We start from the raw sequence: 55079 nt of genomic DNA on the forward strand, positions 1-55079 counted from the left end.
GACTCCTGGACCTTGGCGAGCCGTCTGGCGTCGCCCTTCTTCTGCAGCGCCGACTCGAGCTCGTAGTTGCGGTCGAAGTGGTCCTCCAGGGGGCGCTTGTTGCGACCCGTGATCATGAGGACGTCGTCCAGGCCGGCGGAGACGGCCTCCTCGACCACGTACTGGATCGCCGGCTTGTCGACGACCGGCAGCATCTCCTTGGGAGTGGCCTTGGTCGCCGGCAGGAACCGGGTGCCGAGACCGGCTGCGGGAATGACAGCCTTGCTGATCCTGGGGTGCGACTGAGTCATGACCGCAACCTTATCCGGTGCCTTTGCAGCGAATCTGTGGCTCCGGTTAATTGGCCCTCATATGAGCGCATTGGAACGGAAAAGGAGCGACAGGTGAGCCACAACGGACGTGCGGTCGATCCTGACAAGCGCAGGTTGCGGCGAGAGTTCCTCCAGGCGAGAAGCAGGTTGACGCCGGATGTCGTGCGGACGGCGGCCGCTCGGCTGGCCGAGCGCGCCCTGGAGCTGCCGGAGGTGGCGCACGCGCGCACGGTGGCGGCGTATGTCTCCGTGGGGAGCGAGCCCGGAACGCTCGCGCTCCTGGACGCGCTGCGGGCGCGGGGCATGCGCGTCCTGCTGCCCGTGCTCCTGCCGGACAACGACCTGGACTGGGGCGTGTACGGCGGTGAGGACTCCCTCGCGCGGGTCCAACACGGCGGAAGAATGGCCCTCTTGGAGCCGGCCGGTGAGCGCCTCGGCCCGGACGCCGTGACCGGAGCCGACGTGGTGCTGCTGCCGGGGCTCGCCGTCGACGCGCGCGGGATGCGTCTGGGGCGCGGCGGAGGGTCGTACGACCGTGTGCTCGCGCGACTCGAACGGGCCGGGGTGCGACCGGCGTTGGTGGTGCTGCTGTACGACTCGGAGGTCGTGGCGCGTGTTCCGGAGGAGCCGCACGACCGGCCGGTGCGGGCGGTGGTGACGCCGTCCGGGGTACGCCGGTTCGGGACTGTCTGACGGGCGTGTCGCCCCTGCGGAAGGGCCCTCCACGCGCGCGTGGAGGGCCCTTTTGACATCAGCCGCTTCCGCATCAGCTGCTTCCGCGGCTCATGGCTTTCCGCGGCTCACGGCTTCAGCACGAGCGTGTCGCTGGTGTTCTTGTCGACCGCCTTGTCCGAGAAGGACCAGTCCAGCAGCTCGCCGTCGGCCCACTTGTCCGTCTGGTCGGTGTAGTGGGCGCTGTAGGCGTGTCCGGAGGCGCCGGTGAGGTTGATCCACTTCGACTTGTCGAGGTCGTCGAGGTTGACCACCATCCGCATCGACGGCACCCATACGACGCCGTAGCCGCCGGCCGCGTTCCAGCCGGTCGCGTTGACCGCCGCCTCGCCGCCGCTGAGCTTCCACGGGCCGCGGTTGAGGACGTACTGCAGGAAGCCGGGTCCATCGGTGCCCAGGGTCTGGTTCTTCAGGAACAGGCGGTGCAGCCGGCCCCAGCTCCAGGTGTCGATGTCCTTGCCGAGCTTGGCGGTCAGCTCCCAGCGGGCGTCGATCATGGCGCGCTCGAAGAGCTGGTCACGGTTCGTGGCCTCGGGGCGGGTGCCCACATCGGGCGTCTTCCACCAGTCGCTCTTCTCGTCGGCCATGAGGTTGCGCACGACCTCGAACCAGCGGTCGCCGCCGTCCGGCTGCGCCTGGTCGGCGTCACGCTCACCGCACTCGCGGACCTCACCGGCGCCGTCCACCGGGCCGGTGGTGTCGACCTTCTTGACCCACAGGCACTGGCCCTTGACGCGCAGCTCCTTGGGCATCTTGTTGCCGAAGGAGAGCTTGAGGATGTTGCGCCAGACCGCGTTGAAGTAGGCGGCCGCGGCCGAATCGGCGTCCTGGGTGTAGTCCCAGCCCTCCAGGAGCTTCTGCGCCTCACGGACGCCCTTGGCGGGGACGTCGATCTTCAGCAGCTTGGGCACGAGCAGCTTGGCGATCTCGCTGCTGTTGTCGAGCTGCATCTGGCGCATGTCGTCGGTGGAGATCTTGCCGCCGCCCTTGATCTTCGACTCGATCAGGTCGGAGATGCGCTGGCTGCGGGTGCCGTAGCCCCAGTCCGTGGTGAGCGTGTAGGGGTACTTGTCCTTGTCGATCACGGCCTGGTTGGCGGTGACGATGTAGCCGCGGTCCGGGTTGTACTCGTAGGGCAGCTCGTCCTGGTCGATGTAGCCGGTCCAGCGGTACTTGGAGTCCCAGCCCGGCGCCGGGATGGAGCCGGTGTCGCCCTTGGCGCGCGTGGGGATCCTGCCGGGGAGGGTGTAGCCGATGTTGTCCTTGGTGTCGGCGTAGACCAGGTTCTGCGAGGGCACGTCGAACAGGGTGGCGGCCTCGCGGAAGCCGCTGAAGTCGGTCGCCTTGTCCATCGCGAAGACGGCGTCCAGGGAGGTGCCCGGCTCCAGCGCCGTCCAGCGCAGCGCGACGCCGTAGCCGTCGCCGCGGTCGGGCGCGGCGGTGTCGACGCCGGCCTTTCTGCCGACCTTCACGAGCTCGTCGTCGCGGTCGGACAGCAGAGGCATCCCGTCGCTGGTCTGCCGGACGACGATCTTCTTGGGGGCGCCACCGGCGACCTTGATGGTCTCCTCGCGCGAGGTGAAGGGCTTGACCTTGCCGTCGTAGAGGTAGCCGTCGCCGGAGAGCTTCTCCAGGTAGAGGTCGGTGACGTCGACGCCGGAGTTGGTCATGCCCCAGGCGATGTTCTGGTTGTGTCCGATGACCACACCGGGCATACCGGCGAACGTGTAGCCGCTGACGTCGTACTGGCACTTGCTGGAGACGGCGCGGCAGTGCAGGCCCATCTGGTACCAGACCGAGGGCAGCGAGGCCGACAGGTGCGGGTCGTTCGCCAGCAGCGGCTTGCCGCTGATGGTGTGCTTCCCGGCGACGACCCAGGAGTTGGAGCCGATGCCGTTGCCGTTCACGCCGACGGCGTCGGGGACGTTCTCCAGGACGTTGTAGAGGCCCGAGAGCTGGCTCTGCAGCGCGGCGGAGGTGTCCCCGGTGCCGCTGCTGCCGGTCGTCCCGGAGGCCCCGCTGGTACCGGTCGTCCCGCTCGTCCCGGAGGCCCCGCTGGTGCCGGACGTGCCGGACGTGCCGTTCGTGTCGCTGGAGTCGCCGCCCGCCTCGAAGGTCTTGGTGAGCTCGTCGTACTGGCCCTGCTGGACGATCGCCTGGTTACGGCTGTACGGGTACTGCGGGTACAGGTCGGCGATCTGCTTGGGGCCGAAGCGGCTGGTCATCAGGGCGCGGTCGATCTCGTCCTGCATGTTGCCGCGCAGGTCCCAGGCCATGGCCTTCAGCCACGCGACCGAGTCGACCGGGGTCCACTCCTCGGGCTTGTAGCTGTTCGTGAAGCCCAGGGCGGCGTACTCCAGGGAGATCGCCTTGCCGTCCTTGCCCTTGAGGTAGGCGTTGACTCCCTTGGCGTACGCCTGGAGGTACTTCTTCGTGGAGGCCGACAGCTTCTTGTCGTACTCCTCCTTCGCGACCCGGTCCCAGCCCAGGGTGCGCAGGAACTCGTCGTTCTTGACCTGGCCCTTGCCGAACATCTCCGACAGGCGCCCGGAGGTCATGTGCCGGCGCACGTCCATCTCGTAGAACCGGTCCTGCGCCTGGACGTATCCCTGCGCCATGAACAGGTCCTCGTCGGTGGAGGCGTAGATCTGCGGGATCCCGTAGCCGTCGCGCTTCACGTCGACGGGCCCGGACAGGCCGTCGAGCGTGATCGAACCCTTGGTCTGGGGGAAGGAGGCACGGACGGTGCTGATGGACCAGTAGGCCCCGTAGGCGATGCCCCCGATGATGGCCAGTACCAGGACGAGAACGACGAGACGGGCTTTGCGCCCCTTTTTCCTGCCGGACTTGCCGGGCTTGTGACCCGTTGAGGCGGTGGTGTTGGGGGGCATCGCTGTCCTTGCTGTCCTAACGCGAGCGGCAGGCGGTCCTGGAGTGCTGGAGCAACCATAGGCGCAGGGCCCCGTGCGACTTGACGCGGAGTCGGGAACCTACGCGGACGGACGTTCGATCTTGCCCGGCGAAGCGTCAAGAAATCGTCAAGAGTTAGGTAAGGTAACGAAGTAGTTGGGTGCCGGGGGCCCCGACCTCGTGTCCTATGTACGTGAGCGTTCACGCGCGTGTGCCATGCGTGAGCCAGGGAAGGGAACGGCCGCTGACTGTCCACCATCTCAACCAGCTACTGCTCGTCTGCTCGCTCGTCCTGCTCGTCGCCGTGGCAGCGGTCCGGATCTCCTCGCGCAGCGGGCTCCCCAGCCTGCTCGTTTACCTGGGCATCGGTGTCCTCATGGGCCAGGACGGCATCGGCGACATCCACTTCGACAACGCCGAGATGACCCAGGTCATCGGATACGCGGCCCTGGTCGTGATCCTGGCCGAGGGCGGTCTGGGCACGAAGTGGAAGGAGATCAAACCGGTCCTGCCCATCGCCTCCACGCTCGCGCTGGTGGGGGTCGCGGCCAGCGTCGGGGTCACCGCCGCGGGCGCGCACTATCTGATCGGTCTCGAGTGGCGGCAGGCGTTCATCATCGGGGCGGTGGTCTCCTCGACGGACGCGGCGGCGGTCTTCTCGGTGCTGCGCAAGATCCCCCTCCCCGCGCGCGTGAACGGCACGCTGGAGGCCGAGTCCGGCTTCAACGACGCCCCCGTGGTCATCCTGGTGGTCGCCTTCTCCACGGCCGGTCCGGTCGACCACTGGTACGCGCTGATGGGCGAGATAGCGCTGGAGCTGGCCATCGGCGCGGCCATCGGTCTCGCGGTGGGCTGGCTGGGCGCCTGGGGCCTCAGGCACGTCGCCCTGCCCGCCTCCGGCCTCTACCCCATCGCCGTCATGGCGATCGCCGTGGCGGCGTACGCGGCGGGCGCGATGGCGCACGGCAGCGGCTTCCTGGGCGTGTACCTCGCCTCGATGGTCATGGGCAACGCGAAGCTGCCGCACTGGCCCGCCACGCGCGGGTTCGCCGACGGGCTCGGCTGGATCGCCCAGATCGGCATGTTCGTGCTGCTCGGACTGCTGGTCACCCCGCACGAGCTGGGCGACGACGTCTGGCCCGCGCTCGTCATCGGCCTGGTGCTGACCATGGTGGCCCGACCCCTGAGCGTCGTGCTCTGCCTGGTGCCGTTCCGGGTGCCGTGGCAGGAGCAGGTCCTGATGTCGTGGGCCGGCCTGCGCGGCGCCGTGCCCATCATCCTGGCGACGATCCCCATGGTGGAGGGGGTCGACGCCAGCCGCCGGATCTTCAACATCGTCTTCGTCCTGGTCGTCGTCTACACCCTGGTCCAGGGACCGACCCTGCCGTGGCTCGCCCGCAAGCTGCGCCTGGGCCAGGAGTCCGAGGCCGCCGACCTCGGCATCGAGTCGGCACCCCTGGAGCGGCTGCGCGGACATCTGCTGTCCGTGGCCATCCCCGCGGGCTCGAAGATGCACGGCGTCGAGGTCAACGAGCTGCGGCTGCCGGCCGGGGCCGCGGTCACCCTCGTCGTCCGCGATGGAAAATCGTTCGTTCCGCTGCCGACGACCGTGCTGCGACGCGGCGACGAGCTCCTCGTGGTCGCCACGGACCCCGTCCGGGACGCGGCCGAGCGACGGCTGCGCGCGGTGGGCCGCGGCGGCAAGCTGGCGGGGTGGCTGGGCATGAACGGTCCTGCGGCGCGTTAAGGGCACGTTTCGTACGGTTCACACCCCCGGTAATCCCAGGTGGGCAGCCGTATGGTGCTCGTTTTCACAGGCGTACGAGGGCGTGGCCCTAGTACGATGAAGGCGCACCTTGATCGAACCAACTCTGCCTGACGCAGAGCTGGCGCGACCGTATGGCGGTCGGCCCACCCTGGAACGGGGGCGCCGGCATCTACCGCAGTTCCGCGCAAGAGGACAGCTCTCGGCGCCCGTACGGGCCGCTACCAGGTGGCAGAAAGGCACGGGCCGTGGCATCCACGGTCACCACCGAGCCGTCGGGGAACTCGTCGGCCTCCTCCCGCCCGGGATACGGGCAGCTGCTGCGCACCCGCGGCGCCTGGACGTTCCTGCTGCCGGGCTTCGCGGCACGCCAGCCGTTCGCGATGCTCACCATCTCGATCGTGCTGCTCGTGCAGCACACCACCGGCTCCTACGGGGCCGCGGGCGCCGCCGCGGCCGTCACCGGCGTCTCCATGGCCCTGTTCGCGCCCTACAGCGGCCGCCTCGCCGACCGCTACGGCCAACGCGCGGTGCTGGTCCCGGGCGTCCTCGTGCACGCGGTGTCGGGCCTCACCCTGACGGCGCTGGCCCTGGCGCACGCCCCCCTGTGGGCGCTGTTCGCGGCGGCCGTCCCCACCGGCGCCTCGGTGCCGCAGGTCGGGCCCATGGTGCGGGCCCGCTGGGGTGTGACACTGAAGGGCTCGCCCCTGATGACCACGGCGGCCGCCTTCGAGTCGGTCACCGACGAGCTGACCTTCGTCGTCGGCCCGCTCCTCGCCACCGCCCTGTGCACCGCCGTCACCCCGGCCGCGGGCCTGGTCACGGAGGCCTCACTGACCCTGGTCGGCGGGCTGCTGTTCGCCGCGCAGAAGAGCACGCAGCCCACTGTCGCCGACGGCGGGCACGCGCGCGTGGAGCACGTTTCCGCCCTGCGCGTGCCCGGCGTGCGCGTGCTCGCCGTGACGTTCCTGGGCATCGGTTCCGTCTTCGGCGGCATGCAGGTCTCGCTGGCCGCGTTCACCGAGTCGATCGGCGAGCCCGGCCTCAACGGTGTCCTCTACGGGATCTTCGCCGCGGGCAACATGCTCTCCGGCCTCGTCTGCGGCGCCGTGGCCTGGAAGACCGCCCCCCGACACCGGCTGATCGTCGGCTACGCCGCCCTCGCGGTGACCGCGTCCGGCCTGTGGGCGGCGCACTCGGTGCTCGTCCTCGCCGGACTCGGCCTCCTGGTCGGCATGTGCATCGCGCCTGCCCTGATCACGGGCTACACCCTGGTCGAGGACCTGGTCCCGGCCGGGGCCCGCACCGAGGCGTTCACCTGGCTGACCGGCGCGGTGGCGCTGGGCCAGGCGGCCGCGGTCACGGTCGCCGGACAGCTGGAGGACCGCTTCCGGGACGGCGCCGGGTTCCTGGTGCCGATGGGCGGCACCCTGCTGGCCCTGGCGACCCTGCTGGCCCTGCGATCGCGGCTGGTCGCAGCGCCCCGCAACCGCACGGTCGCACGTGGCGTCGGTCACCGCGTGCCGGTGACAGTGGACTGATCCTCAGGAATACGTCAGTATGGACCGTCGTTAGCACTCACTGAGTGAGAGTGCCAGGAGGAAGACAGTGCCCACCTACCAGTACCAGTGCACCGAGTGCGGCGAGGGCCTCGAGGCGGTGCAGAAGTTCACCGACGACGCCCTCACCGAGTGCCCCAACTGCGGTGGCCGCCTGAAGAAGGTGTTCTCCGCCGTCGGCATTGTCTTCAAGGGCTCCGGTTTCTACCGCAACGACAGCCGCGGCTCCTCGTCGAGCAGCTCGCCGGCGGCGTCGAAGTCGTCGACGTCCTCGTCGGAGTCGAAGCCGTCGGAGTCGAAGTCCTCGGACTCCAAGACGTCGGACTCTAAGTCGTCGGGTTCGAAGTCGTCGGGTTCGAGCACCTCGTCCAGCAGCAGCTCCGCCGCTTAAGGACCCGCTCTTCAGGGACCCTGCCGTCGTCCGACGGCAGGGTCCCTGGCGTTCTCGAAGTCGTTCTCCAGTTCGGTCACCGCCAACCAAAGTGCTCGTCCAACTAAAGTGCTGGTCATGGCGAACGCAGAGATCGGTGTAATCGGCGGCTCCGGCTTCTACTCGTTCCTCGAGGACGTGACGGAGATCCAGGTGGACACCCCCTACGGGTCTCCCAGTGACTCCCTCTTCCTCGGCGAGCTCGCCGGCCGCCGGGTCGCCTTCCTGCCCCGGCACGGGCGCGGTCACCATCTGCCGCCGCACCGGATCAACTACCGGGCCAACCTGTGGGCGCTGCGCTCGGTCGGCGTGCGCCAGGTTCTCGGCCCGTGCGCCGTGGGCGGTCTGCGCCCCGAGTACGGACCGGGCACGCTTCTCGTCCCGGACCAGCTGGTCGACCGTACGAAGTCCCGGGTCGGGACGTACTTCGACGGACTGCCGCTGCCCGGCGGCAACGTGCCGAACGTGGTGCACGTGTCCCTCGCCGACCCCTACTGCCCCACCGGGCGCGCGGCCGCGATGAAGGCGGCGCGCGGCCGGGACTGGGAGCCGGTGGACCGCGGCACGCTGGTCGTGATCGAGGGGCCGCGGTTCTCGACCCGGGCCGAATCGGTGTGGCACCAGGCCCAGGGCTGGTCGGTGGTCGGCATGACCGGCCACCCCGAGGCCGCGCTCGCCCGGGAGCTCGAGCTCTGCTACACCTCCCTGACCCTGGTCACCGACCTGGACGCCGGCGCCGAGACCGGTGAGGGCGTCTCGCACGAGGAGGTCCTTGAGGTGTTCGCCTCGAACGTGGACCGGCTGCGCGGCGTGCTCTTCGACGCGGTGGCCGCGCTGCCGTCGACCCAGGAGCGGGACTGCCTGTGCGTGAACGCGTTGGGCGGGATGGATCCGGGGTTCGAGCTGCCGTAGGTGGCGTGTGTACGGGGTTCCGGGGGCGCCGTGGGCTGCTTCGACACGAAGGCGGAACGGCTCGTTCGGGTGAGGGAGTTGTCCACAACCCGTGGGTAGTCCCCCTGTCCCGGCGGGCGGCGGCGCGAGGCCTCATCGTGGGCTTCGCAGGCCGTTCCCTCGTCGCAGGCGGTGATTCCCGTGTCCCTCGCTCCCCCTCCCCAGCCGCTCTTTGCCTCCTTTCCCTCCGTGCGTCCGCCCGGCGCCGACGCTCCCGCCACCTGCGAGGTGCCGCACTTCGCTCCGGTACGGGTGCGCGGCGGGCGACATCGGCTGCGGCGGCTGGTACGGCACCGGCGGCGGGCCGTGGCGGCCGGTCTCGCCCTCACCGCGGCCGCGCTCGTGGCGGCGGGGCCGACGGGAGAGGGGGACGCCGACCGGGCCCGCGGGCATCCGGAGTCACGTCCCCCGGCGCACACCGCATCGCTGGCGGGTGACCGGGCGCGCGAGCACCGGGCCGTGGAGATGGTGACGGCTCCCGTGCGCATCGCCGACGGGGCCACGGTCCGGCTGCTGCGCTCCGGGGACCGGGTCGACGTCATCGCCGCCGGCCAGACCGCCACCGGCGGCGACGCCCGTGTGGTCGCCCACGGGGCGCTGGTGACGAAGGTGCCGGAGGCCGTGGACGGCGTCGGCGACGGCGGGGCGCTCGTCGTGCTGTCGGTGCCCCGGGCCTCGGCGGCGCGCCTGGTCGGCGCCGGCGCGACGGCGCGGCTGGCAGTGACGCTGTGCTGAGCCACGCCCTGCGTCTGCTGCGCGGTCTCCGCCGCCATTTCCTGCCGAACCCCACATTCCAGCTACCGAATTGGACACGGCCTCGGCACCCTGACGTAGGTTGCGGAACTGTTTGTTCCCCAACCCGTGCGTGCGAGGAGAGTCCCCGAGGTGGCCGAGAAGAAGAAGGAAACGAGCATCCTGCAGGGCTTCAAGACCTTCCTGATGCGCGGGAACGTCGTCGATCTGGCAGTGGCGGTGGTCATCGGCGCCGCCTTCAGCAACATCGTCAACTCGGTGGTGAAGGGCGTGATCAACCCGCTGGTCGGGGCGATCGGCACCAAGAACCTCGACGGCTACAGCTCGTGCCTGGAGGACCCGTGCAAGGTGGCGCCGGACGGCACGGTCACCAGCGGCGTCCCGATCCTGTGGGGCACCGTCCTCGGCGCCGCGCTCACGTTCGTGATCACCGCGGCGGTCGTCTACTTCCTGATGGTCCTGCCGATGTCCAAGTACCTGGCCCGGCAGGAGGCCCGCAAGAAGGCGCGGGAGGGCACGCAGGAGGTGCTCGAGGTGAGCGAGCTGGAGGTCCTGAAGGAGATCCGCGACGCGCTGGTCGCGCAGCGCGGGTCGGGTCACGACCGGTCGTAGCGCGAGCGCTTCACAGGTGGTGGGGCGGCTTCTCGTCGAGGAAGCGCTTCAGGTCGGCGGCGCTGTCGCCGTCGGCCCTCGGCCGCTCGCCCCAGCCCCGGTCCGTGTCGTCCGAGGACTGTGCGTCCAGCGGGTCGTCGAAGATCAGCGCGGCCTTCGGGTCGCGCGGCTCGGGGGCGGGGGCGGTACTCATGCCTCAAGGGTACGGTCCCGGGCCCGGCCCGCACCGTGCCCGCCCGTCGGCCCACCGCCTCTCGGTGAGTCCGCTCGCGAGCGTTTCCCCCGGTTGTCTGCTGTGCTGGGCCCATGACGTCCAGACCCACCCCCTCCCCCGGCGCGCCCGTACGCCACACCCCTCTGCGCAGACTGACCGCCCGCGGCCGCGGGGAGGCGCACCGGGTGGCCTCGCCGCTGGAGCTCTTCTTCGACCTGTGCTTCGTCGTGGCCATCGCGCAGGCGGGCGTCGAGCTGGTGCACGCCGTGGCGGAGGGGCACGCGGGCGAGGGCATCCTCGACTACGCGATGGTCTTCTTCGCCATCTGGTGGGCGTGGATGAACTTCACCTGGTTCGCCTCCGCCTACGACAACGACGACGTGCTCTACCGGGTCGTCACCCTGCTCCAGATCGCCGGCGTGCTGGTGCTCGCGGCCGGGGTGTCACGGGCCTTCGGGGAACACGACTTCGTGGTCGTCTGGCTCGGCTACGTGATCATGCGGCTGGCGATGTCCGCGCAGTGGCTGCGGGCCGCGCGATCGTCCGAGGGCGCGGAGCGGACGACGGCGCTGCGGTACGCGGTCGGCGTGCTGCTGTGCCAGGTCGGCTGGCTGGGTCTGGTCGTCCTGCCCGAACCCGCCCGGGCCTGGGTGTTCCTGACGATGGTGATCGTGGAGCTGTGCGTGCCGGTGTTCGCGGAGCGGGATTTCTCGACCTCCTGGCATCCGCACCACATCGCGGAGCGGTACGGGCTGTTCACGATCATCGTGCTGGGCGAGACGATCGCGGCGGCCACGGTCGCCGTGAAGTCGGCGGTCGACGAACACAACGCGCTGAACGAGCTGTTGCCGATCGCGGCGGGCGGTCTGCTGATCGTGTTCTCCGCCTGGTGGATCTACTTCGTGGTGCCGATCCACGGTCACCTGCGCTCCAGCAGGCAGGCGTTCCTGTGGGGATACGGCCACTACCTGATCTTCGCCTCGGCGGCGGCGATCGGCGCCGGTCTGGAGGTGGCGGTCGAGGAGGCGGTCGGCCAGGCGCACATCTCCACACTGGCCGCCTCGGCCGCGGTGACCCTGCCGACGGCGCTCTATCTGCTGAGTGTGTGGGCCCTGCATTCCCGCCATTTCAAGGTGGGCATCAGGCAGCAGTTGGTGCTGCCGGTGACGGCGCTGCTGGTGATCTGCTGCACCTTCCTGGGGCACTGGGCGGTGTTCGCGGCGGGCGTGGGGTCGGCGCTGGCGGTTGCGTTGGGGGAGACGCTGACGGCGCGTACGGACGCGGCGGCGCGCGAGGCGAGGGCGACCGCTCCGGCGGCGTGAGGTCATCGGGGGTGCCGCACGCGGGAGACTGACTTCCATGACAGTTGACGCTCTGACGGACGTCGCCGGGGTGCGCGTGGGGCACGCCTCGCGCACCGGCGACGGTTGGCTCACCGGCACCACGGTCGTGCTCGCCCCTCAGGGCGGGGCGGTCGCCGCCGTGGACGTGCGCGGCGGAGGCCCCGGCACCAAGGAGACCGACGCCCTGGACCCGCGCAACGTGGTGCAGAGGGTCGAGGCGATCGTCCTGACCGGCGGCAGCGCGTACGGGCTCGACGCGGCGTCCGGGGTGATGGCCTGGCTGGAGGAGCACGGGCGCGGGGTGCGCGTCGGGGCGGATCCGGCGCACGTCGTGCCGGTGGTGCCCGCCGCCTGCGTCTTCGATCTGGGCCGGGGCGGCGACTTCCGGGCCAGGCCGGACGCGTCCCTCGGCCGGGCGGCCGTCGAGGCGGCCGCGGCGAGCACGCCGGGCGCGCCGGTACGGGAGGGGTGCGTGGGCGCCGGTACGGGAGCGGCGGTCGGGACGCTGAAGGGCGGGGTCGGCACCGCGAGCACCGTCCTGGACTCGGGGATCACGGTGGCGGCGCTGGTGGTGGCCAACGCGGCGGGCTCGGCGATGGACCCGGAAACGGGGGTGTTGTACGGGGAGTTGTTCCAGGGGCGGTCGGTGAAGCCCCCGGAGGCGAACGTCCACGAGGCCGCACGCCGGCGCCTCGCCGAGGCCGGGGCGAAGAACCCGACTCCCCCGCTCAACACCACGCTCGCCCTGGTCGCCACCGACGCGGACCTGTCCAAGGCGCAGGCGCAGAAGCTGGCCGGCACGGCGCACGACGGCATCGCGCGCGCCGTACGGCCGGTGCACCTGCTCAACGACGGGGACACGGTGTTCACGCTGGCCACGGGGGAGCGCCCGCTCGACGAACACCCGCTCGCGCTGAACGAGGTGCTCGCGGCGGGGGCCGACGTGGTGACGCGGGCGATCGTGCGCGCCGTACGGGCGGCGGAGCCGGTGGCGACACCGGGCGGGGAGTGGCCGTCGTACGAGGAGTTGTACGGGCGGTCGTAGCGCCGCTCGTTCCTCGACTGCTGCGGGCGATTGTCCCGGTTCTGTCACTTGATGGCGTTCGGGGCGGCCGGAGGGAACCCCACCGGCCGCCGATCCCCTCTTTGTTCACGCACTGGAGCGGACCACGCACATCACACAAACCTGGAGCAGCCCGTGACAACGCCGGACATAGCAGCGCGGCGTGCGCTGGGGACCTGTGCCGCCCTGTTGGTCGGCGCACTGACCCTCACCGCCTGCGGCGGCAACGCGAACGCCAAGGACGCCGAGAACGACGGCAAGGGCGGCAAGGGCTCCGCCCAGACCGCCACCGCGGACATCGTCATCTCGGCCAAGGACGGTTCGACCGGCGCGTCGATCAACGCGACCGGCGTGAAGGTCGGCGACGGCCGGCTGACCGAGGTGCGGATGACGGTCGCGGGGACGGGACAGGCCGTACCGGGGGTGATCTCCGGGGACGGCGGTTCCTGGAAGCCGAAGGAGCAGTTGGAGCGCGGGACGAAGTACGAGATCGCGGCGACGGCGAAGGACGCGGACGGCCGGACCACGTCCGCCCGTTCGGCCTTCACCACGGTGAGCAAGGCGAACAGCTTCATCGGGACGTACACGCCGGACAACGGCACCACGGTCGGCGTCGGGATGCCGGTGTCCTTCACGTTCGACAAGGCGATCAGCGACAAGAAGGCCGTCCAGTCGCACATCACGGTCACCTCCAGCAGCGGGCAGGAGGTGGCGGGGCACTGGTTCGGGTCGCAGCGGATCGACTTCCGGCCGCAGGAGTACTGGAAGGCCGGCTCCAAGGTCACGATGAAGATCGACCTGGACGGCGTGAAGGGCGCGAACGGCATCCAGGGGGTGCAGAAGAAGACCGTCACCTTCACCGTCGGGCGGTCGCAGGTCTCCACGGTCGACGTGAACACGCAGACCATGACGGTCGTGCGGGACGGCAAGACGCTCCGGACGGTGCCGATCTCGGCGGGTAGCCCGGAGTTCACGACGTACAACGGGCAGATGGTGATCTCCGAGAAGTACACGCAGATCCGCATGGACAGCAGGACGGTCGACCTCGCCAACGCGTACGACATCCCGGACGTCCCGCACGCGATGCGGCTGACGCAGTCGGGGACCTTCATCCATGGCAACTACTGGTACAACAAGGGCAACCCGCCCTTCGGCCGCCAGGGCACCAGCCACGGCTGCGTCGGCCTGCAGGACGTGCGGGGCGCGCAGGGGGGCACGCCCGCCAAGTGGTTCTACGACAACTCGATGATCGGTGACGTGGTGATCGTCAAGAACTCCCCCGACAAGACGGTGACGCCCGACAACGGCCTCAACGGCTGGAACATGCCGTGGAGCCAGTGGGTGGCCGCAAGCGCCGGCTGACCGGATCAAGCCAAGCCCGACCGGATCAAGTCACGTTCGACCGGCCGAACTTGACGGGGCGAGGGGCCGTGCGGGAACTTTCCGCACGGCCCACGCGTTCTTCTTGGACGTACGTTTTCTCGGTTCCCGGACATGATGTCCGATCGAGGGGCTACGGTATGCACCCACAAGGTGACATGCAGCAACGCCGGGAGAAACCTTGAGCGTTCCGTACGAGACGGCAGCGTACGAACCACCCGAGTCGCCCGAGTCTCCGGAGGAGCACCTCGCGCGGCTCCTCGGCCGCGCCCTGAACAGCTTCGAACTGCCCGACGAGACGCTCCAACAGCTGGACTGCGCGCTCGCGCACGACAGTTCGCTGCACTCCGCGCACCACAGCGCGGGGCTGCACCGGGAGACGTACCGGCACACGTGGCTGCTCGCCGACGGCTCGGCCGTCACCCTGTGGGAGCTGGTACACAACACCGCGCGCGGCAGCGAGCCGCAGCACGAGGTGTACGTCGACGAGGAGGAGCTGCGCGCCGCCACCGCCCGGCTGCCGCTGCCTCCGGACGCCCCCGACTTCGAACTGCCGGTGACGGTCCAGCTGTCACCGGTCCTGCAGCCGCGCCACGCGTACGTGACCGACGATTCCGCGGACCACGCGCGCCGGCTGCTGCGCCGGGCGGAGAACACGGACCGGCCGGGCGGGGACACCGCCGCGCTGCTGGCCACGGCGTTCGCCCACCAGATCACCCAGGCCTTCGGACGCCCCTGCCGGGCCGGCCGCGTCGGGCTGGGCTTCTCGCTCTACGAGCACGCGTTCCTGCTCGGCGACGGACGGGAGATCTCCCTCTGGGAGGTCGAGCACACGGCGACGCCCGACGGCCGGCACATGTGCGAGGTGTACGACACCGAGGACGCGGCACGAGAGGCGATGGAGCGGCGGGCCGCACAGGTCTCCTGAGCGGCAAGCGGCGCCTGCCAGTGCCCCGACAGGCAACGTTTGCCCGTCAAGGAGCGGGGTCCGGTGCGTGCTCTCGGCGTGCCGGGTGCACGTCCTCGTACTGGATGTACTTGGGCTTGTGCCCGGTGCGGCGAGAGGGCGTGCCGGGCGCGGCGACGGGGCGAACGTTGCTTGTCGGGGCACTAGCGGCGGTCGTCCAACTGCCGTACGAGGACCGCGAAGGTGTCCCTCTCCGCCGGGGTGAGCTCGACGGACTCGCGGTGGGGGCCGGTCTGCCGCTGCTCCGGGACGGCGTACAGGGCGGCGGAGCCGGTGTGCCAGACGGTGGCCTCGGCGCGGGCCCGGCGCAGGATGCGGATCAGGCCGACCATCCAGGCGACGGACACCAGGGCGAGAAAGGCGACGCCCGCCAGCTGGAGGATCGAGACGTGCTGAGGCATACGTCCCAGTACACACCACGGTCCGGGACTTTGGTCCCGGACCGTGATGTATCTCGCAGGTGGTGTGAACGACTCACACCGCGTCAAAAGCGCGCAGAGGGGTGGCCGCTCAGACCGCGACCGGCTGCTTCGCCTTCGACGCCGCGGTGGCCGCACCGTCCTGCGCGGCCTCGGCGGCCGTGGTTCCCGGGGCCGGCTTGCGCAGGCCCTTGAGGACGACGACCAGCGTGGTGGTGACGCCCACGCCCACCGCGATGGCGACCAGGTACAGGAACGGGTTGCCGATCAGCGGGACCACGAAGATGCCGCCGTGCGGGGCGCGCAGGGTGGCGCCGAAGGCCATCGACAGGGCGCCGGTGACCGCGCCGCCGACCATCGAGGACGGGATGACGCGCAGCGGGTCCGCCGCGGCGAACGGGATCGCGCCCTCGGAGATGAAGGAGGCGCCCAGGACCCAGGCGGCCTTGCCGTTCTCGCGCTCGGTCGGCGTGAAGAGCTTGCCGCGCACGGTCGTTGCCAGCGCCATGGCCAGCGGCGGGACCATGCCGGCCGCCATCACCGCGGCCATGATCTTCATCGCCGAGTCGCTGGGGCTCGCGACCGCGATACCGGCTGTGGCGAAGGTGTACGCGACCTTGTTGACGGGGCCGCCGAGGTCGAAGCACATCATCAGGCCGAGCAGGGCGCCGAGCAGGACGGCGTTGGAGCCGGTGAGGCCGTTGAGCCAGTCGGTCAGGCCCTTCTGGGCCTCGGCGATGGGCTTGCCGATCACGACGAACATCAGGAATCCGACGATCGCCGCGGAGATCAGCGGGATCACCACCACCGGCATGATGCCGCGCACCGCCGCCGGGATCTTCACCCGCTGGATCGCCAGCACCACGCCACCGGCGATGAGACCGGCCGCCAGACCCCCGAGGAAGCCCGCATTGATGGTCACGGAGATCGCGCCGCCGACGAAGCCGGGCACGAGACCGGGCCGGTCCGCCATGCCGTAGGCGATGTAGCCCGCGAGGACCGGGACCAGGAAGCCGAAGGAGACGACGCCGATCTGGAAGAGCAGCGCGGCCCAGCTGTCGCTCTGGGTCCACACGAAGTGCTCCATGACCGACGGTGCCTTGTTGATCTTGTAGCCGCCGATCGCGAAGCCCAGCGCGATCAGCAGACCGCCCGCGGCGACGAACGGGACCATGTAACTGACGCCGGACATCAGCCACTTGCGCAGCTTGGTGCCGTAGCCCTCGGTGGAGTCGCCGGCGCGCTCGACGGGGGTCGCGCCCGGGGAGCCCGCGGTGACCTCGCCGCGCTGCGCCTTGCCGCGCACCTCGGTGATCAGCTCGCCGGGCCGGTTGATGCCCGCCTTCACACCGACGTCGACGGTCGGCTTGCCGGCGAAGCGGTCCTTGTCCCTCACGGGCACGTCGTGGGCGAAGATCACGCCGTCCGCGGCCGCGATGACCGCCGGGTCGAGCCGGGTGAAGCCGGCCGAGCCCTGCGTCTCGACGACGAGTTCGACGCCCGCCTCGCGGCCGGCGTTCTCCAGGGACTCGGCCGCCATGTAGGTGTGGGCGATGCCGGTCGGACAGGAGGTGACGGCGACGATCCGGAAGGGACGCTCTGCGGCGGCCGCTTCCTCGGCGGTACCCGTGGCGGCGACGGCGGAGGCCGCCGCCGACGCCGCCACGGAGTCTTCGGAGCCGACGGTCGCGGGCTCGGCCGCACCGGCCGCCGCGGGCTCGGCCTCTTCGGCCGCCGCGGGCTCGTCCCCGGCGGCCGCCGCCGCGGGCTCGTCCCCGCGGATCAGCGCCACCGCGGCCGTCGCGTCGTCCACCGACCGCAGCGCGGCGGTGAACTCGGCGTTCATCAGCTGCCGGGCCAGCGACGACAGGATCGTCAGGTGGGCGTCGTCGGCGCCGGCCGGAGCGGCGATCAGGAAGACCAGGTCGGCGGGGCCGTCGGCTGCGCCGAAGTCGATCCCGTCGGCGCTGCGCCCGAAGGCGAGCGTGGGCTCGGTGACGTGCTCGCTGCGGCAGTGCGGGATGCCGATGCCGCCGTCGAGGCCGGTCGGCATCTGTGCCTCGCGGGCGGCCACGTCGGCGAGGAAGCCCTCCAGGTCGGTCACCCGGCCCAGGGTCACCATGCGCTCGGCGAGGGCACGCGCCGCCGCTTCCTTGGTATCGGCGGACAGGTCGAGGTCGACCAGGTCCGCGGTGATCATGTCGCTCATCGCGGGCTCCTTCGCACGCGTATCGCCCGGCACGTGGAGTGGGCGGAAAGGGGGACGGGGGTGCTGTGGGGGGTGACGGGAGTGGTGGAGGCGGGGCCGGGGAAACCCCGCCTCCCCGGGACGGCGGGGCGGCTCAGGTTGCCCCGCGTCCCGTCTGCCGCGGCGAGTAACGGGAAGCCTCGCCGCTTCAGGGCCGGTTGCGTGGTCGTAGCGGTGAAGGCGTTCATGCCACCGGCTCCTTCAGTACGCGGTCCACCGGCACCTGTGCCGTGACCGTCACCGCGGCGGGGTCCAGGTCGCCCGGCTTCGGCATCTCGCTGCCGGGCAGCTGCACGGCGGCCGCGCCGTGCGCGACGGCGGAGGCGAGCGCCTCCGGCCCGCTTCCGCCGGCGATGAGGAACCCGGCGAGCGAGGAGTCGCCGGCGCCCACGTTGCTGCGTACGACGTCGACGCGCGCGCTGCCGAACCAGGCGCCCGCGGCGTCCACGAGCAGCTGTCCGTCGGCGCCCAGGCTCGCGAGAACGGCGCCCGCGCCCATCTCGCGCAGTTCCTCGGCCGCCTTCACCGCGTCGCCCACCGTCGCCAGGGGGCGCCCGACGGCCTCCGCGAGTTCCTCGGCGTTCGGCTTCACCACGTCGGGCCGCTCGCGCAGCGCCGCGAGGAGGGCGGGGCCGGAGGTGTCCAGCGCGATGCGCGTGCCCGCGGCGTGCGCCCGGGCGACCAGGTCGGCGTACCACGACGGAGCGAGTCCGCGCGGCAGGCTTCCGCAGCAGGCGATCCAGGCGGCGTCGCGGGACTGCTCGCGCACGGTCTCCAGGAGCAGTTCCTGCTCGGCCGCGGACAGCTCGGGCCCGGGGGCGTTGATCTTCGTCAGGACCCCGTCCGACTCCGCGAGCGCGATGTTGGAGCGGGTGGCGCCGCCGACCGGTACCGGCGCGACCTCGATGCCCTGCGCGTCGAGCAGGTCGGCGACGAGTGCGCCCGGCGCACCACCCAGGGGCAGGACGGCGACCGTGCGCTGTCCGGCGGCCGCGACGGCGCGCGAGACGTTCACGCCCTTGCCGCCGGGGTCCATGCGCTCGCCGGTGGCGCGGATGACCTCGCCGCGGTCGAGGGACGGCACCTCGTAGGTGCGGTCCAGGGAGGGGTTGGGGGTGACGGTGAGGATCATGCGCGCACTACTTCCGTGCCGCCGCGCTCGATCGCGACGGCGTCTTCGGGGTTCAGCCCGCTGTCGGTGATCAGCAGGTCCACGTCGCTCAGGCCGGCGAAGCGGGCGAAGTGCTCCTGGCCGTGCTTGGCGGAGTCGGCGAGCAGGACCACGCGGCGGGCAGCGGCGACGGCGGCCCGCTTCACCGCGGCCTCGGCGAGGTCGGGGGTGGTCAGACCGTGCTCGGCGGAGAACCCGTTGGCCGCCACGAAGAGGACGTCCGCGCGGATCTCGCCGTACGCGCGCAGCGCCCAGGCGTCCACGGCGGCGCGCGTACGGTGCCGGACGCGCCCGCCGACGAGGTGGAGCTGGATGCCGGGGTGGTCCGCGAGGCGGGCCGCGATCGGCAGGGAGTGCGTGACGACGGTGAGCTCGGCCTCCAGCGGGAGGGCGGCGGCCAGGCCCGCGACCGTCGTACCGGCGTCGAGGATCATCGTGCCCTCGGTGGGCAGCTCCGCGAGGGCCGCCTTGGCGATGCGGCCCTTCTCGTCGGCGGCGGTCGACTCGCGCTCGGCGATGTCCGGCTCGAAGTCGAGCCGGCCGGCCGGGATGGCACCGCCGTGGACGCGGCGGACCAGGCCGGCGCGGTCGAGGGCCTTCAGGTCACGGCGGATCGTCTCCGCCGTGACCTGGAACTCCTCGGCCAGCGACACGACATCCACCCGTCCGCCGTCACGGGCGAGCCGGAGGATCTCCTGCTGCCGCTCCGGTGCGTACATGTCCGTTCGCCTCCGACCGATGCCCGAGCTTGTGGTTTCGGTGGGAGGCTACGCCCGGATTTCCGGAAAGTAAACAGGTTCGGGCTTCCACTCGGACATGAACGGACTTGAGGGGGAGGGTCAGCCCACCAGTTCGGACTTCCGCTTCTCCACCGGAGCCCCGCCCTCGGTCGCGCCCTCCAGGTGCTGGGCCGGGCGCTTGGGAAGGGCGAACATCAGCAGGAAGATGGTGGCCATGACGGCGGCGACCCAGCCGAGGGCGCACTGGAAGGCGTTCACGAACTCGGGGCCCACCTGGGGCGGGGTCAGGTCGTCGTCGATGACGCCGAAGAAGACCACCGAGACCAGGCCGAGGCCGAGGGCGTTGCCCATCTGCTGGACGGTGTTGATGAGGCCGGACGCAGAGCCGGCGTGTTCGTGGGGGACCTCCGAGAGCACCGCGTCCGTGAGCGGGGCGACGATCAGGCCCATGCCGACGCCCATCACGACCAGCGGGAGGGCCATCTGCCAGGAGGCGATCGACATGCCGTACCGCTCGGACTCCCAGATGTAGAGCAGCACGCCCGCGGTCATGAACAGGGCGCCCGCCTGGAGCACCTTGCGTCCGAAGCGCGGGACCAGCTTCTGGACGGACAGACCGGCCGCCGTCGAGACGGCGATCGAGAAGGGCACGCCGGTCAGGCCCGCGTGCAGGGCGCTCCAGCCGAGGCCGATCTGCATGTAGAGCGTCCAGACCAGGAAGAAGACACCGAGCCCGACCCCGAAGACGGTCTGCACCGCGATGCCGGCGGCGAAGCTCTTCACCTTGAACAGCGACAGTTCGATCAGCGGGGAGCCGTCCCGGGTCGCCTTGCGCCGCTCGTACGCCACCAGCGCCGCGAAGACGACGAGCGAGCCGGCCATGGAGAGGTACCCCCACAGCGGCCAGCCCAGCTCACGGCCGCGGGTGAGCGGGTAGAGCAGCATCAGCAGGCCGAGGGTGACGAGGGCGACCCCGACGAGGTCCAGCTTCAGCGCCTTGGGGGCCTTGGACTCGGTGATGAAGCGGGAGCCGAGGACCAGGCCCACGATGCCGACCGGCAGGTTGATCAGGAATATGGGCCGCCACTCGAGGCCGAAGAGGTTCCACTGCGTGAGCAGTGCGCCGAGCAGCGGGCCGGAGACCGCGCCCAGGCCGACGATCGCGCCGAAGAGCCCGAAGACCTTGCCGCGCTCGTGCGCCGGGAAGGTGGCGTGCACGATCGACAACACCTGCGGCACCATCAGCGCCGCCATCGCGCCCTGGAGGATGCGGGAGGCGACCAGCATCTCCGGGTTCGCCGCGAGGCCGCAGAGCGCGGAGGCCAGGGTGAAGCCGCCGATGCCCACGAGGAACAGGCGCTTGCGGCCGTGGATGTCACCGAGCCGGCCGCCCGTGATCAGGCCCGCGGCGAAGGCGAGGGCGTAGCCGGCGGTGATCCACTGGATCTGGCTGAAGGACGCGCCGGCGTCCCGCTTGATCGACGGGATCGCGATGTTCACGATCGTGACGTCGACGAGGTCCATGAAAGCCGCGGTCATCACGATCGCCAGGGCGAACCAGCGCCGGCGGTCGCCCGTGGTGCCCGTTGCGCCCCTGCCGTCGGTGGTGCGGGTGGTGTCGGTTGAGGTCATGGGTCGAAGTTAAGTCCGCAGTAGGTCTGATCGTGACCTACTTGTGCGCGATTCTCACTCTCATGACAACGGACACTCCGGCTCGACTCCTCCAGCTACTGTCCCTGCTCCAGACGCCCCGTGAATGGCCCGGCGGTGAGCTCGCCGACCGGCTCGGGGTGTCCCGTCGTACCGTGCGGCGGGACATCGACCGGCTGCGGGAGCTCGGTTATCCCGTGCAGGCGTCCATGGGGGCCGACGGGGGGTACCGGCTGGTGGCCGGCAAGGCGATGCCGCCGCTCGTGCTCGACGACGAGGAGGCGGTGGCGATCGCGGTCGGGCTGCGTGCGGGGGCCGGGCACGCGCTGGAGGGCGTGGACGAGGCGTCGGTGCGGGCGCTGGCCAAGCTGGAACAGGTGCTGCCGTCCCGGCTGCGGCACCGGGTGACCACGCTGCAGGCCGCGACCACGCCGCTGACCAGTGGGGACGGGGCGAGTATCGCGCCCGAGACACTGACCGTCATGGCGGCGACGGTGGCCGGGCAGGAGCGGTTGCGGTTCGCCTACCGGGCCGGGGACGGGAGTACGTCACGGCGCCTGACCGAGCCGTATCGGCTGGTGTCGACCGGGCGTCGCTGGTATCTCGTCGCGTACGACCTCGATCGTGCGGACTGGCGGACGTTCCGCGTCGACCGGGTGAGCGAGCCGTTCGCCACCGGGGCACGGTTCGCTCCGCGGGAGGTGCCGGAGGGGGATGCGGCGGAGTATCTGCGGCGGTCGATTCGGCGGCCTCAGGAGGCGCCCGAGGCCGAGTACGACTTCGATGTCACCTTTCGGGCGCCGGTGGAGGTGGTCACGGCGCGGCTGTGGGGGGCGTGGGGGCGGCCCGAGCCCGTGGAGGGGGACGAGGGGGCCTGTCGGCTACGGGGGCGGACGGGGGGCCCGGTGGAGTGGGTGGCGGTTCGGCTGGCTGTGGTGGGGTGCGAGTTCTCGGTACGGGGGCCTGTGGAGTTGGTGGAGTGCGTACGGGAGTTGGGGGGTCGGTTGAGCCGTGCGGGAGGCGTGTCGTCGTGAGGGGCTTGAGTGGGCGGGGTGTTGGGGCGTCCGGGGTCGGGGCTGGGCGGGAGTGGGCCGCGCAGCTCGGCGCCGACGGGGCGCCGCCCGCGCCCTCCGCGTACCGGTGGGCCGGGGCGTGACAGAATCTGGGGTTTGGTGGGTCACCCCGGGGTTCAGGTACGGGGTGGCCCACCTGTGTTGTGTGTGGGGTGGGATGTGTTGCGTGTGGGTGGGAAAAGAGCCGGGCCCCGGCGCCCGGGGGGAAGGGCGCCGGAGCCCGGCTGGGGGAAGTCCCGGCGCCGGGGGGGGTGCGTCGGGACTTGGATCAGGGGCCCGGGGGGGGTGTCCCGGGGGCGAACGGCTGCCGTCGGTCGCGCGGCCGTTCGCGGGTCGAACTGCCGTGTCGTGGATTCTTGTTCCCGGACACGGGGGTTTGAAGCGGCGTTACATCGCCATGTTTGCGCGGGCTTTAGCCACCCGGCGTACGCCATCGGCGCGCACCGGCACCTTTGGCCTCAGGGTGTTCCTTCAGTGCTGAGCCGGCGCCCGACAGTCGGCGCCGGCCCATGGCACACGGCTCACGCCGCCGCGTCGAACCCGGTGTCGCGGGCCAGCTTCTTGAGCTCCAGCAGGGCGTGCTTCTCGATCTGGCGGATGCGCTCACGGGTGAGGCCGTGCTCCTTGCCGACCTCGGTCAGCGTGCGCTCACGGCCGTCCTCGATGCCGTACCGCATCTTGATGATGGAGGCCGTGCGCTGGTCGAGGCGGCCGATGAGGTCGTCGAGTTCCTCGCTGCGCAGCAACGTCAGCACCGACTGCTCCGGTGACACCGCCGAGGTGTCCTCCAGGAGGTCGCCGAACTGGGTCTCACCCTCGTCGTCGACCGACATGTTCAGCGAGACCGGGTCACGGGCCCAGTCGAGCACGTCGATCACGCGCTCCGGCGTGGAGCCGAGCTCCGCGGCGATCTCCGCGGGCTCCGGGTCGCGGCCGTTCTCCCGGTTGAACTCACGCTGCACGCGCCGGATCCGGCCAAGCTCCTCCACCAGGTGGACGGGCAGGCGGATCGTGCGGGACTGGTCGGCTATCGACCGGGTGATCGCCTGGCGGATCCACCAGGTCGCGTACGTCGAGAACTTGAAGCCCTTGCGGTAGTCGAACTTCTCGACCGCGCGGACCAGGCCGGCGTTGCCCTCCTGGATCAGGTCGAGCAGGGGCAGGCCGCTGCGGGGGTAGCGGCGCGCCACGGCCACGACCAGGCGGAGGTTGGAGCGGATGAAGACGTCCTTGGCCCGCTCTCCCTCGTCGACCAGGACCTCGAGCTCCTCACGGGTGGCGTCCGTCTTGGACTCCTCGTACCCGTCGAGGAGCTGCCGCGCGAACACGCCCGCTTCGACGGTCTGCGACAGCTCGACCTCCTTGGCGGCGTCGAGCAGCGGTGTGCGCGCGATCTCGTCGAGGTACATGCCGACCAAGTCGCGGTCGGCGATCTCGCCGGCGTGGGCGCGAACACTGCTTGCCGAGTCGGCCGTCTCGCCGGTGGCGGACTGACGACGGGCGACGGCACGGGTTGCCATGCGTGCTCCCTTGCGATGAGTGGGTCAGCGGGGGTCCTTCGGACACCGGACACACTGTCTTTGTCTTCGGCGCTCGGAGCGCTCTCTGTCTCCTGAACGCTCCGGACTCTTGTCGAGTGCCCTGCATCCGATGGAAACAACGACTGGAATCAGGACAGAATTCCCACCAGCACCGCGTTTTTTCTGATCATGCAGTACCCTGTGCGGCCACACGAGGAGGATCGATGCCGTCCGAACGCACAGAGGTGCAGGTCAGGCCGGGAGTCGAGGCGGACCTCGAAGCCCTCACGGACCTCTACAACCACTACGTACGTGAGACGCCCATCACATTCGATACCGCGGTCTTCAGTGCGGAAGAGCGCCATCCTTGGCTGCTCTCCCACCCTGAAGACGGGCCGCACCGGCTGATGGTTGCCGTGGACACGGACTCACAGGAGATTCTCGGCTACGCCACATCCAGCGCTTACCGACCGAAGGCCGCCTACTCGACCTCCGTGGAGGTGACGGTCTACGTCGCCCCGCACGCCGGCCGCCGCGGCATCGGCACGCTGTTGTACAAGGAGCTCTTCGAGGCGCTCTCCGGCGAGGACCTGCACCGCGCCTACGCGGGCATCGCGCAGCCGAACGAGGGTTCCGCCCGGCTGCACGAGCGCTTCGGCTTCCGGCACGTCGGCACGTACCGCGAGGTGGGCCGCAAGTTCGGCCGCTACTGGGACGTCGCCTGGTACGAGAAGGAGCTGTGACCCGGCGACGGGGTCAGCCGTCTCAGCCGAACTGCACCGACCGCTTCGCCATGCCCATCCAGAAGCCGTCGATCACCGACTTCTGTGCCTCCAGCTCACCGCCGGCCTCGGCCGCGCCCATGGTCACGAACAGCGGGGCGAAGTGCTCGGTACGCGGGTGGGCGTAGCGGCCGGCCGGGGCCTTGTCGAGGAAGTCCAGCAGGCCGTCCCAGTCGCGGGCCTCCAGTGCCCGGCGACCCCAGTCGTCGAACTCCGAGGACCATGTCGGCACTCCGGGGCCGGTGTGGCGCAGGGCGGCGAGGTTGTGGGTGAAGAAGCCGGAGCCGACGATCAGCACACCCTCGTCGCGCAGGGGCGCGAGCTTGCGGCCGATCTCCATCAGCTTCACCGGATCGAGGGTCGGCATGGAGACCTGGAGCACCGGGACGTCGGCCTCGGGGAACATCTCCACCAGCGGGACGTAGGCACCGTGGTCGAGGCCGCGGTCGGGGATGTCCTGCACGGGGATGCCGGGGGCGCGCAGCAGCTTGCGTACGGATTCTGCCAGTTGGGGTGCGCCGGGGGCGTCGTAGCGGACCCGGTAGTAGTGCTCGGGGAAGCCCCAGAAGTCGTAGACGAGGGGGACCGGCTGGACGGCGCCGAGGGCCAGGGGGGCCTCCTCCCAGTGGGCGGAGACCATGAGGATCGCCTTCGGCCGCGGCAGGTCGGCGGACCAGGCGGCGAGCTGGCCGGGCCAGATCGGGTCGTCCGCCAGCGGCGGCGCGCCGTGGCTCAGATACAGGGCGGGCATGCGTTCCTGGGTGGCGGCGGACATGACGGCGACTCCTTCCGGAGGATCGGCTGCTTGGAGCATCAGATACTTGGAACATCAGTTGCTTGAAACCTAAAGCTTTACCTCATGCACAATACAGCCAGTTTGTTCAAGTTTCAAGGACACAGCGCTACAGTGGGATACATGAACACGGCATCCGCATCCGCTGAAGAGCCGCAGTGGCTCACCGCCGAGGAGCAACTCGTCTGGCGCTCCTACCTGCACGCCACCACCCTCCTCGAGGACCATCTCGACCGCCAGCTCCAGCGTGACGCGAGCATGCCGCACATCTACTACGGCCTCCTCGTGGGGCTCGCCGAGGCCCCGCGGCGGCGGCTGCGCATGACCGAGCTGGCGATGAAGTCGAAGATCACCCGCTCCCGGCTCTCCCACGCGATCGCCCGCCTGGAGAAGAACGGCTGGGTGCGGCGCGAGGACTGCCCCTCCGACAAGCGCGGCCAGTTCGCGGTGCTGACGGACGCCGGCCTCGAGGTGTTGCGGCGGACCGCGCCGGGCCATGTGACGGCCGTACGCCAGGCGCTGTTCGACCGGCTCACCCCGGAACAGCAGAAGTCCCTCGGCGAGATCATGCAGATCGTCGCCGAGGGACTCCAGCCGAACGAAGCGGGTGCGGACCTGCCCTGGCTGCGCTGAGCCGCTCACTCAGCGCGCCGGGGCAGGTCCTGGATTCGTTCGTACGGAGCGTCCCCTCCCCGTACGAACGAAGGGCCCGAAGGGATACGACGGGGCGGTCGCCGTCAGTGGACGACGACCGGCACCGCCAGCTCGTCCTCGACGCCCTCTCCGGAGCCCGTCACCGTGGCGGTGTCCGGGCGGCCGGCGTTGACGAAGACCACGACGATCACGGCGGCGAGCACCAGCATGCCGACGGCGAACCAGATCGCGTTGGTGTAGCCGTGCACCATGCCCTGCAGCTGGACCAGCTGCTGCTGGGACTTGGACGTGGCGCCCCCGATGTGGTCCGTGATGTACGACGTCGTCGCCGAGGCGGCGATCGTGTTCAGCAGGGCCGTGCCGATCGCGCCGCCCACTTGCTGCGAGGTGTTGACCATCGCGGAGGCGACACCGGCGTCCCGGGGCTCGACGCCCAGGGTGGCCAGGGACATGGCCGGCATGAACGCCGTACCCATACCGAGGCCGAGCAGCAGCATCGACGGCAGAACGGTCGAGGCGTACGACGAGCCGATCTCCAGCTGGGTCAGCAGGAACATGCCGCCCGCGGCGACCAGGAACCCCGGGCCCATCAGCAGCCGGGCGGGGACCCGGGTCATCAGGCGCGTGCCGATCTGGGTCGAGCCGACCATCATGCCGACGATCATCGGCATGAAGGCGAAGCCGGTCTTGATCGGCGAGTAGCCCTTCACGATCTGCAGGTAGTAGGTCAGGAACAGGAAGGTGCCGAACATCGCGATGATGGCGATGCCGAGCGAGAGGTAGATGCCGCCGCGGTTGCGGTCGGTGACCACGCGCAGGGGCAGCAGCGGGGCCTTGACCTTCGCCTCGGTGACGACGAAGGCGATGAGCAGCACCGCGGAGGCGACGAACAGGCCGACCGTCATGGAGTCGCCCCAGCCGTCCGACTCGGCGCGGGTGAAGCCGTACACCAGGGAGACCAGGCCGAGGGTGGACAGGACCACGCCCGGGATGTCGAGCGGGGAGCGGTTGCGGCCACCCTCCGGCTCACGGATGACGAAGTACGCGCCGGCCGCCGCGGCGATCGCGAACGGGATGTTGACGAAGAACGTCCAGCGCCAGTCCATGTACTCGGTCAGCACACCGCCGAGGATGAAGCCGACGGCGCCGCCGCCACCCGCGATCGCGCCGTAGATGCCGAACGCCTTGGCGCGCTCCTTGGCGTCCGTGAACATCACGGCGAGCAGGGAGAGCGCGGCGGGCGCGAGGATCGCGCCGAAGACGCCCTGGAGGGCGCGGGCACCGAACATCATCGCCTCGTTGGTGGCCGCGCCACCCAGCGCGGAGGCCGCGGCGAAGCCGACCAGGCCGACGACGAAGGCGTTCTTACGGCCCCACAGGTCGGCGATGCGGCCGCCGAAGAGGAGGAGTCCGCCGAAGGCGAGGGCGTAGGCCGTGACGACCCACTGCCGGTTGCCGTCGGATATGCCCAGGTCCTGCTGGGCGGAGGGCAGGGCGATGTTCACGATGGTCGCGTCGAGGACGACCATCAGCTGGGCGAGCGCGATGAAGACGAGCGCTTTCCAGCGGTTGGCGTCACCGCTTGCGGCGGCGGCGCCGGGAGCCTTTGCGGCTGTTTCAGACATGGGGGTACCCACTTCGGGACTTCGTGACGGACAAAGACGTCGCGAGGACGTCGTCAAGGGACGACTCGGCGACCGTGGCGGCCGTGAGCTGTGTGTCGTGTGCTGTGCGTGGTGAGCTGTGTGTCGTGAGCTGTGCGTGGTGAGCTGTGTGTCGTGAGCTGTGTGTGGTGACTCGGGTGATGCGCTGAACTAATCGGTCAGGCCTGGCGCAGGTCCTCCATGGTCACGGCCGTGCCCGGCAGGGTGGAGCGGGCCGGGGCCCGCAGTCCGTCCAGGAACAGCTGAAGGTGGCGGTGCAGGAAACGGTCGACGTTGAGGCAGGCCGTACCGGCCGGCGGCCGGCTGAGCTGGGCCACGGTGACCAGCACGTCACCGACGTCGACGTCGGAACGGAGCTGTCCGGCCGCCTGGGCGCGGCCCATGACCTCCTGGATGATCCGCTCGACCCGCTCGCGCGCGGCGACCAGGTCGGCGTGATTCTCGTTGAAGGCGCTGGAGAGCATCGGGCACAGTGCGCTGATCCGCTCGTCGGCGGCCACGTGCACGAACTGCTCCAGCGCCGCGAAGGCGTCGCCGTTCTCGGCGAGGGCGATCTCGGCGGCCCGCACGGTGCGGTCCATGACCGAGCAGACGACCTCGCGCACCAGTGCGTCGCGGTCCGGGAAGTTGCGGTACACCGTGGCGTTGCCGACGCCGGCCCGGCGGGCGATGTCATCGAGCGGCACCTCGGGGCCGAGCTCGGTGAACATCTCCCGGGCGGCGGCGACGATCCGCTCCCGGTTGCGCAGGGCGTCGGCGCGCGGCCGGGATGCCTTGCGCTGCTCGGGGGGCGCGGTCTGCACGGCGTACTCCTCGGTGATGGGGCTGGCGATCCGGGGAGCGGATCCCCGTTTCACTCGGACACAGGGCTAAACGGGGAATCGGTCCCCGGAATTTCCCGTACCGGCAGTCAATTCATGTGACCTGGGCCACATTGCGCTGGGACGGTGCCCCACGATCGGCCCTCTCCAACGCGCGCCCCCGACCACCCCGACACAGGGTGATCAAGAGGGCGCAGCCGGTGACCGGTGCGGCTGCCCGGAGCGGAAGGGCCGACGCATGCAGCCGCAGCCGACCAGCCGTCGGATACGCCCGCGCCGCGTGGCCGCCCTCGCGTCCGTGACCGCCCTGACCCTCGCGGTCAGCACCTCGGCCGGTTCCGGACGCCTCGCCCCGAGCGCCACGACGGCCGGCGCGGGCCCGGTCGCGGTGTCCCGCTCCGCGGCCCTCGGCGCCTGCATGATCAGCGGCAGTCCGGTCGTCCAGATGTCGGAGGGCATCCCGACCCCGACCGGCTACTCCCGCGCAACCGGCGTCGTCCGCGCGCTGACCGTGATGGTCGACTTCTCCGACGCGCCAGGGCAGGGCAACGCGCTCGACCGCTTCAACGAGTTCTTCCCGCAGACCCAGGAGTGGTTCCGCACGAGTTCGTACGGCCGTCTCGACTACCGTCCCGAGGCCCCGGTCCGCGACTGGCTGCGCATGCCCAAGCCGTTTCGCGCGTACGGCATAGAGCGCGGCGCACCCTTCGACCCCGGCTACCGCACCCTCGTCCAGGACATCGTGGCCGCCGCCGACCCGACGGTCGACTTCCGGGCGTACGACCTGCTGAACGTGCTGATCACGCCGAACGCGGGGCCGTCCGCACTCGACACGGTCCTGTCGGTGACCTTCGCGGGCAACACGGAGGCGCCGATCGCCGACGGCGTTCCCGTGTCGAACGCCTCCTTCGTCTACTCCCGCCAGGACGACGGCTCCGGTTCCTACGCGCAGACCGGCTACCGCGTCCTGCCGCACGAGAACGGCCATGTCTTCGGGCTGCCCGACCTGTACACCCAGGAGGGCGGGGGCGCGGTCGGGCACTGGGACATCATGAGCGAGGACTGGGGGGCCAACAACGATCTGCTCGGCTGGCACAAGTGGAAGCTGGGCTGGCTGGACGCCACGCAGATCGGCTGTGCGGCGTTGCCCGGGACGACGCAGTACACGCTGACGCCGCTGGCCCGCGCCGGTGGTCCGAAGCTTGTGTTCGTGCCCGTCAACCGGCGTACGGGGTATGCCGTCGAGTTGCGCACCCAGGAGGGCAACGACCAGGCGGTGTGCCGGCCGGGTGTGCTGATCTACCGCGTCGACGCGGAGATCGACACCGGGATGGGACCGGTCACCGTGTACGACTCCCAGCGCGACACCGGCGGCTGCACCCACAGCCCCAACGTGCACGCCGAGCTCTCCGACGCTCCTTTCGCCCCGGGTGAGAGCTTCGTCGACTCCAGGCGCGGGATCCGCATCTCCGTGGCGGCGGCGGACCTGGCGGGGAACCACAGGGTGCTGGTCACACGCCGGTGAGGGGGCTGCGGGCGGGGGGTGCCGTGTTGTCTGTTGCCGCCAGTGGTCCGTTGCCGCCAGTTGTCTGGTGCCGCCAGGTGTCTGTTGCCGCCAGGTGTCTGTTGGCCGCCAGTGGTCTGGTGCCCAGCGCCACCCGTGCTGCTTTCGTCGTCGGGTGCCGGTGAACCCAGCGGACTCCTTCGCCGCCGGCGGCTGCCGGGGCGGGGGTGGCTTCGGATTACCGTAGGCATGCTTGCCGGGGATGCCGTAGCGGAGAGTCGATGCCTGCGAAGTCGAGCGTGGAGAGTGTGCCGGACGCCGTGCCGCCGGGCGAGGCGGTCGCGCCGTTGTTGCGTGGGGTCACTGTGTTGCGGGAGTTGACCGAGGCCGGGGGCGCGGTGAGTCTGAGCGGGCTGGAGCGGGCCACCGGGCTCGCGCGGTCCACGGTGGACCGGATCACGGCGACCCTCGCGCGGATGGGATATGTGCGGCTCGACGGGCGGGACGCCGTCCTCGCGCCCCGCGTGATGGAACTGGGCAACGCCTACCTCGCTGCCCTGCGCCTCCCCGCGCTGTTGGACGAGCGCGCGGACGCCCTCGCCGACGAGCTCGACGAGTCGGTGTCGCTGGCGGTCGCCGACCGGGACGGGATCCGGTTCATCCATCAGGCGACCCGCCGCCGCGCGATGTCCCTCAGCTTTCGTATCGGCGACCTGCTTCCCGTCGAACGCACCGCCCCCGGCCCCCTGTTCGCCACGGAGTGGACGGCCACCGACTGGCAGCACTGGCGCGAGCGCCGGGCGGCGGACCCGCAGGACCGCGGTTTTCCCGCCGTACCGCCGAGGGAACGGCCGTCCGCGGACGAGGAGTTCGAGCGAGCCGTGGCCCAGGCCGAGAAAGATCGCTTCGCGCTGGACGATCAGCTGATCGAGCCGGGCCTGGTGGCGGTCTCCGTCCCCGTACGGGACCCGCACACGGCCCGGATCGCCTGCGTGGCCAGCGTCGTCAGTCACACCAGCCGTCACACGGCGGCGGAGCTGCGCGACACGCTTCTGCCTCGGCTGCGGGCGGCGGTGGCAACCATGGAGGACGACCTGCGTGAGGCACCCGACCCCCGGCCCGGGCCGGGCCCGTCAGGCCTCGCGACCTGGACCGGCGCCTCCAAGCTGGAGCTCGGCCGCGAGTTCGTCGAGTCCCTCGCCCGCGGGCTGACCGTCCTGACGGCCTTCGGCGCGGGCCGGTCCGAGCTGACGCTCACGGACGTGGCGAAGGCCACGGGGCTGGCCCGGGCGACGGCACGCCGGGCGCTGATCACGTACGAGCACCTGGGCCTGGTCACCCGGCCGACCGACCGCGCGTTCACCCTCACGCCCCGGGTCCTGTCCTTGGGCTTCCCACCTCTGTCCCGCACCTCCCTCCCCCACATCGCCAACCCGCACATGCTCGAACTGGCGGAACGGGTCCAGGAGTCGACGTCGCTGGCCGTGCTGGTGCCGGGCGGAACGGGCAGTGCTGGTGGTGCCCGTGGTACGGGTGGGATGGGCCCGGAGCCAGTCCCTCGTGGTACGGGTGGGACCGGCCCGGGGCCAGTCACTCGTCGTACGGGTGGGACCGGCCCGGGGCCAGTCACTCGTCGTACGGGTGGGACCGGCCCGGGGCCGGAGATCCAGTACACGGCGAGGGCGGCCACCAGCCGCGTGATGACCGTGCACATCACCCTCGGCACGCGTCTGCCCGCGTACGCCACGTCACTGGGCCGAGTCCTGCTGGCGGACCTGCCGACCGCTGAACGCGACCTGGGCCCCCTGCACCCCCTGACCTCCCGCACGGTGACGGATCCCACGGCCCTCACCCGCGCCCTGGAGGAGGTGCGGGCCCAGGGATACGCCCTGGTCGACGAGGAGTTGGAGGAGGGCCTGCGCTCGATCGCGGTTCCGGTTCGCGACCGCACGGGCCGGGTGGTGGCCGCCCTCAACACGGCGATGCACCCAGCCCGCCGCACCCTCGACGAGTGCCTCCACACCCTCCTGCCCGAACTGACCGCGACGGCCGGCCGCATCGAGTCCGACCTCCACGTGGCCCAGCGCTTCACCCACGTCGCGCTGTCCTGAGCGAGACCGACGGCACGCCTCGGGCGCGTGGGCCGGCGGCTGTCCTCTCTCCGGCACCCGCAGCTACGTGGGCACCGGCACGACCCTCGCATCCCCGTCCCCCACCTGGCTCCTCACCGACATCCCGGTCGGCAGAGGAGCAGCGGGGACAGTAGCGGTATCACTGGCGGACCCGCCCGATGACCAAGTCGGCCACCCCTCGAGTCGCCCTCCGACACCCTCCGGACCCTGCCCACCAGCCCCCGGAGGGCACCCCACCAATGACCCGCACCCGCCCGACCCCTGATCCGGTACGCTGTGGACCGAGCGCCCCAGGGCGCCCAAGCACAAGCCCCGCCTTCGTAGCTCAGGGGATAGAGCACCGCTCTCCTAAAGCGGGTGTCGCAGGTTCGAATCCTGCCGGGGGCACAGACTTAAGGGCCAGCTCAGGAGGGGTTTCCTCCCAGGCTGGCCCTTCGTCGTGTTCGGGGCGTGCCACACGCGTGCCACTAATGCCACGCGGATGCCACATCCCCTAGTCGGGGGCTGCCTCTCCCCCGCCCTCGCGGATCATGGCTCCGAGGCGGTCAGCGATGGCCCGGTCACGGTCGCTGGTCATGTGCTGATAGATCAGCGCGGCGCGCGAGCTGCTGTGGCCCATGCGGGTCATCAGCTCACGGGTGCTGGCGCCGGCGGTCGAGGCCAGGGTGTTGCCTGTGTGGCGGAGATCGTGGAAGTGCAGCTCTGCCGTGACGCCCGCCGCCTTCCTTGCCGTCACCCAGTCGTCGCGGAAGTTGCTCCGCCGGAGGTGGCCACCCCGTGGGCCGACGAAGACGTGTCCGTCGCGGCCAGGAGCGGCGAACTGTTCGAGGTGGCGCGTCACGTCGTCGAGCAGCTCGGCGGGGAACGAGATGGCACGTACCCCAGCAGCGGACTTCGGCGCTTTGTCGAAGAGACGGCCGTCCTGCAACTCGGCCTGAGAACGACGGACACTGACGGTCAGTCCCTCCAAGTCGATGTCCCGACGGCGGAGGGCGGCGAGTTCACCGAAGCGCAGAGTGGTGAACGCGGCCAGGAGGACGAGCAGCCGGTAGCGCGGCGCAATGGCGTCGGCGACGGCGAAGACCTCGGCGACTGACAGGACCGGCCGCTCGGGCACGTCGTAGCGATCGGCGCCCTTGATGCGGCACGGGTTGCGCCGGATCAGTTCGTCGTCCACGGCCGTGTTCATCAGGGCCCGCAACAGTTGGTACGCCTTGACCACCGTCGGCTCGCCGATGCCGGCCGCGAGGAGCTTTCCCCGCCAGCTCCGCACACGAGCCGTCGTCACGTCAGCCATGGTCCCGGCACCGAAGGTGGGAAGGATGTGCAGCCGCATGACGGACTCAGACCGCTCACGGGTGCGGTCGGCAAGATTCCGGTCCCGCAGCCATGCCGTGGCGTACTCCGCGAAGTTCACCGCCCCGGCGTCCGGGTCCGACCACTGGCCGCGCGTGATGTCGGCCTCGATCTGGGCGAGGGCGACTTGGGCGTCGCTCTTGGTCGGATAGGTCTTCTCGGCCGGACGAAGTAGCCCCGTCTCGGGGTCGCGGTAGCGGACCTGCCAGCGGCCGGACTTGAGCTGTCGGACCGACCCGAAGCTTCTGCGCTGCCCCTTCTTGTTGGCCATCAGGCAGCCCTTCGCAGCGAGGCTCGCCGGTGGCCGATCGGCTGCACGGTGTTGGCGTCGATGAATGCGCTCAGCTCACGCTCCGGGATGCGGACGTGGCGGCCGACCTTGACGAATGCGATGCGTCGTTCGGCGATCAGACGGCGCGGGAAGCGTTCCGTAGTGCCGAGAAGTTCGGCCACCTGCGCCACGGTGAGGTAGCGGTCAGCCACGGGTGGGTTCTCCTTCCGTTCCGGGGGCGGGTTCGAGGGATGCGGCGAGCCAGGCTTCGGCGTCGGAGAGGCCGGTACCGGCGAAGACCCAGTGCGCGAGGACGTATGTCGTCTCGGGAGTGGGTTCGCTTGCTGCTGCCTGGGCTCGTCGCCATTCGGCGCGGGCGTCGCGGAGTGCGCCGAGGGTGGTGGAGTAGCGGCGGGACTTGGTGGAGAAGTGGCCGCGGAAGCCGAGCATGTGGGCCCAGGCCCGTAGGCGAAGGTGTTCGAGGTCCTTGCGCGCGCCGAGAGCCCAGGCGGTTCGGATGAGGCGGCGGGCGTGCTCGCTGATGTCGAGCTGGGCGAGTTCGGCGACGAACTTCAGCGGGCGGTCCAGAGCTCCCGTCGCAGTTTCCGCGCCCTTGGTGGCGTACTTGGCGATGTAGGCGGCGACCGCGCGTTCGGTGAGCTCCTGGCCGTCGTTGAAGTCGGCCGAGCGGATGGTGCGGACGTCGAGTTGGCGGCCGAAGGCGAAGCTGTGGGCGCGGCCGTCGATGGTCGGGCCGTCTACGCGGACCTTGGACGCGGCAGCCCCGATGGCGTCGGTCAGCAGCTCGGCGGTGGCCCAGGCAGGGGGCGGAGTCTCGCCGCCGCTGGGACCATCGAGGCGTATGACGGCGTGGAAGTGGACCGCGCCGCGCTTTTGGTACTCAGCGACCTTGGCGAACGAGACGCGGGCATGGTCGCGGAGCTCCCGCTGTGACAGACCAGCGCGCTTGCCGACCTCCCGGCGCAGGTACGTCGAGAAGCGTCGCCAGAGGGGACCGGCGTGCGCGTTCCAGAGGACGGCGGCTTCGTAGTCGTAGGTGTCCGGGTCGAGCGGGGTGCCGAGTTGCTCGTCCTCCTGGTCGTGCCGGATTCCGCAGCGGCAGGGGCGGCCGTCGGTGCGGCGGTTGTGAACCGGGCCGAAGCCGGGGGCGGTGAAGGTGGCGAAGACCCGAGGGTGGGTGGCGATGTCTTCCGGGGTGCCTTTGCCGCCGCGCAATCCGGCGGTGATCAGTTGGAAGGTGTCGCGGCGGTAGACCTCGGAGCAGGCCGGGCAGCGGGTCGTGCGGCGGTTGTTGCAGCGGACGAGGAGTTGGCCGGCCGGGAGGTCGCCCGAGTCGAGGCGGTGGAGGATGCGGCCGATTTCGCCGGTGGCGGTGTCGACGTCGTATTCGGTGCGGTGGCCGTCGAGGCGGATCGGGTGGGTGCAGCCGCCGAGTCCGGAGAGCTGGCGGAGGATACCGGGCAGGGTGCCGCCTGCGGCGAGGTTGCTGAGTTCCGGGAGTGGGGGCGGGGTGGCGCGGGTGAAGATGGCGGTTCTCCTTCTGACGGGCACTTCGGGAGGAGTGGGCCGCCGGGGCGGCGAGTACGTGGCGGTGTCGCGCCGCCCCGGAGGTCTGGCCGCAGGTCAGCGGCGGTGGTGTTCGCGGAGCAGGGAGCGAAGGACCACGGCGGCGACGGCGACCGAGATGGCCGTGACGGCGACGGCGGCCAGGAGCGCGGTGAGGACGACTCCGCCGACGAGGACGGCCGCGACGGTCTTCTGATCGATGGAGACGGATGGGAGCGAGCGCCGGACCGGGACAGGGGCCGGGTCGGTCGGTGCGTGGCTGTGCGCGGGCGGCGGGGTGGGGTTGTCCGGGTACTTGGGCAGGAACACGGCGAACTCCTTATCTACTCGTCTAGTCGTGTGAGCCGTTTACGACGTCCACGCCGGATCGCGTGCCGGACTCGATGGCGGGGGCGAGGAAGGTGCGCGAGAGCCAGAAGCCGAAGAGGGTGATCAGGACGACGATCCAGACGCGGACGCCGAGGAACTTGACCGCCGCCCAGGCGAAGAAGCCGAGGACGACGACGAGCGGAAGGCTGACGGTCACGGGGTACGGGGTCCTTTCAGCGGATGGGGCAGCGGTGGGTGCGGGCGGCCAGCTCGGCGGCGGCGCGACTGTCGTAGTCGACGGAGAAGTTGCAGCGCGGAGCGGTGCAGGCGGCGGTGTGCTTCTCGCGGCCGCGGTGGTCGTAGGCGGTGCCGACCTGCACGGGACCGATGCGGGTGACGTTGCGGAAGCGGCGGTTGGCGGTCATCAGAGCTCCCTTTAGAGGTGGGCGGCGATGGCTTCGGCCATGGGCGCCGGGACGCCGAGGCGGGCGCGCAGTGTGGTGACGTCCATGGGGGTGCCGGTTCGGGTGTGGTGTTCGGCGGCGACCTTGCGGGCGTGGTCGATGAGGGCTGCTGGGACCGGGACGGCGGGGCGCTCCGGCGGGGCCTCGATGGCGGGTGGTGCCGGGGTGGGCGGCTCGGGTTCGGTTTCGGGCTCGTCCTCCTGGTCCTCGATGACCTCGGCGTCGTCAACCGCCGTGGGCGCGGAGTGGGCGAGGAGCGTTCCGCCGAGGAAGGCGACGGCGGGCCAGCCCGCGACGAGGATGCGCAGCCAGGCCGGGACGTCGCCGAGGTCGAGCAGGCCGGCCGTGGCGACGTTCGCGCCCAGGGATGCGGCGAGCGCGATGACGAACCAGCACCAGGCCGCACCCTTGGCCGAGCCGGAGCGCAGTCGACGCCAGGCGGCGACGAGCAGCAGGTCGACGGAGACGGGATAGGCCCAGGCCTTCCAGCCGTCCTGTCCGGCCGCCACGGCGACGTCGTGAATGTGCGCGAAGGACAGCGCGGCAGCGATGAGCGCCTGGACGAGCACCGCGTCGATACGGGCCAGTTGGGCGCACATGAGGGCGTCTCCCTTCTGGATCAGGCATGGGAGGGGTAGGGACGTGGCGCGAGGCGGTCACGCCGACCGGTGAGGCGGGGGTGTCAGTCGATGACGGGGTGCGGCTGGACGATGGGGGCCGAGCTCTCGACGGGCCGTACGGGTACCGCGGGCCGGAAGGACTTCAGCGCGGACAGGTCGGGCACCAGGTGTGCCGCCTCCTGGCAGATATCGGCAGCGTCGCCGAGGGAGAGATACGGGGTGCGGATGCGTGACCAGCCGCCGGACGTGTCCCCCGCGACCGCGAGGCCGGGACGTTCGGCAGGGATGGCGCATGCGGCGAGGACCGCTTCCGGCGCGATGTCGCCGAGGGCCATCTTCGCGGAGGCTTCATCGTTCACCCGGTGGCAGACTCGGCCGGTGAGCTGGGCCCGGAGCATGGTCGCGCCCTTGCCGAGTTCGGCACCGAAGCGCTGCCCGCAGACCTCCAGGTAGATGCCGGCTGCGCGGCCGAGCTGGGCGAGGCGGATGAGCTGGGTGACCATCTCGTCGCGCCGTTCCTCGTCCTTGCGGGTGGCGGTCAGGAAGAGTTCGGCCACCTCGTCGACGAACAGGACGATGGGCACGGGCCGTTCGCTCTCGGGCAGGCCCCAGATGTCGGAGGTGATCTCTTCGTCCGGAGTGCCGAGGGCAATGCCCTGCCGGGCTTTGATCAGGTCGTATCGGTCCTCCATTTCCTTGACCAGGACGGGCAGCAGCTCTGCGGCTTCGTCCGGATCGGTGGCCAGCGCTGAGAGGCGCGAGGCGAACGGAGCCAGCTCGACACCGCGCTTGCAGTCGACGCCGACGAGGGCGACGTTTTGCGGTGCGAGGCCGGAGACGAGATGGCGCAGGTACATGGACTTGCCCGACAGCGTTGCGCCGAGGGTGAGTTGGTGAGGCACGGCCCGGTAGTCGCGCACGAAGGGCATGGCGTCCTCCCGCAGGGCGACCGGCACCCTGAGGAAACCGCCCTCGATCTTGCGAGGCATGCGCACTTTCCGCAGGACGTCGAAGCCGACCAACCGCAGTTCGACGACGCCGGGCTTGACGGTGGAGACGTACACGGCGTGAACGCCCCAGGCATGCCGCAACCGTCCGGCCGAAGCCGCAACGTCGGCGGGTTCCTGCCCTGGAGCGAGCCGCAGTCGCAGCCGTAAGCCCGTCGACGTTGGGCGGATGATGCCCCGACGGGGCGGGACGGGCCGCACCTCCCGTCGAGTGGTGGCCTTGACGGCGAGGATGCGCAGCCGGGACGGCGCGACCGTCAGGCCGCAGGCTTCCATGACCGAGGCGTACGAGCTGAGCAGCCGGACGGTAGATATCGGCCCGCCGACCGCCGACCAGTAGAGACCCGGGTGGTTGGCCCGGGCGTAGGCGGCCCCACCGCCGAGCGCGGCGACAGGACCACCCACCTCCACGAGCGTCGCGAGATCGGTCATCAGGCCGAGGCCCCCATAACGGCCGGGAAGGCGGCGGGGGTGACGGCGGCGGCCCGGAAGGCGATGCCGTGCCGCTGCTGGCCGTTGAACACGGACTCCCACGGCCGGGCGACCAGCCCCGGCAGCGAGACCGGCGCACCGAGGTTCAGCCCCTCGGAGACGCCGCCTTCCGGGACGGTGACCTTGATGAGCGAGGACTCCCCGTCCTCGATGTAGACGACGCCGATGGTCATCAGCGCTTCACCACTGACAGCGTCCTTGGCGATCTCGCCGGTCTGCCGGTCACGAACCTTCGGCTCGGGAGCCTCCGTCAGGAGGATGGTCGCGGCGGAGGCCTCAACACGGATGGTGCGCAAGGGTGCGTTCCTATCTACTCGTCTATACAAGATGCGATCTGTGAACCCGATCTCCCGGGCTCACGACGATCACCTTGCCACACAACTTGCCCACTCGTCTATACGAGTAAGCGTGTTGGGGTGTACGAGTTCGAGGAAGCGTCCTCGCGCACCACCCGCCCATCACCGGATCACGTGGCCGGGAGCTGGTACGACAGGACGTAGGCATCCGCCGCCATGACCGTGTCACAGACCTCCACGGGCCGCCCCTCGGTGTCGAAGGCCGTCCGGATCAGGTGGATCACGGGGACGCCAGCCGCCAGTCGCAGCGTGCGCACCTCGTCGGGCGAGGGCATCCGGGCGCGAATCTCTTCCTCGAAGTGGTCGAGGCGGTGGCCCAGTTCTTCGAGACGGGCGTAGATGCCGCCGGGTCCTGGGTTCGGCTCGGCGATCTGCGTGCCGCGGGCGATGTCGAGCGGCAGGTAGGAGGTGGCGAACTCGACCGGGCGCCCGTCGAGGAGGTAGCGGCGCCGACGCGCGAGGACCCGCCGCACGGACCCAAGCCGCGTGGAGATGTCCTGGCTGGCCTTCTCTTCCTTCACCTCAAGGCTGTCGACCTGCGGGTGGCTGCCGGCCGCATCCGCCTCGACGATGAACGCGGACTTCCCCTGCTCGCGGTGACGACGGGCGAACCGGTCGGAGGCGAGACGCCGCACGGGCGGACGCGGCCGGACGAAGACTCCCTTGCCGTGCTCGGCGTGGACGAGGCCTTCCCCCTGGAGGATGGAGAAGGAGTTGCGGACCGTCATCCGGGAGACCCCGTAGTGGTCGACGAGCTCAGCTTCCGAGGGCAGCTTCTCGCCCTCCCGGAATCGCCCACGGTCGATGGCCTCACGCAGCTGATCGGCAATCTGCCTGAAGACCGCACGATCGCTCGTGGGGTCGAGATCACCGAGCAGGCCCGAAGAAAGAGGGCTCACGTGTGTACTCCTTTAGGTATCTAGACGAGTGGGCGAGTGCTTGTTGCTACGGTGGAGAGCCTAGCCATCCGAGAGGGCCGAGGAACGTGAGCACAGAACGCCCGCACTCCGTGAGCGTGGCCGGGGTCGTCATCGACGCCCAGGGCCGGGCCCTCCTGATCCAGCGCCGCGACAACGGCCACTGGGAACCGCCGGGCGGCATCCTCGAACGCGAGGAGACCGTACCCGAAGCCCTTCAGCGCGAAGTCCTCGAAGAGACCGGCATCAAGATCGCACTTCCCGCGACCCTCACCGGCGTCTACAAGAACATGACGGGCCTGATCGTCTCGCTGGTCTTCCGCTGCGAGGCGGCCGACGGCACGCCGACCACCGGCGACGAGACCCGCGCACTGCGCTGGGTGACTCGTGAAGAAGTCTCCGAACTCGCCGACGAGGCGTACGCGATCCGCGTCATCGACGCACTCGACGCGGCGTCTCCGCCGGCCATTCGCGCCCACGACGGCGTGAAACTCGTCTAGTCCGAACCCGCTGCACATGGCGGCCTACCAGCATGAAGGAACTTGTATGCACGAGTATACGAGTACTGTCCGGGTCTGGGGACTGTCTTGCCCAGGTTTCCCGGAAGAGGTCAGCCGGGCCCGCCGATGGACGCGCGACGTCCTGCGCGGCTCCCCTTTTGCGGAAGACGCCGAGCTGATCGTGAGCGAGCTCAGCGCGAACGCGATCCTCCACACGGCGAGCGGACGCGAGTCCGGCAGCTTCCACCTGGCCGTCGCTGTCTCGGCTCAGGTGGTGGCGGTCTCGGTCACGGATGACGGAGGCACGGGCACGGCCCCCAAGGTTGAGCACCAGGACCAGGACGCCGAGCACGGCCGGGGCCTGGGGATGGTCAGCGCGATCGCCCACCGCGTCGTGATCCACGACAGCAACGGCGGCCGCACGGTCACCGCGGAGCTCTTCACCCACCCTCGCCGAGGAGGCCACCCATGCTGAGGACGTCGACCAGGCCCGGCTTCTGGTGCGAGTGCTGGACGGAGAGGTTGGACGGGCGGCAGCCGCCGGCGCTCTTCGGTTCCTTCGACGCCTACTCGGCGGTCGAGGCGAACAACTGGGTGGCGACGATCCTGCGCACCATCTCACCGGCACTCGACACAGCCGCTTCTCAAGAAGCGTGGGAACGGCTCCACGACCACCGCATCGACACCAGACGAGCCCTCTTGCGCCGGGAGCCCTGGACGGTGTCCATCACCCACGTCAACACGCGCATCACATGGACCGTCCGACCAGCACTCTTCCTGCCGCTCATCCACCGCCAGGGCGTTGAACTTCCGCCCTGCGTACACGACTTCAAGCCCTTCGCCAGCGGCTAGCGACCATCTCCAAGAAGTCAGCGCGGCACCCGCCCGACGGTGAACCCCTCACCATCCTGGAACTCGATCAACACCCCGCTGTCGACGAGGTAGATCCAACACTCAAAGCAGCAGTCCAGTACCGCCCCGGCATGCGCCGCAAGCAGGCTGGCCTCCAGGGCGAGTGAGGGCACCGCGAGATTGCCCCAGAACACAACTGCCAGCTCATCCGAACTCGCAAGACTGATCAGAAGCTTGCCAAGCTCCCCACCGTCGAAGGCTGGGGAGCACTGGAGTACCTCGGCACGCCGCCAGTCCAGCCGAGACGACCCCACAGAACCGAAACGGCTCAAGCTCAGAGCTGCGAACGTCCGGTCCTCCTCGTACGACAGCACCACTGCCGCGTCTCCAACGGCCCCCAGCAGCGCAGCGATCCCATCAGCCTGTGTTCCATAGCTGGCCTCGGCACCCAAGGCACTCCCCACGTCCATCCCCCTGTCCGACGCACTAACTCTCGGGCACCACGACACCTCGCAGCAACGACGTGCACAGAAAAGCCGATCACAGCCACCGTCAACCATCAGCTGGGATCGAAGTGTCAAGCATCTACCGGGACCGGACAGCCCCGCACGTCCGACTGAGTTACAACTTTCTCTACTGGTTCAAGGCGGCCCGCCTACGGCGGCCCGCGCGCGCTGGCGGCCATGGGCCGCCGTCGCTCCATGTCTCCGCCACCGCTACGGCGGCCCAGCCACTCAGCGCGCAACACCGCAAAGGCGGACAGTCAGATCAGGAAGCAACCCAACCAGCCCGAGTCACGGACTAGGCCGACACCCACCCAGCGCGACCGCGCCACCCATCCGCCACCGCTTCGAAGCCGCATGGCGTCAGAGTCGCAGCCCAGTTGACATACCACGCGGCAACACCCAAGCCGGAATCAAGATGCGGCCCGTAACTCACGGAAGAAGCGTGGCTGAGGCCTGTGCGGGGTTGCTGGAGGCATACGTGGCGGGTGCTCGTGCGGCGCCCCCGCCGTCGTGGCTGACTTTCGGCGGCTGAGGTCAGGACCGGCTTTATGCACCGAGCGTGAACCTTCGACTATCACCTATTCAATTTCGCCTGGTAAGTACATAACACAACGCGACAAACAGGGCTACTCGGTGCAGCATTGAAGTGTGGCTGAAGGATACAGGCCATCTCCCGGCAGCGGCGCGCCTCCCCACCAAGCCTTTCGGAGGCAGCGGGCCACAAGTATCCCAGATCTGTTGCATGGCCGAAACGGTCGAGTCGATTACGCACACCGACGCTCGGTTGGCCGCACACAGGCGGCCTGCTGGCGCTGATGAGTTCCGCCCACTCTTAAGATCCACCCTGCCGGCAGCTGAGCACAAGCAAGTATGGGAGTGACTGAAGATGATCGTCCAGTGGTGCGTGAAGGGGCTTGCACTTGAAAGCGATCAAGACGCAAAGGATCTAATAGACTCTAGCCGTGGAATCTGCTGCAACTGGTGGCGACGGGTCGGAACCATCTCCCCTAACTGGATAAGAGATAAACTGACTCCACAGAATCTTGATCTCCACATAAATCATTTCACAACCCCAGACCCTGCTACGGGTGACCCGTTTAATGTCGCCACTCCATTTATTTCCTTGTCGGCCGGCACCGTAGAGCGTGACGCGGCAGCGCAGACAAATATCGTTCACCGTGCCCGCATGACCGCACTCTGGTTTGGCACGGATTTTGGACGCCGGGATCAATGTTATCTCTACCTCTGCTGGGTCGTAGTTGCTCCTCGCCGCGCTGTGCAAATTGAAGGAGTATCGGAAGAGCCGAGAGACCTTAACACGTATCGACGCTACTCCGCTTACCAGACCGAGGGCGAAATAACGGCCAAGGTGCTCATTCCAGACAATCAAATCATGGGCTGCGAAAAATGGGAGTGGGATCAGAATGCAAATATATTGAGAAAGAATTGGACCCATCCTAACCCACGCTTCACCCCACCGGAAACGCTTTCCAACGTGAGGGAGCTGATTTGAAGTGAGTATGTCCCACGTTCGCGACATGCGGATGGATCCAGAAAGAGCTTCTTCCGCGGTCAAGTTCTTTGAGGCCTACGCGAATTCATGCCTGACCGAACTTGATTGGATCGGCGATAAGGGCATCTCGCCGCCCATTCAGAATTCCGCGGATGGCAGCAGATGGATAGTTATGAGCGACGCTGCTTCAGCTTTGAAAATAGCCTCCGAATGGGCAATGCTTGTCGATCCGACCCACGCTCTGGCTATCCTCGATCGATGTGGAACATTGCTCCACGATCTTAACTATCCCTTCGGTAATTTCTTGAAGGTTGTCGCCGGGCCGTGGTTCGAGGATCCGCCCATCTCAGGCTTCGGCCAATGGATTGAAGACGTAGTACGCCTCAATGGGCCGGAGGGCAGTCGACATAGAGATACGGAAAACGGAAGTGATATCCCGGCAACACTCCTACATCCACAGCAGCAGGCATATCTGGTGATGGCGGCGGCCTCTTCGCCTCTCGTGTATTCACAATTCCGTACACCTCTTCGGCAGATAATAGCGGAATCCCCTCACAGAGTCGGCGTAACACCTGTGGGTGCCCTGGGGACCCCAATTCGGAGATTTTGGGCCATCGCCGAGGCTCTGACCCGCGAGGGAAGTAAAGGTGCCGCAGTAGTGGCCGAACACCTGGCAGAGATGAGCCAGAAATACGCCGAGTCGGCTGAATTGGCAATGGCGAATGAATACTGCTGGCGCAACGCAGCATCTCCTATTGACATAGTAGACGTGGACCTGACGGGGATCGTTGTGAGCGCCGCGCGAATCCTTGGAATTGGGGCTCTTGGTAATTCGCTGGAGTTGCAGCTTCCTAACATTCACCCCCTGGGGCGAGTGCAGCTTGAGGTCGCCCTGGAGGTCACACGTAGCGGTCCTTCTGGAGGAGCACAATGACCGGACTTCAGACGCTCATCTTGGTGGCCGCCCTTCTTGTGCTCGTATGTTCCCTACTCCTTTTCAGAGGAGGGAAGGCGAAAATATCGATGGCGCAGCTCTTCGATCTAGAGATTGAAGTAGGGGAGGCAAACAAAAATGGAGCGAAGAAGGCCGCCGTTCAGGCCGCCGAGCAACGAGGCGATCAGGAGGTGCAGCCAGTTATTGAAGAGATAGGACAGACGAAAAAGGCTCGCCTGGCGCGGGTGCTATGGGTCGACGACAATCCAGACAACAACGTCTACGAAACACTGGCATTGGAGCAGCTTGGACTCCTGGTCACGAAGGCTACTTCAACCGATTCTGGCATGTTTTATTTCAACGATTTGGACTTCTCGTTGGTTGTTACTGACGCGCAGAGGGGGCCTGATGCAGACGCAGCCATGAATCTTCTGAAAGAGTTGCGGGAGGTCAAACCCGAAATCCCGGTAATCGTCTATACGATGGGGGCCGCTGATAAACGAGAGCAGTTGGTCAACGCAGGAGCGCGGGCAGTGGTAGAGACACCCAGCGAATTGATCAAAGCGGTACTCAACGAACGGGCAAGTGCAGCGTGATCCGGAGGCGTGCCCATCCGGGGCCAGTCAGTAGGTTCGAGGCGAAGAGGCCGTGCCAGAACCATGCCAGATCGCACGGGGAACCACGGGGAACACCGGGCAATAGGCTGGCGAGCAACAGGACGCCCGTACCGCTCCGGCGCAGGTCAGTGAAGCTCCCTCCCCTTGAGGACCCACGCTTCCCAAGCCGATGGCCCACGCCGGCCTGTCAGTGCCGCATGAGAGCCTCCGGCCATGAGCTACGACTTGGCTGTGTGGGAGGGCGAGCGCCCTGCGGACGACAAGGCGGCCGCACGAGTGTTCACGGACCTCTATGAGCGCTACGTCGACACAGAGGTGGAGCATCCGCCGGCCGAGCGCATAGCGGCTTACGTTGCCGCTCTCCTGGAACAGTGGTGTGACCTGACCGAGGACGAGGAGGACACCTCCCCTTGGTCGACGGGGCCGTTGATCGGCGAGGCATGCGGCCCGCTCGTCTACTTTCCTATGCGCTGGAGCATGGCTGAGGAGGCCTCCACCTACTCGGCGGCCCTCGCGGAGTCGATGGGGCTGGTCTGCTTCGACCCTCAGCAGAACCGGCTCAGGCCCTGAAGCTGGGGGCGCGCTTCCCGTCTCAGTTTCCGTCTCATTCAGCGCCGTTCACGGCCGTTCAGACGGGACTGAAGCCGGTAGCCGCTTTCACAGCTGGCCGTCCATGAACGCAGGTGAACGCCCCCGCACGCAGCCCAAGACCCCACCAACACAGTTGGAAAGCGTGTTGGTGCCTCGCGCCCGCGACATCGGGCCCGTGCCGGCTGTCGACAGCTTCCACCGTCCTGACCATGATTGGCGAATGCCCGAGTTCAGTTGGCCGGACCGCTCACAGGTTCCGGCCGCGGATGCCGTAGAACAAAACTGGCCAGCAACCGTCTCCGCACTGCCCCTTGGATCTCACGTCAGCGGTCGCGTCATCGGCCGACAGCCGTTTGGCGTCTTCCTCCTGATCGAAGGCGTGCCGAATGCAGTCGGTCTTGCCGAGATCACCGCCATGCCTCACCACATGGAGCTGCCCGCCATGGGCGCTGCTGTCGCCGGTGAGGTGATCTGGCACGCGGATCACAACCGTCAGGTGAAGATCCGCCTCGATGAATGGAACGTGCCCAGTTGATCGCCTCCTGCGGACGCCGCAGCTCTGCACCACTACCGCACCAGATCCAGCGGGGAACCACGGGGAATCACGGTGAAGACAGCCGAGCTCAGAAGGAGGGCGGGCCGTACGTTCGACCAGGTCAGCGCCCAAACCGGCCGTGAATGATCGCAGCTTCCCAAGCTGAGGGCTCCGGCCGTCGTCACGGCCGGCCATGGCCGCTTGCTCTGGTCGACGACAAACCCCGATAGCGTGGCTGAGGCCGGTGGGGGTACAGCGAGGCACACGCGTGCGTGGTCGTTCGCCGCGCTCGCCGTCGTGGCTGACTGTCGTCGGCTCAGGTTCGTGCCACTGTCGTGCCAGATGCAAGGGTCAGCCACGGTCAACGAAGGTGTCTCGCGGTCGAGTTCTCGGCAGCCTCACCAGGTATCGAAGCTCCAGTTCAGGGGCACGATCACCCCTCCGCTCTCCTAAAGCGGGTGTCGCAGGTTCGAATCCTGCCGGGGGCACCAGGCAAAAGGCCCCGGACCGATCATGGTCCGGGGCCTTTGACATCTACGTCTGACATCAACGAGGGCGATCACTCAACACCGGCCGCCACGTCCATGGTGATGCTGATCTGGCTGTGCCCGAGGATCTCCATCACGACGCGGGGCGCGACTCCGGCAGCCGTGAGGAGCGTGGCCGTGCCGTGGCGAGCGTCATGCAGCCGGATGACCCGAAGGCCCCGTCGCCGCCCGCCTCCACAGCGGCGGCCATCAACGCCTGGTAGTCCACCGACAAGGCCGCACCCCAGCTGTTCGCCCAGGTCAACGCCCGAACCGGCCACAAATGCCCGCAGCTACCCAAGCTGAGAGTGCGAGTTCGATTCTCGTCACCCGCTCCATGATTAAGGCCCAGGTCATAGACCCGGGCCTTTTTGCTGTCTGCTGTGATCACTCGCCGCGTGCCAGAGACCGCTGACATCCCCGGCTGACATCATCGACGCCGGACGGGGGCGTACACCAGCACCCAGTCCGGCCGTCACACCAGTGGACGGCAGCCGCCGCAGCGGGCGTGAATCGAACTCCTAAGCGGGTGCCGCAGGTTCGAATCCTGCCGGGGGGGGCACCAGGGCAAAGTCCCGGACCGGCTTGGTCCGGGACCTTTGACGTCTACGCCGGTGGTTAATGACGCCGAGGCGCCTCCTGGGCAACCGATCCATGTGGCTCTTGGTGTCGCGCTGAGTGTCCTGCACGACGTGCGTGTACACATCCATCGTGATCCCGATCTGCGAGTGCCCGAGGGCCTCCATCACGGCGCGGAACGCGACTCCGGCCGCCGTGAGGAGAGTGGCGGTGTCGTGCCGGGCCTCGTGCAGCCGGATCGCACGGAGGCCGGCGGACTGGGCGACGCGGGTGGACGAGCGGTAGAGGTTGCGCGGCTCGACCGGCCGCCCGGGGTGGGTGGCGAAGCGGACCGATCGCCGGGTTTCGTTATCCCGACGGATCGGCGCCATCCGGCGCGGACCCGCGGCTGAGTCCTCCGCATCATCCGGCCCGGGCTCGGTGGCGGTGTGCTCGGCGGCGCGGGGGCCGCCGCCTGCGCGTTGCGCGCGGTACAAGGCCGGCTGCAACCTCGGGGATCGCCAGATCCGCTCCGGGCAGCAGGCTCGTGTACCTGTCGACCGTTCCTGGTTGGGCAAGTGGCGACCTTCCAGAAAGTCCGCTCGACGGCCTGCTGTTGGGCGATCCAGTTCACGCTGACGATCGTTCGCCGCGGTGGACGACCGTGATGAGGGGGTCGGGGCCAGGGGCCTCGAGTTCGTCGACCACGGCGACGGCCAGGTCCTCGGCGCTGATCCAGGATTGGCCGTCGGCGCTGATGAGCAAGGTGTCGCTGCCGCGCCGATAGCGGCCGGTCCGTTCGCCGGGTTCGAGCCGGGCCGGTGGACTCAGATAGACGCAATCGGCATCGGCATGGGACTGGCAGGTTCGCAGCTGAGCGATTCCGGCGGCGGCGACGGCCTTGATTTCGGCGGGCACGTACGCCGGGTTGTCGGCGACCAGCAGATCGCGGTCACCGGGGCTGCGCAATGCGCCGGCGCCGCCGACCACGAGGACGCGGATCCCGAGTTGTGCGGCGATGTCCAGCACCGTACGGGTAGCGCCGACCACGAACTCCTCGTCGACCGGCGTGGTCCGCACGGTCAGTACGACGGCGTCCGCAGCGCCGTGGGAGGCGGAGCCTGCCAGCGCCTCGCGTATGGCGTGTGAGTCGTTCGCGTCGGCCGCGATCGGCGTCACATTCGGGTTCCTCGGGTTCTCACTCGCGGGTTTCCGGGACAGAGCGATCACTTGGTGTCCGCGTGCACTGGCCTCGTTGATCACCCGGCTGCCGACCATCCCGGTGGCGCCCAGTACAGCGATCGTCATGCCTGTCTTCATCGGACCCGTCCTTCTCGTATGTGATCGTCGTGCATCTGGTCTTCTCGGATCTGGGCTTCTGCCAGCCTGCGGCACGCCACGCGGCCCGACAGGTTCGGGGCATTGAGCTGCGCCGCGAGCAACGCGGCCAGGGTGAGGACGAAGCCAGAGGTCTGCAGCAGGCTCAGTGACTCGCCCAGCGCGATACCGATGACGGCCGCGACCAGCGGGGACAGCAGCACCAGCGGTGCGGACGCGCCGACCGGCAGCTTTCCGATACCGCGGAACCACAGCGTGGACGCGATCAGCCCACCCACGCTGCCGAGCCACAGGTATCCGCCGACGGCTCCGATGTCGATGCGCGGCGGCGCCCCTTCGATCGCGAGGGCGAGCGGGAGCAAGAGCAGGCCGCCCGCCGTCAGTTGCCAACCGGTCAGGGGCAGTGGACCGACACCCATGGGAAGGCCCCACCGCTTGGTGAGGACGATCCCGGCGGCCATGGCGGCCGTACCACCGAGGCCGGCGACGACCCCGACGGCGTCCAGCCGGACCTGCGGCCCCAGTACGACGAGTCCGACACCGACCGCGCCGAGCACGCCCCAGGTCAATCGCCAGGCCGTAGGCCGGTCGTGGAGCAGCGCGACGGCCAACCCAGCGACGGTGGCCACCTGCTGCGCGTACGGGATTCGCGGCAAGCCCGGTGGCCGCTCGGTCGAGGTATGCATGTGATGAATTCTCAGAACCAGCCAATCATGAGTCCAACACATGCTTGTCATCGCAGTCATGAACCAGAACGATGACCGTGTGGATCTCCAGCAGATGCGCTACGTCGTCGCCGTGGCCGAAACCCGTAACTTCACCCGGGCCGCCGAGCGCTGTTTCGTTGTGCAGTCGTCGCTCAGTCACCGGATCGCCGGCCTGGAACGGGAACTCGGAGTCAAGCTGTTCGCCCGGTCCAGCCGCCGCGTCGAGCTGACCCCTGCGGGAGCGGCGTTTGTCGCCGGCGCACGCGAGTGCCTGGCCGCCGCCGACCGCGCGGCTGCCGACGCCGCCGCCGCTACCGGCGTGGTACGCGGCCGACTCGCCGTCGGCGTGATCGTGACGACGGCTGCCGTCGACGTACCGGAGCTGCTGCAGCGGTATCGCGCCCAGCACCCGGCCGTCCACGTCGCCCTCCGTTCCGGACGCAGCGATGAACTGGCGGCGGCGGTCCGGAACGGCGACCTGGACATCGCCTTCCTCGGCATGCCGGAGAGCGAACGGCCCTCCGGTGTGGAGTACGTTGTTCTCGCTCACGACGAGCACGTGCTGGTCGTGCCGGCCGGGCACCGACTGGCGGGCGTTTCCCAGGTCACGCTGCGGGAGATCGCCGAAGAGACGTTTGTGGACTTCGTGAGCGGGACGCCCGCCCGGGCCCAGTCCGATCAGGCGTTCGCCGCCGCGGGCCTGGTCCGCGACGTCGCGTACGAAGCCGGCGTCGTGGAGCTGATCACCCAGCTGATCGCCCGCGGGCTCGGCATCGCGCTGCTGCCGTCCGCGTTTATCCGACCGCGGGCCACTGACGACCCCGAACTGGCGCTGGTCCCGGTGGTCGACGGACCGCATCGCATCGAATACCTGGCGTGGAGCCGCTTCAACCCCAGCCCTGCCACCCGAGCGATGCTCGACATCCTCGGGGTCGGGCCGCCGTCAACTGTGACCTGACGCGCAACGGTTTCATCACGGGTGACATCAACTTCTCGCATCTGCCGTACAGAGTGGGCCGGTTGCCGCAGCTCGGGCAGACCTCGCCAGAACGGATTCAGCACACATGAGGTTGGAAAACCCTGCGAACACGCGAGAACTACGTAGGGGTGTTTTGCCAGGCCAGACACCCTACGATCCACGTTTGTGCAGGTCATAGCCTCGTCCAGGGAAAACTCCTAAAGCGGGTGTCGCAGGTTCGAATTTTGCCGGGGGCACCAGGCAAAAGGCCCCGGACCGATCATGGTCCGGGGCCTTTGACATCTACTTCTGACATCAACGCGGGCGGTCACCCGCGATCGGGGCGCCTCTTTCGCAGCAGCCGGTCCATGTGGCTCATGGCCTCGCGCTGTGTGTCCTGGACGACGTGGGTGTAGACGTCCATCGTGATGCTGATCTGGGAGTGGCCAAGGACCTCCATCACGACTCGGGGCGCGACTCCGGCCGCCGTGAGTAGGGTCGCGGTCCCGTGGCGGGCGTCGTGCAGCCGGATCACGCGGAGGCCGGCGGACTCGGCGACGCGGGTGAAGGAGCGGTAGAGGTTGCGCGGCTCGACCGGGCGGCCGGTGCGGGTGGGCGCCCGACAAGCCGAAACGGCCCACCCGTTGAACTGGCGAGCCGTCACGAAATGCCGAGGCTAGCCCCTCAGTGGTTGTCGAACGGGGAGACGATGATCTCAGAGTTGACCGACAGCAGCGTGTTTCCTTCGCTGTCGAAGCTGACCAGGCGGGCATACGCCCTGCCGTTCACGTGCAGCTCGGCGAGATATCGTGCGGTACCAACCGTGCCGGTGGCGCAGGGGATGTTGTTCACGGAATGCACCGCCGTGCCATCGGGGTCAACGACGTCGACCCGGAATTTGGCGCAGTTGCTGGGGAATGCCTGGATGTGGCCCAGGCCGAGGAATTCTTGTGGTCCAAGGCCGACCCGGTCCACACAGACGTCGCCCCTGAATCCACTCTGATCGAATGACGTGCATTTCCTGAACGGTGGCACCCAGGCGGCCTGGGCCGGGCCGCCGACTGCGGTGATCATGCCAACGGTAGCGGTCGCCACGACGACCGCTGCGGAAATGGCGTTGCGGATTCTCATTGATGCCCCCTCGCACGACAAGTGAACCTTCAAAAGTGCCGTCCACCAGTAGAAAACCAGCTTTTCCCGACGGATCGGCGATTCGCTACGGTAGCCGACCGGCTCCGGGACGTCAGCGGCCGCAGTTGAACAACTCCTCCGGCAATCACCGAAAATCCGTCCCGGCGCTCAGCTCGACAACCGTTACCCCAGCCCGCGCACGGTCTCGATGCTGTTGCGCCCGAACGGGGTGTCCACCTTCTTGCAGGTAGCTGATGTAGAGCTCGACGATGTTCGAGCGCCCCCGCCAGTCCGCCTCCCAGACGTCCTCCAGGATCCGGCGTTTGCTCAGCACGCTGTCGCGGTGGCGGATCAGGCAGTGCAGCAGGGTGAACTCGCGCGGGGTCAGGCGCAGCGCGATGCCGTCACGCTCGACCGTCTGCCGGAACGGATCGAGCACCAGCCCTCCGGCGGTGAGCACACCCCGGGGCTGGCGGTCCGTGCGCCGGACCAGGGTCTGCAGCCGGGCCATCCGCTCGACGAAGCCGATCGGCATCATCAGGTAGTCCTCGGCCCCGACGTCGAACACGTCGTTACGACGCTGGTCCCCGGGCATCGCCGAGAGCATGAGCACCGGCGTCCACACTCCGGCGACCCACAGTGCCTCACAGATCTCGTACCCGCTCGGGCCGGGACCGGTGAGGTCGAGCACCACCACGTCGTACGGGTGCTTGCGGGCCCGGGACAGGCCGGTGACAGAGTCCTGGACGACGTCCGTCGCGAAACCCTCGGTCTGCAGCCCCTGATGCAGTGCCGGGGTGAGCCGGCGGTGGTCGCACATCATCAGCACCCGCAGCGGCTCCTGGTCCGGTCGGGGCACCACCCGCAGCTCAGGCATGAGCGTGCTCGTGACCGGGCCGGGACGCCGAGGTGCTCGCCCCGGCCCTGGCGTACAGGTCCAGGCTGGCCGACACGACCTAGCCTCGCGCTTTCACGTGGGCTGGCGTCCGAGGTGATCAAAAAAGAGAGAAGTGCTCCTGACCTGCAACGATAGGGCTCGTCGAAGGTCCTGTCGGTTGCGAGGAAAGAAGCACTTCCCAGGTGAAGAAGCTCTCGGCCACGGTGATCACGCTCAGGAAGCGGTTGGGGCGGGCCGTGGACCGGAACCAGGCCAGGACGCGCGGGTCGGGCTTCGCCCGGGTCGTGAGCTCGGCGACGACTTTGGTGTCGAACAGGTAGATCACTCGGCGTCCGTCTGCGCATCGTAGGAGCGAGCGCCGAACTCCAGACCCTCGAAGGGCCGGGAGAGCAGGAATTCCTCGAAGCCGTCGTTGCTCAGCGTCACCCAGCGGTGCAGCATCTCGGGCAGAGCCTCGATCTCCGTGTCGGCGAGCTCCGCGCCAAAGTGCCGACGCTCTCCCGGTTCTTCTGCGGGCTGCCGTCGCTGTGCGTGGCCGGCGCTGAGGGTTTCGATGTGGTGGGTGCGGAGGCCGACGACCCACCGTCACCGGAGGGGGGTCCGGCAGCGGATTGCGGGCCGCCGCCCCCGCTGTGCGTGGCCGGCGCTGAGGGCTCCGGTGTGGTGCGGGCGGAGGCCGACGACTCACCGCCACCGGAGGGGGGCCCGGCAGCGGATGTGGTGAGGCCGGCGAGCGCAATGGCGAGCGAGGCCGCCAGTGCTATCGATCGCACGGGCCGTCGTCGAGGGCGCCCGGCATGGGGCCGCCGGTCGGCCGGTGAGGCCGGCCCCCGGTGTGGGTTGGCCGGTGAGGTCGGCCCCCGGTGTGGGTCGGCCGGTGAGGTCGGATCGGGTGCCTCGTCCGCCGGGCTGCTGTGGCTCGCGGATGCGGCCGATGCCGCGGTGCTCGTGGCGGCGGAGGGCGTCGGTGCCCGCCGGGCATCGGATGGGCGTGGTCGTTGCCGTGCCGCGCCAGGCATCCCAGACAGGCATCCCAGGCTTCCTTGTCTCTGCAGGTTGTCGGGGTTGGGATCGTCCCACCGTTGCAGGTTGGGGGGCAGCCGTTGTCCCAGGCCCACGAGGCATCCGACGCTATGGCTGTCGCACCGGCTGAAGCGGCCGACCGCCCGGCAGCGCCACGACACCCCGACTCACCCGTCCACTGGGACACCCGTCTCTTTGGGCACCCGGGTGCAGGGCGCGGACGCTCAAGGGGGCGCCCGACCGCCTTCGCCCCCGCCACCGCGGTCCGAGGAGGAGGCGGGTGGTGTGGCGGCGACAGCCCAGCACGCGACCTCATACCGATCAGAAAAGGAACACGCATATGAACGTGAAGTCCCTTACGGCCCACCGTGTGGCCGTGGCCGCGGGTCTCGTCCTGGCTCTTGGGTGTGGTGTGGCGGCACAGGCCTCCGCCACCGGGCCGCGGACGATCAGCGGGAAGGCCCATGACGCGGTGACGCACCGCTCGGGCGGCGGTGGCGACAAGGCAACCGTCGCCGCCTGCTCCCAGAAGGTCCTCGGGGTGTCCGCCGTGACGGAGCCCGCAGACAGCAAGGACGCCAGGCACCTCCTCCTCACCGTCCAGAACGCCGGCGACAAGAAGTGCAACCTCTACCGCTACCCTCTCGTGCGGCTCGGCAACGGTCGGACCACGGCCCCCGTGATCAAGGAGAGCGACCCGAACCCGGGGGTGCCCGTCACCCTCGCCCCGGGTGAGGAGGCATATGCCGCTCTGCTCGTCAACGGCCCCATGGACGAGTACGAGGCGAAGAGCATCACCCTCAGCCTCCAGGGCCGTAAGCCCGGCAGCAGCGCGGGCAAGCCGATCGATGTCCCCATGCCCGTCGACACGTTGTACGCCAACGACTTTCAGCGTGTCACCTACTGGACGACTGCTCCCGGTTACGCCCTGGATTTCATCATGTCGAAGTGACGGACCTCGATCGGAACCACTTCCCAGCGGCTGACCAGAACGCTCACATGGCCTATTGAACACCGGCTGAAGTCGGCCGATGGCGCGGCAGCACCCAAAACACCCCCACCCACCATGCACCCGCCCCCCGGGACACCCATGTCCTCGAGCGCCCAGGACGCGAGGTGAGGCGGGTGGGGGTACAGCGAGGCACACGCGTGCGTGATCGGTCGGCGCGCCCGCCGTCGTGGCCGGCTGTCGTCGGCTGAGATTCGTGCCATACGAGGACCTGGTCGACCGTCCTTGGTCGCTGATGAGGGCAGCCCGTCCTGTGAACCTCACACTCCACGCCGGCGGTCGCCCACGAGCCCGGTCTCGTAGGCGACGATCACGAGCTGGGCACGGTCGCGCGCACGCAGCTTGGTGAGCAAGCGTCCGATATGGGTCTTGACCATGGCCAGGCTCAGATGGAGGTGCTCTGCGATCTCCGTGTTGGACAACCCCCGCGCGATCAGGCCGAGCACCTCCAACTCCCGGTCGGTGACTCCGTCCAGCGAGCGGCTGGGTGGGTGCGCGGGCTCCGGACGGCGGGCGAACTCCGCGATCAGGCGGCGGGTCACCGAGGGAGCGAGCAGCGCCTCGCCCGCGGCTACGACGCCGACGGCGGTGAGGACCTCGGACGGCGGGGTGTCCTTGAGCAGAAAGCCCGCGGCGCCGGCGCGCAGGGCGGCGTAGACGTACTCGTCCTCGAAGGTGGTGAGGATGAGGACGCGGACGCCGGACAGGGCCGGGTCCGAGCAGATCTGCCGGGTCGCCTCAATGCCGTCAAGGTCCGGCATGCGTACGTCCATCAGCACGACGTCCGGCCGTTCGCGGCGGGCTGGTTCGACGGCCTCCGCTCCGTTCGCGGCCTCGCCGACGGCCGTCATGCCGGGCGTGTGGTCGACGAGGACCCGGAAGCTGCCGCGCACCATCGCCTGGAGGCCCGCGGATCCGGAGGGGAACCGGACCGTGGCAGCGATGACGAACTCGTGGCCCAGGCGGAATGGCAAGTTGCAGGGCTGCATCTCACCTGCGCCGTTTCAGTGTGTGTGCCGCGCGTGGGAGTTCTTCGTACAGCAGCCGGCCGACCAGCGCCCCGCCGAAGACGACGACACCCACGCCGACCAGCCAGGACTGGATGACGAGGACGGTTCCGACGGGTCCGTAGGTGACGGCGTTGGATGCGATCAACGGCGAGAAGACGAGCCTGGAGAAGACCCTCAGGCCGAGCAGTCCGATCACCGTGGCCACGGCGCCGGGCAACAGGGCACGCCAGCGGATCCTCCCGCCGAGCAGCAGGCGCTGGGACCACCACAGCAACAGGACGGCACTCAGCGAGGCCACGGCCCCACCTGCCAGAGGTTCGCGCCGCAGTGTG

Annotated in this window: 56 protein-coding genes, 2 tRNA genes and 3 pseudogenes (2 of these 61 cut by a window edge); 28 read left to right on the forward strand and 33 right to left on the reverse strand. The window is 69.3% G+C overall.

The window, feature by feature from the left end; translation table 11 throughout:
* Positions 1-290: the 5' end (the start) of a UTP--glucose-1-phosphate uridylyltransferase GalU gene (galU, locus tag ACFYWX_RS18735; RefSeq protein ID WP_389425136.1), read on the reverse strand. 622 nt of this gene lie to the left of the window's left edge; 290 of the gene's 912 nt are visible here — the first part of the coding sequence; it begins with the start codon at positions 288-290; the stop codon falls past the left edge of the window.
* 93 nt (positions 291-383) lie between these two features.
* On the opposite strand from galU, the gene ACFYWX_RS18740 reads away from it, so the two are divergent.
* A complete protein-coding gene (locus ACFYWX_RS18740; protein ID WP_389425137.1) occupies positions 384-1004 on the forward strand; it encodes a 5-formyltetrahydrofolate cyclo-ligase in 621 nt (206 codons plus the stop codon).
* Positions 1005-1111: 107 nt separating this feature from the next.
* On the opposite strand, the gene ACFYWX_RS18745 is transcribed toward ACFYWX_RS18740, so the two are convergent.
* Complete coding sequence (locus ACFYWX_RS18745) at positions 1112-3934, reverse strand: penicillin acylase family protein (protein ID WP_389425138.1); 2823 nt, start codon at positions 3932-3934, stop codon at positions 1112-1114.
* Positions 3935-4140: 206 nt separating this feature from the next.
* Here ACFYWX_RS18745 and ACFYWX_RS18750 point away from each other — a divergent pair, with 206 nt between their 5' ends.
* From ACFYWX_RS18750 to mscL, 6 genes are all read left to right on the forward strand, one after another.
* Positions 4141-5700 (forward strand): potassium/proton antiporter, encoded by a 1560-nt coding sequence (locus tag ACFYWX_RS18750; RefSeq protein WP_389425139.1) that lies wholly within the window; start codon positions 4141-4143, stop codon positions 5698-5700.
* 266 nt (positions 5701-5966) lie between these two features.
* Complete coding sequence (locus ACFYWX_RS18755) at positions 5967-7259, forward strand: MFS transporter (protein ID WP_389425140.1); 1293 nt, start codon at positions 5967-5969, stop codon at positions 7257-7259.
* Positions 7260-7326: 67 nt separating this feature from the next.
* Positions 7327-7668, forward strand: a complete 342-nt coding sequence (locus tag ACFYWX_RS18760) for an FmdB family zinc ribbon protein (protein WP_389425141.1) — start codon at positions 7327-7329, stop codon at positions 7666-7668.
* Between the two features lie 117 nt (positions 7669-7785).
* On the forward strand, positions 7786-8619 hold the full coding sequence (locus ACFYWX_RS18765; RefSeq protein ID WP_389425142.1) for an S-methyl-5'-thioadenosine phosphorylase: 834 nt from the start codon (positions 7786-7788) through the stop codon (positions 8617-8619).
* Between the two features lie 228 nt (positions 8620-8847).
* The gene (locus ACFYWX_RS18770) at positions 8848-9393 is read left to right on the forward strand and encodes a hypothetical protein (RefSeq protein ID WP_389425143.1); all 546 of its coding nucleotides are present in this window, start codon (positions 8848-8850) and stop codon (positions 9391-9393) included.
* A gap of 150 nt (positions 9394-9543) precedes the next feature.
* Positions 9544-10023, forward strand: coding sequence for a large conductance mechanosensitive channel protein MscL (mscL, locus tag ACFYWX_RS18775; RefSeq protein ID WP_389425144.1), 480 nt, complete (start codon positions 9544-9546; stop codon positions 10021-10023).
* Positions 10024-10033: 10 nt separating this feature from the next.
* Here the strand turns inward: mscL and ACFYWX_RS18780 are convergent, their stop codons facing one another.
* Positions 10034-10216: a hypothetical protein gene (locus ACFYWX_RS18780; protein WP_133928781.1), complete on the reverse strand. Its 183-nt coding sequence runs from the start codon at positions 10214-10216 to the stop codon at positions 10034-10036.
* A 113-nt stretch (positions 10217-10329) separates the two neighbouring features.
* On the opposite strand from ACFYWX_RS18780, the gene ACFYWX_RS18785 reads away from it, so the two are divergent.
* From ACFYWX_RS18785 to ACFYWX_RS18800, 4 genes are all read left to right on the forward strand, one after another.
* The gene (locus tag ACFYWX_RS18785) at positions 10330-11559 is read left to right on the forward strand and encodes a low temperature requirement protein A (RefSeq protein ID WP_389425145.1); all 1230 of its coding nucleotides are present in this window, start codon (positions 10330-10332) and stop codon (positions 11557-11559) included.
* 37 nt (positions 11560-11596) lie between these two features.
* A complete protein-coding gene (locus ACFYWX_RS18790) occupies positions 11597-12625 on the forward strand; it encodes a P1 family peptidase (RefSeq protein WP_389425146.1) in 1029 nt (342 codons plus the stop codon).
* 153 nt (positions 12626-12778) lie between these two features.
* On the forward strand, positions 12779-14005 hold the full coding sequence (locus tag ACFYWX_RS18795) for an Ig-like domain-containing protein (RefSeq protein WP_389425147.1): 1227 nt from the start codon (positions 12779-12781) through the stop codon (positions 14003-14005).
* Between the two features lie 199 nt (positions 14006-14204).
* The gene (locus tag ACFYWX_RS18800) at positions 14205-14951 is read left to right on the forward strand and encodes a DUF6227 family protein (RefSeq protein ID WP_389425148.1); all 747 of its coding nucleotides are present in this window, start codon (positions 14205-14207) and stop codon (positions 14949-14951) included.
* A gap of 182 nt (positions 14952-15133) precedes the next feature.
* On the opposite strand, the gene ACFYWX_RS18805 is transcribed toward ACFYWX_RS18800, so the two are convergent.
* The 5 genes from ACFYWX_RS18805 to ACFYWX_RS18825 all read right to left on the reverse strand — a co-directional run bounded on the left by ACFYWX_RS18805 (position 15134) and on the right by ACFYWX_RS18825 (position 21200).
* Positions 15134-15391 carry a hypothetical protein gene (locus ACFYWX_RS18805; RefSeq protein ID WP_389425149.1) on the reverse strand — a complete coding sequence of 86 codons (258 nt, stop codon included), beginning with the start codon at positions 15389-15391 and terminating at the stop codon, positions 15134-15136.
* A gap of 109 nt (positions 15392-15500) precedes the next feature.
* Positions 15501-17618, reverse strand: a complete 2118-nt coding sequence (locus ACFYWX_RS18810) for a fructose-specific PTS transporter subunit EIIC (RefSeq protein WP_389425150.1) — start codon at positions 17616-17618, stop codon at positions 15501-15503.
* Positions 17619-17841: 223 nt separating this feature from the next.
* Positions 17842-18789, reverse strand: coding sequence for a 1-phosphofructokinase (gene pfkB, locus ACFYWX_RS18815; protein WP_389425151.1), 948 nt, complete (start codon positions 18787-18789; stop codon positions 17842-17844).
* Positions 18786-19547 carry a DeoR/GlpR family DNA-binding transcription regulator gene (locus tag ACFYWX_RS18820; RefSeq protein WP_389425152.1) on the reverse strand — a complete coding sequence of 254 codons (762 nt, stop codon included), beginning with the start codon at positions 19545-19547 and terminating at the stop codon, positions 18786-18788. The genes pfkB and ACFYWX_RS18820 overlap by 4 nt, the downstream gene beginning before the upstream one ends.
* Positions 19548-19667: 120 nt before the next feature.
* Complete coding sequence (locus ACFYWX_RS18825; RefSeq protein WP_389425153.1) at positions 19668-21200, reverse strand: MFS transporter; 1533 nt, start codon at positions 21198-21200, stop codon at positions 19668-19670.
* 62 nt (positions 21201-21262) lie between these two features.
* Here ACFYWX_RS18825 and ACFYWX_RS18830 point away from each other — a divergent pair, with 62 nt between their 5' ends.
* Positions 21263-22252 carry a helix-turn-helix transcriptional regulator gene (locus ACFYWX_RS18830; RefSeq protein WP_389425154.1) on the forward strand — a complete coding sequence of 330 codons (990 nt, stop codon included), beginning with the start codon at positions 21263-21265 and terminating at the stop codon, positions 22250-22252.
* A gap of 560 nt (positions 22253-22812) precedes the next feature.
* Here the strand turns inward: ACFYWX_RS18830 and ACFYWX_RS18835 are convergent.
* Entirely contained in the window at positions 22813-23811 is a 999-nt protein-coding gene (locus ACFYWX_RS18835) for an RNA polymerase sigma factor RpoD/SigA (RefSeq protein ID WP_389425155.1), read from the reverse strand.
* 224 nt (positions 23812-24035) lie between these two features.
* Here ACFYWX_RS18835 and ACFYWX_RS18840 point away from each other — a divergent pair, with 224 nt between their 5' ends.
* Positions 24036-24554 (forward strand): GNAT family N-acetyltransferase, encoded by a 519-nt coding sequence (locus ACFYWX_RS18840; RefSeq protein ID WP_389425156.1) that lies wholly within the window; start codon positions 24036-24038, stop codon positions 24552-24554.
* Between the two features lie 22 nt (positions 24555-24576).
* On the opposite strand, the gene ACFYWX_RS18845 is transcribed toward ACFYWX_RS18840, so the two are convergent.
* Positions 24577-25368, reverse strand: coding sequence for a dioxygenase (locus ACFYWX_RS18845; protein ID WP_389425157.1), 792 nt, complete (start codon positions 25366-25368; stop codon positions 24577-24579).
* Between the two features lie 141 nt (positions 25369-25509).
* Between ACFYWX_RS18845 and ACFYWX_RS18850 the strand changes: the two genes are divergently transcribed.
* A complete protein-coding gene (locus ACFYWX_RS18850; protein WP_389425158.1) occupies positions 25510-26019 on the forward strand; it encodes a MarR family winged helix-turn-helix transcriptional regulator in 510 nt (169 codons plus the stop codon).
* Between the two features lie 104 nt (positions 26020-26123).
* Here the strand turns inward: ACFYWX_RS18850 and ACFYWX_RS18855 are convergent, their stop codons facing one another.
* Together ACFYWX_RS18855 and ACFYWX_RS18860 are read right to left on the reverse strand one after the other, a co-directional pair.
* On the reverse strand, positions 26124-27665 hold the full coding sequence (locus ACFYWX_RS18855; protein WP_389425159.1) for an MFS transporter: 1542 nt from the start codon (positions 27663-27665) through the stop codon (positions 26124-26126).
* Positions 27666-27862: 197 nt separating this feature from the next.
* Positions 27863-28507 carry a TetR/AcrR family transcriptional regulator gene (locus tag ACFYWX_RS18860; protein WP_389425160.1) on the reverse strand — a complete coding sequence of 215 codons (645 nt, stop codon included), beginning with the start codon at positions 28505-28507 and terminating at the stop codon, positions 27863-27865.
* A 256-nt stretch (positions 28508-28763) separates the two neighbouring features.
* On the opposite strand from ACFYWX_RS18860, the gene ACFYWX_RS18865 reads away from it, so the two are divergent.
* The 3 genes from ACFYWX_RS18865 to ACFYWX_RS18875 all read left to right on the forward strand — a co-directional run bounded on the left by ACFYWX_RS18865 (position 28764) and on the right by ACFYWX_RS18875 (position 32548).
* Positions 28764-30050 (forward strand): M6 family metalloprotease domain-containing protein, encoded by a 1287-nt coding sequence (locus tag ACFYWX_RS18865; RefSeq protein ID WP_389425161.1) that lies wholly within the window; start codon positions 28764-28766, stop codon positions 30048-30050.
* A 260-nt stretch (positions 30051-30310) separates the two neighbouring features.
* On the forward strand, positions 30311-32140 hold the full coding sequence (locus ACFYWX_RS18870) for an IclR family transcriptional regulator C-terminal domain-containing protein (protein ID WP_389425162.1): 1830 nt from the start codon (positions 30311-30313) through the stop codon (positions 32138-32140).
* Positions 32141-32475: 335 nt separating this feature from the next.
* Positions 32476-32548: transfer RNA gene (locus ACFYWX_RS18875), tRNA-Arg, on the forward strand.
* Between the two features lie 106 nt (positions 32549-32654).
* Here the strand turns inward: ACFYWX_RS18875 and ACFYWX_RS18880 are convergent.
* The 10 genes from ACFYWX_RS18880 to ACFYWX_RS18925 form a co-directional block, all read right to left on the reverse strand.
* Positions 32655-33788 carry a tyrosine-type recombinase/integrase gene (locus tag ACFYWX_RS18880; RefSeq protein WP_389425163.1) on the reverse strand — a complete coding sequence of 378 codons (1134 nt, stop codon included), beginning with the start codon at positions 33786-33788 and terminating at the stop codon, positions 32655-32657.
* Positions 33788-34000 carry an excisionase family DNA-binding protein gene (locus ACFYWX_RS18885; RefSeq protein ID WP_384695342.1) on the reverse strand — a complete coding sequence of 71 codons (213 nt, stop codon included), beginning with the start codon at positions 33998-34000 and terminating at the stop codon, positions 33788-33790. Before ACFYWX_RS18885 ends, ACFYWX_RS18880 begins: the two co-directional genes overlap by 1 nt.
* The gene (locus ACFYWX_RS18890; protein WP_389425202.1) at positions 33993-35273 is read right to left on the reverse strand and encodes a replication initiator; all 1281 of its coding nucleotides are present in this window, start codon (positions 35271-35273) and stop codon (positions 33993-33995) included. Before ACFYWX_RS18890 ends, ACFYWX_RS18885 begins: the two co-directional genes overlap by 8 nt.
* 159 nt (positions 35274-35432) lie before the next feature.
* Positions 35433-35684 (reverse strand): SpdD protein, encoded by a 252-nt coding sequence (locus tag ACFYWX_RS18895; RefSeq protein ID WP_389425164.1) that lies wholly within the window; start codon positions 35682-35684, stop codon positions 35433-35435.
* A 22-nt stretch (positions 35685-35706) separates the two neighbouring features.
* Entirely contained in the window at positions 35707-35901 is a 195-nt protein-coding gene (locus ACFYWX_RS18900; protein WP_389425165.1) for a hypothetical protein, read from the reverse strand.
* 16 nt (positions 35902-35917) lie between these two features.
* Positions 35918-36109 (reverse strand): mobile element transfer protein, encoded by a 192-nt coding sequence (locus ACFYWX_RS18905; RefSeq protein ID WP_389425166.1) that lies wholly within the window; start codon positions 36107-36109, stop codon positions 35918-35920.
* 11 nt (positions 36110-36120) lie between these two features.
* Positions 36121-36747, reverse strand: coding sequence for a DUF2637 domain-containing protein (locus ACFYWX_RS18910; protein WP_389425167.1), 627 nt, complete (start codon positions 36745-36747; stop codon positions 36121-36123).
* A gap of 83 nt (positions 36748-36830) precedes the next feature.
* Positions 36831-38207, reverse strand: a complete 1377-nt coding sequence (locus tag ACFYWX_RS18915) for an FtsK/SpoIIIE domain-containing protein (RefSeq protein WP_389425168.1) — start codon at positions 38205-38207, stop codon at positions 36831-36833.
* Positions 38207-38563 (reverse strand): hypothetical protein, encoded by a 357-nt coding sequence (locus tag ACFYWX_RS18920; protein WP_389425169.1) that lies wholly within the window; start codon positions 38561-38563, stop codon positions 38207-38209. The genes ACFYWX_RS18915 and ACFYWX_RS18920 overlap by 1 nt, the downstream gene beginning before the upstream one ends.
* A gap of 170 nt (positions 38564-38733) precedes the next feature.
* The gene (locus tag ACFYWX_RS18925) at positions 38734-39522 is read right to left on the reverse strand and encodes a GntR family transcriptional regulator (RefSeq protein ID WP_389425170.1); all 789 of its coding nucleotides are present in this window, start codon (positions 39520-39522) and stop codon (positions 38734-38736) included.
* Positions 39523-39632: 110 nt separating this feature from the next.
* On the opposite strand from ACFYWX_RS18925, the gene ACFYWX_RS18930 reads away from it, so the two are divergent.
* From ACFYWX_RS18930 to ACFYWX_RS18940, 3 genes are read left to right on the forward strand one after another with little or no spacing between them, the layout of a single operon-like run.
* Complete coding sequence (locus ACFYWX_RS18930; protein WP_389425203.1) at positions 39633-40040, forward strand: NUDIX hydrolase; 408 nt, start codon at positions 39633-39635, stop codon at positions 40038-40040.
* Between the two features lie 46 nt (positions 40041-40086).
* Positions 40087-40515 carry an ATP-binding protein gene (locus ACFYWX_RS18935; protein ID WP_389425171.1) on the forward strand — a complete coding sequence of 143 codons (429 nt, stop codon included), beginning with the start codon at positions 40087-40089 and terminating at the stop codon, positions 40513-40515.
* Entirely contained in the window at positions 40509-40892 is a 384-nt protein-coding gene (locus tag ACFYWX_RS18940; protein WP_389425172.1) for a hypothetical protein, read from the forward strand. Before ACFYWX_RS18935 ends, ACFYWX_RS18940 begins: the two co-directional genes overlap by 7 nt.
* A 17-nt stretch (positions 40893-40909) precedes the next feature.
* Here the strand turns inward: ACFYWX_RS18940 and ACFYWX_RS18945 are convergent, their stop codons facing one another.
* Positions 40910-41344: a hypothetical protein gene (locus ACFYWX_RS18945; protein ID WP_389425173.1), complete on the reverse strand. Its 435-nt coding sequence runs from the start codon at positions 41342-41344 to the stop codon at positions 40910-40912.
* 940 nt (positions 41345-42284) lie between these two features.
* On the opposite strand from ACFYWX_RS18945, the gene ACFYWX_RS18950 reads away from it, so the two are divergent.
* The 6 genes from ACFYWX_RS18950 (at position 42285) to ACFYWX_RS18975 (ending at position 46079) form a co-directional block, all read left to right on the forward strand.
* Complete coding sequence (locus ACFYWX_RS18950) at positions 42285-42911, forward strand: hypothetical protein (protein WP_389425174.1); 627 nt, start codon at positions 42285-42287, stop codon at positions 42909-42911.
* Position 42912: 1 nt separating this feature from the next.
* Entirely contained in the window at positions 42913-43845 is a 933-nt protein-coding gene (locus ACFYWX_RS18955) for a hypothetical protein (protein WP_389425175.1), read from the forward strand.
* The gene (locus ACFYWX_RS18960) at positions 43842-44441 is read left to right on the forward strand and encodes a response regulator (RefSeq protein ID WP_389425176.1); all 600 of its coding nucleotides are present in this window, start codon (positions 43842-43844) and stop codon (positions 44439-44441) included. The genes ACFYWX_RS18955 and ACFYWX_RS18960 overlap by 4 nt, the downstream gene beginning before the upstream one ends.
* 234 nt (positions 44442-44675) lie before the next feature.
* The gene (locus ACFYWX_RS18965; protein WP_389425177.1) at positions 44676-45032 is read left to right on the forward strand and encodes a hypothetical protein; all 357 of its coding nucleotides are present in this window, start codon (positions 44676-44678) and stop codon (positions 45030-45032) included.
* A gap of 241 nt (positions 45033-45273) precedes the next feature.
* A complete protein-coding gene (locus ACFYWX_RS18970; protein ID WP_389425178.1) occupies positions 45274-45588 on the forward strand; it encodes a hypothetical protein in 315 nt (104 codons plus the stop codon).
* A gap of 418 nt (positions 45589-46006) precedes the next feature.
* Positions 46007-46079 (forward strand) — tRNA-Arg (locus tag ACFYWX_RS18975).
* An 86-nt stretch (positions 46080-46165) separates the two neighbouring features.
* On the opposite strand, the pseudogene ACFYWX_RS18980 reads toward ACFYWX_RS18975, so the two are convergent.
* The 4 genes and pseudogenes from ACFYWX_RS18980 to ACFYWX_RS18995 all read right to left on the reverse strand — a co-directional run.
* A pseudogene (locus ACFYWX_RS18980) lies at positions 46166-46294 on the reverse strand (tyrosine-type recombinase/integrase); the annotation flags it as partial.
* A 453-nt stretch (positions 46295-46747) separates the two neighbouring features.
* Positions 46748-47020 (reverse strand): annotated as a pseudogene (locus tag ACFYWX_RS18985) (tyrosine-type recombinase/integrase); the annotation flags it as partial.
* Between the two features lie 283 nt (positions 47021-47303).
* Positions 47304-47981, reverse strand: coding sequence for an NAD(P)-dependent oxidoreductase (locus ACFYWX_RS18990; protein WP_389425179.1), 678 nt, complete (start codon positions 47979-47981; stop codon positions 47304-47306).
* A gap of 8 nt (positions 47982-47989) precedes the next feature.
* Positions 47990-48697, reverse strand: coding sequence for a DMT family transporter (locus tag ACFYWX_RS18995; RefSeq protein WP_389425180.1), 708 nt, complete (start codon positions 48695-48697; stop codon positions 47990-47992).
* A 79-nt stretch (positions 48698-48776) separates the two neighbouring features.
* Here ACFYWX_RS18995 and ACFYWX_RS19000 point away from each other — a divergent pair, with 79 nt between their 5' ends.
* A complete protein-coding gene (locus ACFYWX_RS19000) occupies positions 48777-49676 on the forward strand; it encodes a LysR family transcriptional regulator (RefSeq protein WP_389425204.1) in 900 nt (299 codons plus the stop codon).
* Between the two features lie 328 nt (positions 49677-50004).
* Here ACFYWX_RS19000 and ACFYWX_RS19005 read toward each other — a convergent pair.
* From ACFYWX_RS19005 to ACFYWX_RS19020, 4 genes and pseudogenes are all read right to left on the reverse strand, one after another.
* Positions 50005-50292 (reverse strand): annotated as a pseudogene (locus ACFYWX_RS19005) (tyrosine-type recombinase/integrase); the annotation flags it as partial.
* Positions 50293-50360: 68 nt separating this feature from the next.
* Complete coding sequence (locus tag ACFYWX_RS19010) at positions 50361-50807, reverse strand: hypothetical protein (protein WP_389425181.1); 447 nt, start codon at positions 50805-50807, stop codon at positions 50361-50363.
* Between the two features lie 145 nt (positions 50808-50952).
* Positions 50953-51684 carry a response regulator transcription factor gene (locus ACFYWX_RS19015; RefSeq protein ID WP_389425182.1) on the reverse strand — a complete coding sequence of 244 codons (732 nt, stop codon included), beginning with the start codon at positions 51682-51684 and terminating at the stop codon, positions 50953-50955.
* 118 nt (positions 51685-51802) lie between these two features.
* Positions 51803-52030: a hypothetical protein gene (locus ACFYWX_RS19020; protein ID WP_389425183.1), complete on the reverse strand. Its 228-nt coding sequence runs from the start codon at positions 52028-52030 to the stop codon at positions 51803-51805.
* 1038 nt (positions 52031-53068) lie between these two features.
* Here ACFYWX_RS19020 and ACFYWX_RS19025 point away from each other — a divergent pair.
* The gene (locus ACFYWX_RS19025) at positions 53069-53680 is read left to right on the forward strand and encodes a DUF4232 domain-containing protein (RefSeq protein ID WP_389425184.1); all 612 of its coding nucleotides are present in this window, start codon (positions 53069-53071) and stop codon (positions 53678-53680) included.
* A gap of 317 nt (positions 53681-53997) precedes the next feature.
* Here the strand turns inward: ACFYWX_RS19025 and ACFYWX_RS19030 are convergent, their stop codons facing one another.
* Positions 53998-54633 (reverse strand): response regulator, encoded by a 636-nt coding sequence (locus ACFYWX_RS19030; RefSeq protein WP_389425205.1) that lies wholly within the window; start codon positions 54631-54633, stop codon positions 53998-54000.
* A gap of 94 nt (positions 54634-54727) precedes the next feature.
* Positions 54728-55079, reverse strand: partial view of a ribonuclease BN gene (locus ACFYWX_RS19035; protein WP_389425185.1) — the end only. It continues 482 nt past the right edge of the window; the window shows 352 of its 834 coding nt (coding positions 483-834); its start codon lies beyond the right edge, outside the window — the gene reads right to left on this strand; its stop codon occupies positions 54728-54730.

Source organism: Streptomyces sp. NPDC002888, from assembly GCF_042888465.1.
GTDB lineage: Bacteria > Actinomycetota > Actinomycetes > Streptomycetales > Streptomycetaceae > Streptomyces.

Bases quoted from the DNA above. Each gene is read 5' to 3' on its own strand.
- ACFYWX_RS18745 (WP_389425138.1), bottom strand. From the start codon at position 3,934: ATGCCCCCCAACACCACCGCCTCAACGGGTCACAAGCCCGGCAAGTCC.
- ACFYWX_RS18750 (WP_389425139.1), top strand. From the start codon at position 4,141: ATGTACGTGAGCGTTCACGCGCGTGTGCCATGCGTGAGCCAGGGAAGG.
- ACFYWX_RS18765 (WP_389425142.1), top strand. From the start codon at position 7,786: ATGGCGAACGCAGAGATCGGTGTAATCGGCGGCTCCGGCTTCTACTCG.
- ACFYWX_RS18780 (WP_133928781.1), bottom strand. From the start codon at position 10,216: ATGAGTACCGCCCCCGCCCCCGAGCCGCGCGACCCGAAGGCCGCGCTG.
- ACFYWX_RS18785 (WP_389425145.1), top strand. From the start codon at position 10,330: ATGACGTCCAGACCCACCCCCTCCCCCGGCGCGCCCGTACGCCACACC.
- ACFYWX_RS18790 (WP_389425146.1), top strand. From the start codon at position 11,597: ATGACAGTTGACGCTCTGACGGACGTCGCCGGGGTGCGCGTGGGGCAC.
- ACFYWX_RS18805 (WP_389425149.1), bottom strand. From the start codon at position 15,391: ATGCCTCAGCACGTCTCGATCCTCCAGCTGGCGGGCGTCGCCTTTCTC.
- ACFYWX_RS18810 (WP_389425150.1), bottom strand. From the start codon at position 17,618: ATGAGCGACATGATCACCGCGGACCTGGTCGACCTCGACCTGTCCGCC.
- pfkB (WP_389425151.1), bottom strand. From the start codon at position 18,789: ATGATCCTCACCGTCACCCCCAACCCCTCCCTGGACCGCACCTACGAG.
- ACFYWX_RS18820 (WP_389425152.1), bottom strand. From the start codon at position 19,547: ATGTACGCACCGGAGCGGCAGCAGGAGATCCTCCGGCTCGCCCGTGAC.
- ACFYWX_RS18825 (WP_389425153.1), bottom strand. From the start codon at position 21,200: ATGACCTCAACCGACACCACCCGCACCACCGACGGCAGGGGCGCAACG.
- ACFYWX_RS18830 (WP_389425154.1), top strand. From the start codon at position 21,263: ATGACAACGGACACTCCGGCTCGACTCCTCCAGCTACTGTCCCTGCTC.
- ACFYWX_RS18835 (WP_389425155.1), bottom strand. From the start codon at position 23,811: ATGGCAACCCGTGCCGTCGCCCGTCGTCAGTCCGCCACCGGCGAGACG.
- ACFYWX_RS18840 (WP_389425156.1), top strand. From the start codon at position 24,036: ATGCCGTCCGAACGCACAGAGGTGCAGGTCAGGCCGGGAGTCGAGGCG.
- ACFYWX_RS18845 (WP_389425157.1), bottom strand. From the start codon at position 25,368: ATGTCCGCCGCCACCCAGGAACGCATGCCCGCCCTGTATCTGAGCCAC.
- ACFYWX_RS18850 (WP_389425158.1), top strand. From the start codon at position 25,510: ATGAACACGGCATCCGCATCCGCTGAAGAGCCGCAGTGGCTCACCGCC.
- ACFYWX_RS18855 (WP_389425159.1), bottom strand. From the start codon at position 27,665: ATGTCTGAAACAGCCGCAAAGGCTCCCGGCGCCGCCGCCGCAAGCGGT.
- ACFYWX_RS18865 (WP_389425161.1), top strand. From the start codon at position 28,764: ATGCAGCCGCAGCCGACCAGCCGTCGGATACGCCCGCGCCGCGTGGCC.
- ACFYWX_RS18870 (WP_389425162.1), top strand. From the start codon at position 30,311: ATGCCTGCGAAGTCGAGCGTGGAGAGTGTGCCGGACGCCGTGCCGCCG.
- ACFYWX_RS18880 (WP_389425163.1), bottom strand. From the start codon at position 33,788: ATGGCCAACAAGAAGGGGCAGCGCAGAAGCTTCGGGTCGGTCCGACAG.
- ACFYWX_RS18905 (WP_389425166.1), bottom strand. From the start codon at position 36,109: ATGACCGCCAACCGCCGCTTCCGCAACGTCACCCGCATCGGTCCCGTG.
- ACFYWX_RS18910 (WP_389425167.1), bottom strand. From the start codon at position 36,747: ATGTGCGCCCAACTGGCCCGTATCGACGCGGTGCTCGTCCAGGCGCTC.
- ACFYWX_RS18915 (WP_389425168.1), bottom strand. From the start codon at position 38,207: ATGACCGATCTCGCGACGCTCGTGGAGGTGGGTGGTCCTGTCGCCGCG.
- ACFYWX_RS18935 (WP_389425171.1), top strand. From the start codon at position 40,087: ATGCACGAGTATACGAGTACTGTCCGGGTCTGGGGACTGTCTTGCCCA.
- ACFYWX_RS18940 (WP_389425172.1), top strand. From the start codon at position 40,509: ATGCTGAGGACGTCGACCAGGCCCGGCTTCTGGTGCGAGTGCTGGACG.
- ACFYWX_RS18950 (WP_389425174.1), top strand. From the start codon at position 42,285: ATGATCGTCCAGTGGTGCGTGAAGGGGCTTGCACTTGAAAGCGATCAA.
- ACFYWX_RS18960 (WP_389425176.1), top strand. From the start codon at position 43,842: ATGACCGGACTTCAGACGCTCATCTTGGTGGCCGCCCTTCTTGTGCTC.
- ACFYWX_RS18965 (WP_389425177.1), top strand. From the start codon at position 44,676: ATGAGCTACGACTTGGCTGTGTGGGAGGGCGAGCGCCCTGCGGACGAC.
- ACFYWX_RS18970 (WP_389425178.1), top strand. From the start codon at position 45,274: ATGCCCGAGTTCAGTTGGCCGGACCGCTCACAGGTTCCGGCCGCGGAT.
- ACFYWX_RS18990 (WP_389425179.1), bottom strand. From the start codon at position 47,981: ATGACGATCGCTGTACTGGGCGCCACCGGGATGGTCGGCAGCCGGGTG.
- ACFYWX_RS18995 (WP_389425180.1), bottom strand. From the start codon at position 48,697: ATGCATACCTCGACCGAGCGGCCACCGGGCTTGCCGCGAATCCCGTAC.
- ACFYWX_RS19010 (WP_389425181.1), bottom strand. From the start codon at position 50,807: ATGAGAATCCGCAACGCCATTTCCGCAGCGGTCGTCGTGGCGACCGCT.
- ACFYWX_RS19015 (WP_389425182.1), bottom strand. From the start codon at position 51,684: ATGCCTGAGCTGCGGGTGGTGCCCCGACCGGACCAGGAGCCGCTGCGG.
- ACFYWX_RS19025 (WP_389425184.1), top strand. From the start codon at position 53,069: ATGAACGTGAAGTCCCTTACGGCCCACCGTGTGGCCGTGGCCGCGGGT.
- ACFYWX_RS19030 (WP_389425205.1), bottom strand. From the start codon at position 54,633: ATGGTGCGCGGCAGCTTCCGGGTCCTCGTCGACCACACGCCCGGCATG.